Genomic DNA, 57,671 nt, shown 5'->3' on the forward strand with positions numbered 1-57,671 from the left:
AACTATGGGGTAACAGAACATGCATCTATGGCAAGTTTTGAAGATATGTATGACCGCACTGTGACCGTAAACGGGGTTGCCAAGGCTTTCGCGATGACCGGATGGAGAATTGGGTATATTGGTGCCCCAACATATATTGCCCGGGCTTGCAACAAATTGCAAGGTCAAGTAACCAGTGGAGCCAACTGTATTGCACAGCGCGCGGTTATTACTGCCCTATTAGAACCACCAAGCAGGGTTCAATACATGGTAGACGAGTTTGAGAACAGACGAAAACTCATTTTGGAACTCCTAAATAACATTCCAGGTTTTAAGTGCAACGAGCCTCAAGGTGCTTTTTATGTTTATCCGGATGTTTCAGCCTATTTTGGAAAGTCATTGAACGGCAAGAAAATTGACAATGCTTCTGATTTTGCGATGTATTTGTTGGAAGAAGCCAATGTGGCTACCGTTACGGGTGATGCCTTTGGAAATGGCAATTCCATCCGTATTTCCTATGCGGCCAGTGTGGACGAAATAAAAGAAGCCATTGCCCGAATTAAGGCAGTTGTATAACCCACCTCTGTAAAAAGAACATAAGAGGGTTTATCTTAAGATAAACCCTTTTTTCATGGGGTCTTTTGGGTCAAGTACAAAGGTGTGCATTCCAGTAATATGGGCAGTCCCTTCAACTTGCGGTATAACAGCGGTAAACGGACCATAGTCCACTTCCTTCACCACACTTCCGATAAATGTAGATCCGGTGATACTTTCTATCACCATCGTCTGTCCAAGTTTTATCTCATTTCTGGCCCAATGAATGGCCATCCTACCAGACACTCCTGAACCCGTTGGACAACGGTCCACTTCACCCTCAGCGAAAATGCAGACATTTCTACTGTCTACCCCACTGGTCTCGGAGCCATCAATAAAAATAGTGCCGTAAAGAAAACTCAAATCTCCCTCAAAAGGATGCAAGATCTCATGGTCTTGCTCCATCACGGCCTGTTTGATATCCATTCCCTTACTTATCAAATCCTGATATGAGTTTGAATCCAGCTCCAATTCCAGCTTGTTTTTCCTAAGATCCACATAGGCATAAAAAGCGCCGCCATACGCCAAATCGTAGGTCACCTCTCCCAATCCTTTCACCGCTACTTTTCTATCCAATCCCACAACAAAGCTGGGCACACAATGAAATCGAACTCCTTTTACTTCTTTACCCTCCATTTCTACATAGGCGTAAATCCGCCCACAGGGAGCGTCAATTTTCAACTCCGTTATTCCCTGTTTTTCATCAACCCACCCCATTTGGACAGCCAAGGTGGAAATGGCAATGATGGCATGCCCACACATGGTACTATACCCTTCGTTGTGAAGGAAAATAATCCCAAAATCGCCCTCTTCGTCATTTGGAGGTAGCAGTATACAGCCATACATATCTGCATGCCCTCTGGGCTCAAACATCAAAGCTGTTCGCAGTTCGTCATAATGCTCCTTGCAATACCTTCGGTATTCCAGCACATTGTTCCCCTTCAATTCTGGGAAACCACCCACGATTATCCGCAGGGGTTCGCCACCCGTATGCATATCTATCGTCTTGATCTGCAACCAGTTCTCAGGCGGATCAAAAGTGCTGTTTTCTAAAATTCTATCATACGTTTGTCCCATTCTTACAATTTGGAATAATAATAGCTTGCAGCAATCAAATCCTCCAAGGCGTGTCCCACGGATTTGAAAAGGGTTATTTCATTTTCTGAAGTCCTTCCAGGAACCGCCTCCGAACACAAGTCAAACAAATCTGCTATGATATCTGACTCCTTCAAAAGTCCATGTTTTAACGGAATAGCGATATCGCCACTTTCTTTGAGTCCACTTTCCCTTGTATCCAAAAAAACCGACGTCCTGCGGATGGTCTCGTCATCAGATTCTCGCATGTTGGGCTTGTAGGCTCCCACCAAATCAATATGCTGTCCGTGAACAAGGTCCTCTCCAAGTACCAAAGGTGTTTCGGAAAGGGTTGCGCAGGACACCAAGTCCACATCTCCAATGCAAGCTGCTACACTGGACACGCTGCAAATTTCAAATGAATCTTGGGAGAGTTCTTGACATAATACCTCTGCTTTTGCTTGGTTCCTACCCCATATAAACACCTTTTTTATGGGTCGAACCGCCGCATGCGCCCTAATTAGATTGACAGACAAGGCTCCGGTACCAATCATAAGCATAGTCTCTGTATTTTCCCTGGACAAAAAAGAAGAAGCCAAAGCAGATGCCGCGGCAGTACGCTTGGCAGTTAAATTCTTTGCATCCATGATGGCCTTTAACACCCCTGTTTTGGCATCCAAGTACAAATAACTTCCCTGAATGGATGGTAGGTCAAATTTGTCATTCCCTGGGTTAACTGTCACTACCTTAACACCAGCTTCATTACCCGGATTCCAGGCGGGCATCAATAGTAAAGTGGTATCTTTTTGAGTTATTGGATTTGGAAAATCGTGATGATGACGTTTGGGAACCAGCATCTTTTTGTTTGCAAATCCTTCTTGCAGAGCACGGGTCAATTCCAAAAAATCAGTATGCTTTTCAATAAATTCTGAGCTGATCTGTAGTGGTTGTTGCATGTCTGAAAAATAGAACTATAATAAATTTCAACAGGACATATCTGCCACAATTTTCCACTCCCCATCAATCTTTCGAAGAATAATCAAAAATACCCCATCGGCATCACCAGCTTTTCTCTTTAAATGATATTGCCCCATAACGTGATAGGAGTTGGACTCGATCTTCGTCACGTCATCAATAGTGAAATTCAAGGTTCCGGTTTCATCCTTGGTTGGATATCTTTTTTGGTAACCTTCCAGCGTTTTTTGCCAACCCAAGGTCAAACCATTAGCTCCATAAAACTTCAAGGAATCACTCTTCCAATAGGTTTGCATAAATCCCTCTAAATCGTGATTGGACCAGGCTTTTTCCTGATTTCTTAATAAGCTAATAATTTCAGCTTTATCCGCTTCTTGTGATGTATTGCAAGCCATGCATAGGAGCAACGCTCCAATAAGGAAAGTAAATAGTTTATTCATGATGTCCAGTTAATTTACTTCGGAAGGGAAAGCTACGTTTTTTTCCAGAAATATGGGGTCAGTAGGATAAGAACTGTAAAAAGCTCCAACCTGCCCAAAAGCATAAGAAAGCCACACCACCATTTGCCTGCTGCCGGAAGACTGGCATAGTTACTTACTGGATTTAGGTCTCCCAAAGCAGGCCCCACATTACCCAAAGAAGAGGCGGCACCACCTATAGCGGAAACAAAATCCAACCCCATAAAACCCAGCACCAGAGATCCTATGATAAATAACAGCATGTAAAGCACGAAAAAGGCGATAATATTGTAAACAATATGCTCTGTGACTGTCTTTTCGTTATACCGAACAGGAATTACGGCATTGGTGTGTAAGGTGCGCTTAAACTCCAAAATCCCATTTTTGATGATCAATATGTGCCGCATTACCTTGATTCCACCAGCAGTGGATCCCGCTGACCCTCCCAAGAACATCAAACCAAAAAAGAAAACGGTCAAAAAAGAGGTCCAACTTGTAAAATCAGCTGTCACAAAACCCGTAGTGGTCACAATAGCCACCACTTGAAACAAGGCATGCCTAAACGCACTTTCCGCCGCTCCCCAAACCATGGGGTGGAAATCGGAAACCGGGACCTCAACTTTATAATTCACCACCAAAAAGGCAGCTACAGAAAATAGCACTATAAAAATTGTATAGTACTTAAACTCTTCGTCCTTGAGTATTCGTTGGATTTTTCCTGTGAACGCAAAATAGCTCAACACAAAATTGCTCCCTGCCAAGAACATGAATACAATGGTGATGTATTGAATAATAGGCTGATGGTTCCAGTAGGCCAAACTGGCATTTTTGGTAGAAAACCCACCTGTGGAAAGCGTTGCCAAAGCGTGGTTCATGGCATCAAAAAGAGACATCCCAGCCAACTTTAACAGTACAGTCTCAGCTACGGTGTAACCAAAGTAAATGAGCCACAATCGCTTTGCGGTATCGGTTATACGAGGGTGTAATTTATCTCCCGCTGGGCCTGGTGCTTCTGCCGCAAAAAGCTGCATTCCCCCTATTCCCAAAAGCGGTAAAATGGCAATGGCCAATACGATTATACCCATCCCTCCTATCCAATGGGTCAGGCTGCGCCAGAATAAAATACCTTTGGGCAATGCCTCAATATCATTTAAAATAGACGCCCCGGTCGTGGTATATCCTGAAATTGTTTCAAAAAAAGCATCTGTGATACTCGGGATAGCTCCAGAAAAAAGGTAGGGCAAGGTTCCCGAAAGGGACATAATGATCCAACCAAAGGTCACTACAATATAGCCCTCTTTCCGTTTGACTTCCTTTCTATGTCCCCGGGTATAGAACATAGCCATGACCCCAAATAACATGGTTACGATGGCCGCTAAACTAATATCCAGAGTTACGCCATCCTTGTACAGTCCACTAACAAAGGCCGCAACCAGCATAAAGGAGCCGTTGCAAAGGAGCAACAGACCCATGATGTGAACTATAATGCGAGTATTAAGGCCCATTATAAGAAGAGCTTTTCAATCCTTGGGATGGCTTTGGGTAGGCAACAGACCACAACGCGGTCCCCTTCCAAAATTTTGAAATCCCCAAGGGCAATAATACCTTTTCCGTCCCGGATTACGCCCCCAATACTGGCTTCCCTGGGGAAGTTCAATTCCTTGATTATTTCTCCATTGACCAAGGAAGTTGGCTTGACTTCAAACTCCAAGATCTCGGCGTTAAGGTTATTTAAACGGGTAAGGGCCAAGACCTCTCCTCTACGGATATATCTAAAGATATTATTGGCTGCCAGTAGTTTTTTATTGATAAGTGTATCCACACCAATGGATTGGGAAAGTTGGAAGTAGTCCATATTTTCCACCATGGCAATGGTCTTCTTTATTTTTTTTGATTTAGCAACCAAGCAGGACATGATGTTGGTTTCCGAATTTCCTGTCACCGCTATGAACGCATCCATGGAATCCAAACTCTCCTCGTCCAATAGCTCCACATTCCTTCCATCACCATTGATGACCAAGGCATGAGGAAGATCATCCGCAATATCAAAGGCCTTTTCCTTGTCCTTTTCAATCAACTTTACATTGAATTTTTTGGTGCAAAGATCTCTAGCTGTCTTGAAACCTACCTTGCTGCCACCCAAGATCATCACATTTTTGATCTCCTTTTTCTGCATTCCCGTAAGTTTGTAGAGCTCCTCTACCCCTTCACTGGTGGTTATAAAGTATACTTGGTCCCCTTCCTTAAAAATGGTATCACCCCTTGGAATTAAGGTAAATTGGGTACCCATCCGTTGCAGTGCAATGGGCATAAAGTGCAGTTCTGGAAAGATTTTGGCAGCTTCTTTTACCATCTTGCCCACAAATGGGGCTGCTTTAGGAAGAAAAACGCCTATCATGGTCAATAAGCCGCCCTCAAATTCATAGGTATCATTAAAAGCAGACTGATTCAATAATAGCTGAATCTCCGTGGCCGCCAATTCTTCGGGGGATATCAATTCATCAATTCCTAACTCATCAAACTTGATAAGCTCCCTATTGTCCATGAACTCGGTATTGGAAATCCGGGCAATGGTACGTTTACATCCCAGTTGTTTCGCCAACATACAAAGGGTCAAATTGGTAGTTTCCGAAGCCGTAACCCCAATAACCAATTCGGAGCTTTGCACCTTCGCATCACGTAAAACTTCTATAGAAGTGGCATCGCCTCGCAGTACTCGGATATCCAAATGATTGTCCGCATAGGTAAGGCTTTCCTTGTCCGTATCGATCAAGGTGATAGCCTGCGCTTCATAAGACAAGAGTTTTGCCAAATGAAAACCTACTTCACCAGCTCCGGCTATAATAATCTTCATCGATTAAAATAAGATGTTCTTAAATAAATTCAATTCGCGCTACAAATGGTAAAAAAGAATAGAGATTTTGGTCCAAAAAGACACATACGTAACATGATACGGAAAAGCTTTCCTTTGTTGTACGGCAAAATTACACAATTATTTTTGTACGCCTTCCATATACCTAAGTTGTATATTTGCCAGCAAATTCTGTGAATGTCAAAAAAAGTCATCCCATACAAGGATTCCGAGCTAGGAAAAAAGGAACAGGTAACCCAAATGTTCGACACCATTTCCAAGGATTACGATGGACTTAATCGGGTTATTTCCTTTGGCATTGATGTAAAATGGCGCAAACGGGTTGTGGAAATTCTTAAAGGGAAAAAACCAGGGTCGATATTGGATATTGCCACCGGAACCGGGGATTTGGCCATTGCGATGACTGCAACAGGTGCCGAACATATAGTGGGTTTGGACATTTCTCCTGGAATGTTGGAGGTTGGAAGAACCAAAATCACTAACAAAAAGCTTGAAAATACCATTGAAATGGTGGTAGGCGATAGCGAAAACCTCTCTTTTGAAGACCAATCCTTTGATGCCGTTACGGTAGCTTTTGGGGTTCGAAATTTCGAGAATCTTGAAAAAGGGCTTCAGGAAATACATCGAGTTTTAAAACCTGGTGGCAGTTTGGTCATTTTGGAGACTTCTGTACCTACAAAATTCCCGTTTAAGCAAGGTTACCGGTTATACTGCGGCTATATCTTGCCAGTTATAGGTAAAATTTTCTCTAAAGACCGGTCCGCCTATGCTTATTTGAGCGAATCTGCTTCCCAGTTTCCACACGGTAAAGCTTTCAACAATATTTTGGCCAAAATTGGGTTTATAGGTATAGAGAACAAACCCCAGACATTTGGGGTGGCATCTATATATGTCGCGACAAAATAATTTGATGAAAAACCTCTTATCGTTCCTTGGCCTGCTACTGGTATGCCAAAGTGCTTTGTCCCAATTCAAAAAAGACCCCATTCTAAATCTTCAGACCGAGGATCAGAAGTTGTTGAACTGGGGTTACTATTTAGGGTTTAATCAATACGATTTCCAATTTGATTACAAAAACAATGTAGGTCAAGACATTTTGGTAGATAAGAGCATGGGCTTTAATGTCGGGTTGATTGGTGAGCTACGGATCAACGAATTTTTGGATGCCCGTTTTGAACCTGGACTTTTGTACACCCAAAGAGTCCTTGGATTCCCAGGGTTTACCTCCGAAAATGATGCCTTCAGGGAAGTTCGTTCCACCTATATCCGTTTTCCCTTATTGGTCAAGGCCAGTGCCAAACGTTTTGGCAACTGGAAACCTTTTGTCACCGGAGGTGTTTATACGGCCATGAATCTTGGCAGCAAGGAGGACAGCTTAGACGACAACAGCACGGGCGAATTCCGAATGAAAAAGAATGTCTACGGATACGAATTGGGCTTTGGTATAGATATCTACACAGAGTATTTTAAATTCTCCCCTTCCATAAGAGGTGTCTTTGCCCTAACAGATGAATTGGTACCTGACAATGACCCCAACAGTCCTTGGACAGGTAACATCAATGCCATGCGTACCCGTGGATTTTTCATCAATTTCACTTTTGAGTAGTTGGATAGTGAAACCCTAAATTCCAATTCGCAAATTCCAAAACTCAAAATTCAGAATTAAGAATTCCTCCTAATCTCGTTGAGAAGAATCGCCGTTGCGGTTGCCACATTCAAACTTTCCGCTGATTGTACGCCAAACTGTGGAATAGACACTCGATTTGCAACAGTTTTTTCCACTTCTTGAGAAATTCCGTTGGCCTCATTGCCCATGATCAGAATCCCCTTTTCGGGAATGTCCTCCTGATAAATCGTTTCCCCATCCATAAAAGCTCCATAAATTGGAAGCTTCGTTGCCTTTAGGAAATCCGGTAATTCCACATAGTCTATTTGTACCCGAGCTATAGATCCCATGGTAGCTTGCAATACTTTTTGATTATAGCAATCCACGGTATCTGGAGAACATACCAAATGCTTGATTCCAAACCAATCACACAATCGGATGATCGTGCCCAAATTCCCGGGATCCCGTACCGCATCCAAAGCCATTACCCAATCTGCTTCCTGTACTTCCTTGGGTTCGGGCATATGAAAAACACCCAATACCCCACTGGGAGTAGTAAACCCGCTCATTTGTTTTAAATCCCGGTTATTCACAGTTACTGCTTCTTCAATATCCATCCCTTTAAAGGCCGGGTCAATAAATATTTTGAAGGGAACCAATCCCTCTGCCAACAACTCACTTACCGACTTTTTACCCTCCACAACAAAGAGTCCATGTTGAGTTCGGTACTTTTTTTGCTGTAAGCTTGTAACTAGCTTAATTTGGTTTTTGGTAACCATCTAAATCGTGTATTTTTGGCGTCTATGAGGGGTTCTTATGGTCTAATGCATTACTGGGCAAAAATAGGGCTATTGTTGCTTATGCTGACCATGCTGGGTTGCAATACCCTAAAAAAGGTGGAGGACAACGAATTACTGCTCACCAAGAATTCCATCTACGCCGATGATGAGAAAATCACGGATGAAGACATTCGAAGCCTAATCGTCCAAAAACCCAATAGCAGTGTTTTGGGGTACCCCCTTCGGCTAAATCTCTATAATTTGGCCAAGGACAATCCTGATTCTTCATTTACCGATTGGCTTCATCGAAAAGAAAAAAGAGAAAAACGCCTTAACAATCTGCTTTCCCAAAAACAGGTAAACCGTCTTAGAGAGTCTTTTGTGGTTAAGGGTGCCAGTGAATTTCTAAATAGAATTGGCGAACCTCCTTCGATAATCGATACCAGCCTAACCCAAAAGACCGTAGATCGTTTGCAGGCCTACTACAACAGTAAAGGCTATTTTAACAACACCGGAAGTTTTGACATTGTAAGGAGCAAAAGAAAAAAACGGGCGGGAATTGAGTACAAAATCAATCTGGAAAAGCCATTTATGGTAGACACAGTAATCACCAACATTACTTCGCCAGAATTGGATTCCATTTACAACAAAACCGTAGAACAATCCTTTGTGAAGGAAGAGGATCAATTTGATTTACTAAATTTTAATAATGAGCGGGAACGTTTGACCATCCTTTTCCGAAATTCTGGAGTATATAATTTTCAGGAAAGCTCGATCAACTATGATATATTAAGGGATACCACCCTAGCTGCTGATGATCAATTGATGGATGTACAACTAAACATTCAAAAACCGCGAAGCACCAATGATAGTACGGCCCAAAGTCCTTATCGCATCCATCGTTTCAAAAAAATCAATGTATTTGCCGATTATCAAATAGTCGGGAACCAAGATTCCCTTAACACTTTGGAATACGGTAACTATACCATTTATTATAACAACAAGCTCAGATACAGACCAAAAGCACTTACGGATGCCATTTTCTTTCAAAAAGATAGTATCTATCGAGATTTGGACCGGATTAGGACCTATAGGCAAATTACCAACCTAAACACCTTTAAGTATCCTAATATCGAGTTTATACCGGATTCTACACAGGCCCAGCTTATTACCAATATTTATCTGGCTCCAAGACCCAAGTTTTCCTTGAATCTGGATTTTGATGTAACCCATTCCAACATTCAGCAAGTGGGTACAGTGTTTGGCGCCACCGTGATAACCAGAAATGTTTTTGGGGGAGCGGAAACCTTGAATATATCAGCTAGAGGTTCCATCGGTTTGTTGAAAAACCCTTCACTTTCTGATGAGACTTTTACGTCTGAGCTGGGGGGAGATATCAATATCACTTTTCCGCGTATTTGGTTTCCGTTGAACACCGAGGGTATCATTCCTTATTATATGCTACCCCAAAGTCGGTTTTTGGTGGGTACCAATTTTCAACGTAACCTAGGGTTGGACAGGCAAACCTTCAACACGGTTCTGTCCTATAACTGGACTCCGTCCTTAAGCTTGAAAAACAATATTGAACTGATGAATGTGGAGTTTGTCAGAAATGTAAATCCAGATAACTTCTATAATGAGTATCGAAATACCTTCAATAACCTAGATGTAATTGCAGATCCCTTTGACACCGATCCACAATATGCATCATTTTTTGAGGATTCCGGTGATACCGATGACCCTTTCCGTTTAAGTATTCCGGATGGAGCAAACGGATTTGTGCAAGCGGTATTGAACAATGAAATTCCGGTATCCACCGATAACTTTAATGAAGTCAACAGCATAGAGGAACGCCGACAACGGCTTACGGAAAACAACCTGATTTTTGCCAGTAACTACACCTTTACCAAAAATAGTAGGACGGACATCAATGACAATGACTTTTACCAGCTTCGGGTCAAACTAGAAAGTGCAGGAAACCTATTGTCTGCCTTGGAAGATGTGGTTCCCTATAATAAAAATGACGATGGACAGCTCTTGGTTTTTGGTGTTCCCTTCTCCCAATATATCAAAACGGAGTTTGATTACATTCGACATTGGGAACTTTCGGAGACCGATGTGTTGGCCTTCCGGAGCTTCTTTGGGCTAGCAGTGCCTTATGGCAACTCTGAAAGTGTGCCATTTGTCCGAAGTTATTTTGCTGGAGGCTCCAATGACAACCGCGCTTGGAACCCTTATGAATTGGGCCCTGGAAGCACGGACAACATCAATGATTTTAATGAGGCCAACCTAAAAATTGCCATGAACCTGGAATATCGGTTTCCTATTGCCGGTGATGTAAAGGGTGCTTTGTTTGCCGATGCCGGGAACATTTGGAATGTCTTTGACAACGAGGATAATCCAGATGCTGTATTCAATGATTTCAACTCCCTGGCAGACATCGCCTTGGGAACAGGATTAGGACTACGATACGATTTTACTTACTTCGTTTTTCGACTGGATGTGGGCTTTAAAACATACAATCCTGCCGAGGAATGGTCCAAACGCTGGTTCAGGAATTACAACCTCAGTGATGCCGTATTCAATATCGGAATCAATTATCCTTTCTAGACTAATTATTTTATTACTTTTGTTCCTTGATTTAACCCATAACTAACTAAAATTATGTCCCATAATATTAAGCCGGGAGTAGCCACAGGAGATGAAGTTCAAGCTATTTTCAACCATGCAAAGGAACACGGATATGCACTGCCTGCCGTAAATGTAATTGGTTCAAATACCATTAACGCAGTTTTGGAAACTGCCGCTGCACTAAACTCACCCGTAATTGTCCAATTCTCTAACGGAGGGGCCCAGTTCAATGCTGGAAAAGGACTATCAAATGATAATCAGAGAGCTGCTGTTCTTGGAGCTGTGGCCGGTGCCAAGCACGTGCACCAATTGGCTGAAGCTTACGGTGCAACTGTTATTCTTCATACCGACCACTGTGCGAAAAAATTATTGCCTTGGATTGATGGGATGTTGGAAGCCAGCGAGGAGCATTATGCAACCACAGGCAAATCGTTGTTTAGTTCACATATGATTGATTTATCCGAGGAACCCATTGAAGAGAACATCGAAATCTGCAAAAAATACTTGGAGCGCATGAGCAAAATGGACATGACATTGGAAATTGAGCTTGGTGTTACCGGAGGCGAGGAAGATGGTGTGGACAATACCGATGTGGACAGCTCCAAATTATATACCCAACCTGAGGAAGTGGCCTATGCCTACGAGGAATTGTCCAAAGTGAGCCCAAAATTCACCATTGCGGCGGCTTTTGGTAATGTTCACGGAGTGTACAAGCCTGGTAACGTTACATTGACACCGAAAATCTTGAAAAATTCGCAGGAATTTGTTTCCGAGAAATATGAGGTAGAGCACAATCACATCGATTTTGTATTCCACGGAGGTTCCGGTTCTTCGGTTGAAGAAATAAGGGAATCCATTGGTTATGGTGTAATTAAAATGAACATCGATACGGATTTACAGTATGCATTCCTATCCGGGGTGCGTGATTATGTTCAGGATAAATCGGGCTATCTTCAAGCTCAAATTGGAAATCCGGATGGGGATGACCAACCCAACAAGAAATTTTATGACCCTAGGGTTTGGCTACGTGAAGGAGAAAAAGCATTTGTTGAGCGCTTGAAAAAAGCCTTTGAAGACCTAAATAACGTGAATACGTTGTAATTGACCATAAATAGCCGTTTAATTTAATACTGATTGCATGTCGTCTTGGTTTAAGAGAAAGGAAAAAGGAATTCAAACCGCTACAGAGGAGAAAAAAGACACCCCAAAAGGCCTATGGTACAAGTCGCCCACAGGTAAAATAGTGGAGTCGGAAGATTTGGCCAAAAACTTTTACGTTAGTCCTGAGGATGATTACCATGTCAGAATTGGTAGTAAGGAATATTTTGAAATCCTCTTTGACGATAATCAGTACAAGGAATTGGATGAAAAGTTGTCTGCCAAAGACCCTCTAAAATTCGTGGATACCAAAAAGTATTCGGATAGACTAAAGGCTGCCCAACAAAAAACAGGATTGAAGGATGCTGTTCGGACAGCAGTTGGGAAGTCCAATGGCAACGAATTGGTCATAGCTTGTATGGATTTTAGCTTTATCGGTGGATCCATGGGAAGTGTGGTAGGCGAAAAAATTTCCAGGGCCATTGATGTAGCTAAAAAGAAGAAAATCCCATTTGTAATGATTTCGAAATCGGGAGGTGCACGAATGATGGAAGCTGCCCTTTCTTTGATGCAATTGGCCAAAACGTCAGCTAAACTGGCTCAATTGGCAGAAGCAAAAATTCCATATATCTCCTTGTGTACTGACCCAACAACGGGTGGAACAACAGCTTCTTATGCCATGTTGGGCGATATTAATATAGCTGAACCAGGAGCTTTAATTGGCTTTGCTGGCCCAAGAGTGGTTAAAGATACTGTAGGAAAGGATTTGCCTGAAGGTTTCCAGACTTCTGAATTTGTGAAGGAACACGGTTTCTTGGACTTTATTGCACATCGAAAAGAACTGAAAAGGAAGATTAATTTATACATCGACCTGATTATGAATCAGCCGATACGAGCATAAAAAAAAGCCCCGATGTATCGGGGCTTTTTTATTTAACTTATCCTTATTACTTCTTCCAAAAACGTCTAAGGAATATTTCTACCTCCGTACCATCTGGTTGGGTCAAAATTCCTTGGGCATCACAGGTACCGTCTCCAAAATCCAAGCTAGCAGTACTGTCATTTCTAGAAATTTCCAGAACGCCACTCACAATAAATCTACAAGCCATTTCCCTACGCAGAGGTGTAATCACTTCCTTTACAAACTCATTGCCTTCGCGCCCAATGTAGGTACGCTTGCCCGTAATCAAGAAAACATTGTCACCCCAAAAGCCGGAGCCATAACCCTCAATCCATTCCCGGGTACGGGTACCTTCAAAAGATGCGGTATCCCCTTCGGGCCAAGTCGCATTGAAAGAGGCATTGGCCGTACCCTGTGGGTTTCCATTTTCGTTGGAACGTACCCGTAGGATATCTGCAGAACCTTCAACAGCTACGCCATTAAAGGTGAAATTTTCCAAAGACAGGGCTATGGCTTTGGAAGCAGCTTCCATATCCTTTTCATAGCTCAATTGGATAATCCCGGATAGTACATTTCCATTGGGCAGTTCACAGCCATCACCAAAATCAATGGTCTTTTCCCTGGTTGTGTCCGTTACTACAGTAGTAATGGTAACACAATCTGGTAAATGATCTGAAACATAGTCAAATTTGGAGGTCAAGGAGATTTCATCCGTGGCATAAACATCTTCCGCAATAGTCGTAACCTCCTCTGAAATCATTTCAGTTTCATCACTATATTGTAATTCGGTAGCAGAGATTACCTCTGTGTCCGTGTCCGTTCCATCTTCAACAGACTCTGTTTCCTCAGAACATGAGGCGGTCAGTAATAACACTGTTCCAAAAAATAGTGGGGCAATTCTTTTAAAGTTCATTTGTTTGAGACTCTTTTTCATAATGATTGTATTTAATGGTTTGCCTCTTTGACCTCGTATAAAGCAAAAGGTTTAATCTTCTGTTAAAATTTTTCGTTCCAAAAAAAGAGTTATCTTTGCACGCTGATTGCTCGTCCTGAGGATATTGAAGGAACCGACAATCGCATACATAAAAATCATTTAACTAAATATTGGAATGTATTTAACGAAAGAAGTAAAAGCCGACATTTTTAAGAAGCACGGCGGCTCTGAGGGCAACACCGGTTCTACGGAAGGGCAAATTGCATTGTTTACCCACCGTATCAACCACTTGACACAACACCTAAAAAAGAACCACAAGGATTATAACACCGAGCGTTCTTTGGTAAAATTGGTAGGTAAAAGACGTAGTCTTTTGGATTACCTAAAGAAAAAGGATATTGAAAAATATCGTTCCTTGATCAAGGAATTGAATATTAGAAAATAAAAACTGAAGGGGAGGCTGCGGCTTCCCCTTTTGTTTTACAATTAAAGTCCCATTTGTAATTTTGGGCAACACAAAAAGCTACCTATAGTTTTTCATTGGTCAGTGCCCCAGGCACACACAACAACAACACAACCCGACCGTCCGGCAGACGGTAGACCAAATGTTTAACGACCCGTATTATTTTCGGGTAAGATATTATTTATGATTCCAAAAACTTTTAAAGAGGTCATAGACCTTGGTGACGGTAGAGAGATTTCTATTGAAACCGGAAAACTGGCAAAACAGGCCCATGGCTCTGTTGTTGTCCAATCAGGCAAATGTATGTTGTTATGTACCGTTGTCTCCAACTACAAACAAAGCGATGTAGATTTCCTTCCTCTTACGGTGGATTATCGCGAAAAATTTGCCGCTGCTGGACGTTATCCAGGCGGTTTCTTCAAGCGTGAAGCCAGACCCAGTGATGGTGAGGTATTGACCATGCGTTTGGTAGACAGGGTTTTACGACCTTTGTTCCCTAAAGATTATCATTCTGAAACCCAGGTGATGATCCAACTGATGTCCCATGACGAAGATGTGATGCCAGATGCCATGGCGGGACTTGCTGCCTCTGCGGCCATCCAACTTTCAGATTTTCCATTTGAGTGTGCTATCTCCGAAGCGAGAGTTGGTCGTGTTAATGGTGAATTCATCATTAACCCTACAAGGGAACAGCTAAAAGAATCCGACATTGATATGATGATTGGTGCCTCTGCCGATTCTGTGATGATGGTTGAAGGTGAAATGAAAGAGATTTCTGAAGAAGAAATGACGGAAGCTATCAAATTTGCACATGAAGCCATTAAAGTTCAATGTGCCGCTCAAATAAAATTAGCTGAAGCCTTCGGAAAGAAAGAAGTACGGGAATATGAGCCCGAGCAAGAAGATGAAGATTTAGCCAAAAAAGTATATGACCTTACCTATGATAAGGTCTATGCCATTGCCAAAGCAGGTTCTGCCAAGCATGAGCGCAGTGCTGCTTTTGACGCTATTAAAGAAGAGGTAAAAGCAACATTTTCTGAAGAAGAATTGGAAGAAATTGGAGACTTGGTCACCAAATACTTTTACAAAGCGGAAAAAGAAGCTGTTCGTAATCTTACCCTGGAAGAAGGACTGCGTTTGGATGGCCGTAAGACCGATGAAATTAGACCAATTTGGTGTGAAATCGATTATTTGCCGTCTGTTCATGGTTCTTCCATCTTTACCAGAGGGGAAACACAGGCCTTGGCAACGGTAACGCTTGGAACTTCACGAGAGGCCAATCAAATTGATATGCCGTCTTTTGAAGGTGAAGAAACATTTTACCTGCACTACAACTTCCCTCCTTTTTCAACAGGAGAGGCAAGACCTATTCGTGGTACATCCCGTAGGGAGGTAGGTCACGGAAACTTGGCCCAGCGTGCCCTAAAAGGAATGATTCCAGAAGATTGTCCGTATACTGTAAGAGTTGTTTCTGAAGTTTTGGAATCCAATGGTTCTTCCTCAATGGCAACGGTGTGTTCCGGTACTATGGCCTTGATGGATGCAGGTGTTCAGTTGAAGAAGCCGGTTTCCGGTATTGCCATGGGATTAATTTCCGATGCTGAGTCAGGTAAATATGCTGTTCTATCCGATATCTTAGGTGATGAGGACCACTTGGGAGATATGGACTTTAAAGTAACAGGTACCGCAGATGGAATTACCGCTTGTCAGATGGACATCAAGGTAAAAGGACTGTCCTACGAGATTTTGGTAAAGGCATTGATGCAAGCCAAAGATGGTAGATTGCATATCCTTGAAAAACTGACGGATACTATCGCTGCTCCTAACGCCGACGTTAAATCGTACGCTCCAAAAATTGTTACCAAGATTATTCCAGGTGAATATATCGGTGCGGTAATTGGTTCTGGAGGAAAAGTGATTCAAGAATTGCAGAAAGAGACCAATACTACCATTGTTATCAATGAAGATCCCGATACTGAAGAAGGTATCGTAGAAATTTTAGGTACAGGTCAAGATGGCATTGATGCCGTAATTGCTAAAATCGATGCTTTAATGTTTAAGCCAGAAGTCGGTAGCGTTTACGAAGTAAAAGTGATCAAAATGCTCGACTTTGGTGCTGTGGTTGAATATATGGAAGCCCCAGGAAATGAAGTCTTGCTTCACGTTTCTGAATTGGCTTGGGAACGTACCGAAAATGTTTCCGATGTGGTGAACATGGGAGATGTATTTGACGTGAAGTACTTCGGTCTTGATCCAAGAACCAGAAAAGAAAAGGTTTCCAGAAAGGCCCTTTTGCCAAAACCAGAAGGTTACAAAGAACGTCCACCAAGAAATGATCGCGGTGGAGATCGAAGAGGTGGAGATCGTAGAAGAGACAATCGAGATAGAAAACCCAGAAGAGACTAATTTTTAGTCAAATAGCAGAATTTAAAGGCTCCGAGCATCGCTTGGGGCCTTTTTTACAACAAAAATCCAAATAAACTTTACCAAATTGTAACTTTTTGCAATTTCCTACGTATAACTTAATGAGCTTCGGTTCTAAAATTATAAAAGAAGGGAAAATTAGATGAGACAGTTAAAGATCACAAAACAGGTTACCAATAGGGAAACCGCATCGTTGGACAAGTATTTGCAGGAAATCGGTAAGGTGGATTTGATCACCGCCGATGAGGAAGTGGAACTGGCACAACGAATCAAAGCGGGAGACCAGATAGCCTTGGAAAAATTAACTAAAGCCAACCTCAGGTTCGTGGTTTCGGTCGCAAAACAGTACCAAAACCAAGGATTGACCCTTCCTGATTTGATCAATGAAGGAAACCTGGGACTCATCAAAGCCGCTCAGCGATTTGATGAAACCCGTGGATTTAAGTTTATTTCGTACGCCGTTTGGTGGATTCGTCAGTCTATTCTACAGGCATTGGCAGAGCAGTCCCGTATTGTTCGCCTGCCTTTGAACAAGATTGGTTCCATCAACAAGATTAATAAAACCTTTGCCTTTTTGGAGCAAGCTCATGAGCGTGTTCCTTCTGCTGAGGAAATTGCCAAGGAATTGGACATGACCGTGGAAGATGTGAAGCAGTCCTTGAAAAACTCAGGACGACACGTATCTATGGACGCCCCATTGATTGACGGGGAAGATTCCAACCTATACGATGTACTAAGAAGTGGGGAATCCCCAAATCCGGATAAAGAATTGTTGCATGAGTCCTTGCGCACAGAGATTGAGCGTGCGTTGGAGACCTTGACGCCAAGAGAGGCTGATGTTATTCGTCTTTATTTTGGTTTGGCAGGGCAACATTCCATGACCTTGGAAGAAATTGGTGAAACTTTTGATCTAACCAGGGAAAGGGTTCGCCAGATTAAGGAAAAAGCGATTAGAAGGTTAAAACATACCTCTAGAAGCAAGATTTTAAAGACTTATTTGGGATAACTATAAGATTATCCGCACAAATTACAGTTAAATAAACGCCAAATTGTTTTTTTGGCAAGAAAGTTGTAATTTGTAAACCTACAACAGTTTATCATGACTGTTCGTTTTTTGATTGATGAATAAACTCCGGCTGATTACCGGAGTTTTTTCATTTTATCCCTTTCCATTCCCGTCAAGAAATGAACATTTAGCGCTACAAACGGGTTATCTACGGTCCAAATTCCCAATAAATGGGTGCTAATTCGTAATTTTCGCACCGTTTATGATATTCAAAAAGTATTGTCCAAACTCATGATAGACAAGGTACTATATACAAAAAACAGGATTTACTACCACCTGCTGTTTTGGTTGGGGTACATTTTGTTTTTTACTGTTTTTTGGGGCAGTTATGAAGACAATTACTTTGATCAGTTTCTACAAGTATTGTTTCTCCTCCCTTGGAAAATAATCCCTACCTACATTACATTGTATTACCTGATGCCCAAATACTTGTATCACAAGAAAATGGGCATGTACATCCTGCTTTCCGTAATCTTGGCCATCAGTATGGCGCTGATTGACCGGTATATGACATGGCGATACATCTATCAATGGTTCTATTACGATGAAGGGCATTGGAAAGATCCTGTCTGGTATTTTCCCAAGATCCTGAACTCCCTAATTAGGGTTTATACGCCTGTTTTTGTGGCCATGTCCATTAAATTGCAACGTTTCTTTTATCAAAAGGATCAAATCAACAAGGCTTTGGAGAAGGAAAAAGTGGAAACGGAACTTAAATTTCTTAAGGCCCAGATCCATCCCCATTTTCTATTTAATACTCTCAACAGTATTTACTCTTTGTCCTTGGCGAAATCTACCAAGACCCCAGATGCCGTACTCGGATTGTCCAAGTTCTTGGATTATATGCTATACGATTGCAACGATAAGTTCATTACCGTAGACAAAGAGTGGGAGCAACTGATGAATTTGGTGGAATTGGAGCGACTGCGTTATGGTGACCAACTTTCCATTTCTGCTACCATTAAGGATGACAACAAAGAAAGTCTCATTCCACCTTTACTTCTCCTCCCTTTTGTAGAAAATGCATTTAAACATGGCGCGGATAGTCTGCTCTCGGATTCTTGGATTAAAATAGACCTTAAACTGGAAAACCAACAAATGCAGTTCATGGTTGAAAACAGTAAAGCAACAACAGATTTGGAAGAGAGTTTGGACAGCGATAAAAATATTGGTCTAAAAAATGTAAAGCGACGCTTAGATCTTTTCTTCCCTGAAAAGCATGAACTAAAAATTTTAGAGGAACCGGACAGCTTTTTGGTGAAATTGGAAATTGACCTTAGCGACATAAGTTCCTAACTTCGTATCAGAATATGATCGCAAAAATCAAATGTATTATTGTTGATGACGAGCCTTTGGCCAGGGACGTATTGGAAGGGTATGCCAAACAAATTGACCAGTTGGAGGTTGTGGCGGTATGCGCCAATGCAGTTGAAGCCTTTGGCCACCTTCAAAATGAGCAAATTGATTTGGTTTTTTTGGACATAAAAATGCCCAAAATCAATGGTTTGGAGCTATTGGAATCCCTAAATCCCGCACCCTTGGTAGTGTTTACCACGGCGTATCGGGAATTTGCCATCAAGGCTTTTGAACTGGATGCCATAGATTACCTGCTAAAACCCATATCGCTCAGCAGGTTTATGAAAACCGTTGCCAAGGCCAATAAGTACTTGAATGGCGCAAATGGTCAAGGATCCAGCGAATCCGTCCAAGAAACATCAAACCCCAACCCTGCTTCAGAGGAACCCGAATTGTTATACATCAAAGCACAACGGAAAATTGTAAAGCTGGACTTAACGGACATAAGCTACTTGGAGAGTTTGAACGACAAAGTCATTATTCACACATCAAAATCCCAGATTCAGACTACCCAACGTATTGGGTATCTAGCAGAAAAATTGCCGAAAAATCATTTCATAAGAACCCACAGGTCCTTTATTGTCAGATTGGATAAGGTCACGGCTTTCAATAGTATCATGGTGGAGGTAGACGGGAAGGAACTTCCCATCGGTAGGAATTACCGATCCCACGCGCTTGATGTTTTACAGAAAAAATCCAGCTAACATACCTTTAACTTTTAGGGCTTTTTACTGTTAAGCATTCCTTAATTCGGCCCCAAACGGGCTTTCATTTACGTTTTCAGCCTGTTTTCTGTTGTTTTCGGCGCCAAACTGCCCTTAAGTGTCATTTACGCGTACCCACCCTTCATTCCCAAGAAGCACTTGTTATTGCCTAAATCGAGGTGGTTCTTTGATATCATCAAAAAACGAATGGTCCATGAAAACCATCTGGCCAAACCTTCTTTTATTAATTCCAATACTTGGTTTTTCCCAAAACGGCAGTGTCGATACAAGGGCGCAATACCAATACCACATCAAAAAAACCACGCATCCTATTGCCTTGGATGCTGCCGTAGGGGAAAATGAATGGGACAATCATATGCCGGTGAGCCAATTTTTCAATCATTGGCCCTCGGATGTAGGCCAGGCCCAAAATCAAACAGAAGTAAAACTCACCTATGATGATCAGAACCTTTACCTTTTGGCCAAGTGTTTTGACAATGGGGAACGTATTGTGCAATCCCTGGTAAGGGATAGCGATGAAGATTACTGGGGCAGTGATAATTTCTCCCTGGTGCTGGATCCAGTGAACACCAAGCAAAGCGGATTCTTTTTTGGGGTTACTGCAGGTGGCGCCGAAACAGAAGGTAGCCTAACCATTGAGGGATCCCTGACCTGGCTTTCTGAAAATTGGGACAATAAATGGGCCTCTAAAACCGCCCAGTATCCTGGATACTGGCTTGTTGAGATGGCCATTCCCTTTAAAACCTTGCGCTACAACCCAAACCAAAGTACTTGGGGCATCAATTTTGTTCGTGGGGACAAACAAAACAACGCTTACACCACATGGACACAGTTTCCTGTAAATTTTAACGGTATAAGCATGAATTATATGGGTTCCCTGCATTGGGACCGAAGTCCAGAAAAAGCGAAAGGCACTTTTATTTTTAATCCTTATGTGACCTCCTCATCCATTCGCGATTATGAAGATGGTGAAGAATTGGAAGCGCAGTTGAACAGCGATTTGGGTGGGGAAGTCAAAATTGCACTGACCAGTAACCTTAATTTAGATTTAACCCTATTTCCCGATTTTTCCAATGCCGATGTAGATCAACAAGTGACCAATATAACCCGTTTCAATATATTCCTCCCGGAACAGCGAAACTTTTTTCTGGAAAACAATGACGTGTTCTCCAATTTTGGAACCTATGACGTAAAACCCTTCTTCTCCAGAAGAATTGGTATTATGGACGGGGAAGCCATTCCCATTGATTTTGGAGGGCGATTAACGGGTAACATCTCCCCTAATCTTCGGATTGGGGTAATGAACGTACAAACCCGGCAAACCGGAGAGTTTGCCGCCCAAAACTATAGTGTTGGTGCATTTCAACAGAAAGTTTTGAAACGGTCCGTGATCAAAGGGATCTTTATCAACAGGCAGGCAACCAGCAATACCCAAGAATTGGAGTACTCCAGAAATGCCGGATTGGAGTTCAGTTATGTGTCCGAAAGTGGGAAACTGAACACTACTTTCTTGTACCATACCTCCACTACCCCTGAAAATTACAAAGACACCCACTTCTACGGTTTTGATGGTTACTATAGCTCAAAACGCCTGCGAACGGGTTGGACACTGAACATTGTTGGGGACAATTATATCACAGAATTGGGGATCAATCCGCGATTGGAGAACTACAATGCAGAAACCGAAGAAACCGTGCGCTTGGGTTACACTTTGATTAACCCATGGCTGCGCTACCTAACATTTGTGGAAGATGAAAACAAAAAATTAAACTATCACGGGCTTAGGACATGGCATAACCTCTATCTCAATTCGGACGGAACTTTTAACGAGAGCCAAAACAATGTAGGATGGGACTTTGAATATCGGAATACAGCACGGATGATCGTGCTTGCCCGTTTTAGAAAAGTGGACCTGATGTTTCCCACATCACTACTGGGAGATGATTTTACGCCCATTCCAATCGGGGAATACAATTTTCCATGGGGAGAGCTGCGCTATAGTTCGGATGTACGTAAAAAGTTTGTCTGGAAAGCCAATCTTGCCTACGGCCAATTCTTCAATGGAACACGTAACGGGGCCATGGTTGAAGGCTCGTTCCGGTTAAGACCTTGGGGTAGTTTTGGGCTTACATACGATTACAACGACATCCGTCTGGCCGAAGGCTATGGTGAGGATAAGATTCATCTCATGCGATTCAACGGCGACATTAGTTTTTCCAACAAACTATTTCTTCGCAATGTAGTACAGTACAATACCCAAGGAGACAACGTGAGCGTTTTCTCCCGTCTTCAATGGCGTTATAGTCCCATGTCGGACATTTTCCTGATCTATAATGAAAACCATGATACTGCTGGATTGGGCATCAAAAACAGATCTGTGGTACTGAAAGTCACCTACTGGCTATAGTAAACTTTACCCCTGTGGTTTAAAGCCAGATCATTTCGCTATTTTTGTGTAAGTTTTATTCCGATGCATAAAAAATTAGTTGCACCTTCCCTTTTGGCAGCCGACTTTGCCAACTTACAACGAGATATTGAAATGGTAAACCAAAGTGAAGCCGATTGGTTTCATTTGGATGTAATGGACGGAGTTTTTGTTCCGAATATTTCGTTCGGGATGCCTGTGATCAAGGCCATGGCCCAACACACCCAAAAAACCTTGGATGTGCATTTGATGATTGTTGATCCCGACCGGTATATCAAAACCTTTGCGGATTTAGGTTCCGATAATTTGACAGTTCATTACGAAGCCTGTAATCATTTGCACCGAACCCTTCAGTCCATTAAGGCCGAAGGCATGAAAGCTGGGGTGGCGTTGAATCCACACACTTCCATTAAATTATTGGAAGACACTATCCAAGATATTGATTTGGTTTGTTTAATGAGTGTTAATCCAGGGTTTGGAGGACAATCCTTTATTGAAAATACCTATCAAAAGGTTGCGGACCTGAAAAATCTGATCGAGCAAAAAAATTCCGACACCCTTATTGAAATTGATGGTGGGGTAAATGCGACCAATGCCAAGAAGCTAGTGGAAGTTGGGGCCGATGTCCTAGTGGCTGGAAGCTTTGTTTTTAAGAGTGATGACCCAACCTCGACCATAAAAGCTTTAAAAGAACAGATTGCATAATGCAGGAGAACTTTGACATCATTATTGTTGGTGGCGGCCCCATTGGCATTGCTTGCGGGTTGGAAGCAAAAAAACAAGGCCTAACGTATTTGATCATCGAGAAAGGACCCATTGTCAATTCGCTGTTCAACTACCCCATCAACATGCAATTTTTTTCTTCTTCGGAAAAATTGGAGATTGACGAAATCCCCTTTATCAGTAAGGAAGCCAAGCCCAAACGCAATGAAGCTCTGGAATACTACCGGAGAATTGTCACTTCCAACCAATTGAACATCCATCTTTTCGAAAAAGTGCATGAAGTAAAAAAAGAAGCAGATGAATTTTTGGTTCAAACAGATAAATCAGCATATAAAGGGAAACACATCATAGTAGCCACAGGGTTTTACGACCTCCCGAACAAGATCAATGTTCCAGGAGAAGATCTACCCAAAGTATCCCATTACTACAAGGACCCCCATTTTTATGCAAGTCAAAAACTGGCGATTGTGGGAGCTAGCAATTCTGCCATAGACGCCGCACTTGAATGCTGGCGGAAAGGAGCCGAAGTAACCCTGATCATCCGTGGTCCCGAGGTGGGACAAAGGGTTAAGTATTGGGTGCGGCCCGATATCATCAATCGGATTAAGGAGGGGAGTATAAAGGCCTATTACAATTCCAACATCCAGGAAATAAAAGAGACTGAAATCATTGTAAGTACCCCGGAAGGAGAACTTGAACTCCAAAACGACTTTGTACTGGCCCTGACGGGATACATGCCCAATTTCGAGTTCTTGGAGCAAATGGGTATTGAGTTATCCGATGACGGTAAAAAGCTTCCCAACTACAATCCAGATACCATGGAAACCAATATTGAAGGCTTGTTTCTGGCCGGGGTAATCTGTGGGGGAATGGAAACCCACAAATGGTTTATAGAGAATTCAAGAATTCATGCTCCCATCATCATCAATAGCATTGTGGAAAAAATGCAATTGGCGCAGAAATCCTGAGTCGGGCCAAAGTCTGTCAACCGTTTCAAACGCATTCCAAAATTCCGTATTTTTAAGGGAGTACCTATAAAATATAGCCATGGAAATGCTTCAACAATTGCATCTTGCTACCCAATACCTGGCCACTGCCGGTATCAGTTTTTTGGAGAAAAAAGCAGATGATAGCCATACCAATCTTGGTTTTTCAATGGAAAAGGCCCGCTTGGAAACCTGGCCACTGGATTCAACCGGAACCCAATTATGCTTAAACTACCGCAAGTTTGCTTTGGAGTGGACTTCCGAAGAAGAACTTTCTTTGGCTTTGAATGGTAAAACCCATGAGGAAGTTGTAGCATGGTTGAAGAAAACGGCAGAACAATTGGGATTACCGTCCTATCGCTTTGATTTGCACTATTCGCTGCCCTATAGTATGGACGAAAATTTCAAATTTGAGTTTTCCAATGCGGATCAAGTAGCGCATTTAATTCAATCCCGGACTTTGGTGCAACAGGCCTTGGCTTCTTTTCTGGAAAAGGAAGACTTGGGTTCGGAAATCCGAATCTGGCCACACCATTTTGATACTGGAGCCTTTACGGCCTTAAATGACGGTTCTGGAAAGTCGATTGGCTTGGGAATGGCCATTCCCGACACCCTTGTTGATGATCTTTACTTGTACATTAGCGGGTATCGCGGCCACGACGCGCTCCGCACCTGGGCCTTCAAATCCTTGACTCGTGGCAAATGGGTAAATGATGCATTCAAAGGTGCAGTACTACCTTTATCCGGTTTAACCAAGGATATAGCGGTGCAATTTTTCCAAGAGGCCTTGGCGCGTTATAAAAATCTAGAGTAAAATCAAATACTGAAGGGATATACTTGCAATAAAGCCTTGTTCCACTTCTTCACCACTGGTAATGGCATTGATTTCCCTACCGAACCCCAATGTAATTCCAATCTCCGAATTGGACTTTTTGAAAGGCAAAAAGTACCCTCCTTCCAACCAAGGTTGAACTACCAGAACGTAGGTACTTCCCGAAATGATTCCATCTGCAGGCCCCATATCCGTCCAATCGATATGCATGCTCCAAACATCCAAGTTTAGGCCCGCAATAAACTTTCCGTTACCAGAGGGAAAGTGTTTCCTAAGCCCCACAGTACCCCCAAAACCATCACCTTCTTCGGATATGTTGACATCACTGAAATCCTTCCTATAGGCGAAATTTGCACCTGCCCTAAACAACAGGGAAGTGTTTTCATTTACCGCATGTTCAAAATTCAAGGTTGGTATAAAACCGGCAGGATATACTTGAAAAGAAACACCAACTGCTGTCTCCTGCGCATGTGAATACCACATACCCACTAACAGAAATAAACCTAAAAGTGCTCTTTTGTCCATTTAAATCACCCTTAATTGGGCCTCCAGGGCGCCATTGGCACGCAGCATTTCCCTTCCATCCCTAAAACTCAAATAAGAGTGACCCATTTCGTGGTTCAGGATGCTGATTTTGTTCATATAATTCCAATGCTTGGTAATTTCCCTCCAAGCAAAAAACAGGGAATGTTTTGGGTCATATATGTGCGTGGCTTCTCCCCCTGCCCCATTAATTTCAATAATGCTGAAATTCTTGCCTTCCGCAAGGTCTTCCAAAGAATGGTAAAGGACATCCAAACGACCATAGTAAAAGCCGTTCATTCTGGAGCATATGCCATCAATGGTTTTGGATAGCCCCTCATTCAATTTATGGGTAATATCCACAAATTTGGCTCCGCGGGTGTGACTCCCGAAAGGCACCAAGATAAATTCTTCGTCCAGGGCTAACACTTGCTTTAACCCAGCTCCAAACTTTTTCTGCAGTGCTTTTAGCTGCAAATGACTTCTTGGATTTTTCTTGATGAGCTGCTCAATGGAACTTTTGCCATCACCAATCACGGACAAAAACTCTTTGGATACTATTCCAGTGATTTTACCATTTTCATCCCCAGGAATACGGACATAAAAAATACCCACCTCCTTGGTGTGTGGAATAAGTTCTTGCACTAAAAAATTCTCGGGTGTCTTTGCAAAATACCCCTGAAATTCATCCTTGTTGTGAATTTTTTCGACCCCGAAAGCCTTCATTCCAATATCCGGCTTTGCAATAAATGGGAAAGATATACCGCTATCCAGAATGTTCTCCAGCATCATTGCTGGATTGGCCTCCTTGGAAACAAACAGGGTTTGAGGGATATGTTCTTGGGGAATCAGATTGTAAATATCCATTTTAGACTCCATGGCCATACCCCCATTTTTCATAGACGGATTAGCTGCATTGAAAAAGAAAAAGGAGCGAGCTTTCAAGGAAAAATAAAGCCACACCGGGAACAGCGGATAATAAATAGCCCATAAAGGCCAGTACTCCCAATGCGTTAGCTTATGCCATTTTAACTTCCACGAGCTCATTTTGAAGTCTCCAATGTTTTGGGTGAAAATGGAATATAATATTTCCGATCATTCAACAAATCAAAATGTTGCATGGCCATTTGGTCTTGATCCAAAACCATTTGGGTTACGCTAAAGGTTTTGAGACCGGTATTTCTGTCAATAACAAAGCCATTTTCAAAATCCTGGTGGTTATTGGAATGAAAATCAACAATTTTAGACTCCGTGATTTCTTTGGTAGTAGATATGAATTCATCAAACAAGGATTCGCGGCGAGCAATCGCTTCATCATCATATAAAGTCACAGAGGACCAGATATGGTCTTTTCCAGCATCCAACTGCTTTAGATGTTTCTTTTCTCCGTCCCATCGAAGTTCCAACAAATCGGCACCATCATACAAAACCAAGGTAAAGGGCTCAACCTGTTTTAATTCCATGGTCTGTAAAACTACCTGCGGTTCCGAGTTGGCTATTACATCCAACAAAATCAGACCCCTACTCCTAACATAGGGTAATTTGCGTTCGTGGTTCACAAAAGCACCATTCAACAATACGGCTACCACTCCAAATTCATTGATGGCAAACCAGGTACCTCCAGCTTGTGGATCTTTTGGAAACAACAGTTTAACCGAATTGACAATTTGCTCCCCGGGTTCCAAAGCTATCGGACGGGAGATATGCTCATCCCTGTTGGATGTGATAAAGCAACGTCCCTGTCGTGATATATAGCTTACTGTACACATGCCTGTCTGTATTGAAGCGTGGATGGAGCCACTCCAAACGATTCCGGAAGCTCCATTTGGGTGAAATGCTGTATACCCACTTTGATTAAGGCGTGGTGGTGAATGGTATGTTCCAGATTGTACATTACCTCACGAAAGTAATTGGATTCCAGACAAGTTTTCTCCCCACAAAGTTCATAGGTGACCTTAACGGCTTTGTTCGGTTTCTCCAAATGTTCCTGTATCAATTCAAGTTGCTCAATGGCAAATGGGAGTTCCTGTTCTATTCGTTTATTCCTTTCCCTATTATCATAGGACACATCCGCATTCTGATATCCTTTGAGAAGACATAGATACAGTTCCATGATATGTCGGGTATGTTGACCAATACTGCTGTTGGAAAGCACAGCGCAAGAATGTGTATAGCATCCGTCTGGCAGTTGCAGCAGAATTTCCTTGAATTGTTCCAATGTGTTAATGGAAGACCTGAACATATGGTTTATTGAATTTTTAGTTTAAGACGTTTTTTAAGTAACAAATACACGAGATAAACAGCGAAGCCTAAATAGAGCAATCCCATAAATAAGTTGGTTATCATGGTATAGTTACCGTAGTTGGCAAAAATGAATTTTCCTGCCGCAATAAAAACCCCAAGACCCAACAAGGATCCAAATCCTATCCCAGCAAGATAAAAATTGTAGTGCCCCTTGGTACTTTTAAGCACTCCCTTGTTGGAGAGCACCTTGTTCCATGTCATCCAAAAGGGAACTTGTAAGGGATTAAGTGCACTTAACAACAATCCTAGCACAAAGGCCGAACTTATCTTAGGCAAAGCCGTGATTTGTTGCTCCACATTTGCTAAACGCATCGAAGCTTGAAAACTGGAAATTGACAGATACAATAACAATGCAATTCCCAATAGTATAAGGTATGATGAAAACTTCTCCCCAAATTGCAAGTGCTCGTTTCCAATTAAGGTAAGTCTAACCACGGTCAGCTCTACCAGTACTACGGCCAGTGCGAACCAAATAGCAGCAGTTAAACCTTGGGAAGCGGCAATATCAAAGGCGGTGAGGTTAAGCGTTCCCAAGGGCAATGCTCCCAAAAAGCTAACCAATACACCATAAAAACCAACCTTTGCGTGCTTATTCATTTGACAACAAGTGTTCGCTAAAACATTGTTTATTATAGTCTCTAAAATAGGGATACCTAACAGCCTAAACCAAATTTGAAGCGAAGAATTCCAAATTTAACCTAAGCTTAAGATTAATCGGCAATGAGATTGTTCCAGTTTTGATCCGCCTTGGTTCTTAGTTTTTCCGGGGATTCCTTCAACCAGAGTTCCAAAGTGTTTGTGTTTCCAGAATTATAGAATAAATAGAGTTTATCATCCCGAATTTCAAAGGTTTCGGGATTAACGTTTACCCTTTTTCCCGAAACCGCAACAGCATAGGCACAATATCCGCCATACTGGGGAACAAATTTTTCCGGATTGGCCTTGAAAGCATTCAAGTTTTCCTCGGATGAAAACTTATAGTCAATCCCTGCATGGTTTGTCTTGTATTTTTTACTTCCTTCCTCTGCCTGACCATTAAAATACGCAACTACGTCATACCCATTGGCCGCAAACCCCTTTTTGGTGTTTACATGCTTGGATTGCCCATATATTAGGGCTCCCGTAAATAAAAATGCTAAAATCAGTATTCTTTTCATATTAATAGATTGAAGATTTTTTATCTAGTGTTTTAATACCTATCTGGTACCAGTCCCTCATTTTTTCCATCTCCCAAACCCGTTCAAGGAGTTGGACTATATATGATATTATGTCTTTATGCCAAGGGATTCCTTTCATCCCCACCGACAAAGCGAATGGATAGATGTCCCTTAAATCAAATTCACGTCGGTGATCACTTCCAAAACAGCTGGGCCGTTTTCTGCAAAAAGTTCTTCCATTGCAGCCTTTAAATGTTCTTGATTTTCCACACGCTTACCCCAGGCACCGCAGGACCGGGCAAATTCGGCAAAATTAGGATTGGAGAGCGAGGTTTGCCATACATCAAATTCCCCAGCGCGTTGTTCTTTGGATATTTTACCCAGTTCATGATTGTTCAACACAATCAATTTTATGGGCATTTTATATTTGACCAAGGTGGTTATTTCCGCCAAGTACTGGCAGAGACCGCCATCCCCGGCAACAGCTACAACAGGTCTCTCATCCCCAACAGCCGTCCATGCCCCCATTGCCGCAGGCAAGGCAAAACCAATGGAACCCAAATAGCCTGACATTAGAAAATCCTGCTCCTTGGATTCAAAATAGCGTCCAAAAGAATAGGCATTATTCCCCACATCAACACACATTACAGCGTTCTCAGGGGTTAGTTGATTCATGGCATCAAAGATCGCAATGGAACTCACCCCATTATCTGAAGTTTCCAAAAGGCGCTTAGCCTTCTCCTCTTTCCATATTTTCCAGCGTTCTGCCACTTCCTTGGTTTGATCCAGAGCATTTATGCCTGATTTTAGTTCTTCCTCAAAAATTTCCAAGGTTCTGGAGATTTCACCCCATACGGCCACTTCAACTTTATGGAATTTACTTAGCGCCAAGGGATCAAAGTCCACTTGGATAATCGGTTTTTTAGGGGTAATCCCCGTGTGATTTGAAAAGGAGGCACCAAAAACAATCAACAAATCCGATTCGTTCATAAACCATGAGGCAATCGGAGTACCGCTCCTACCCAAAACCCCACCTCCCAAGGGATGATAATCAGAAATTAAGCCTTTACCTTTAAAGGTAGTAACCACTGGAGCATTCAAACTTTCTGCAAACGCTGCCAACTGTTTTTTATATGCCCTTGCCCCATGACCGAGTATGATCACAGGTCTTTTTGATTTCCTGATCAAAGCTACCGCATCGTCCACAGCTTCTTTTGGTGGAGCAATTTCCAAGGTAGTCATCCGCTTTTCCGGGGTTTTAGCCTTAGCATGGGGTTTTGCTTTTCTTTCCTGAACCTCATCGGGAAAGGTCAAGTGGGAAACATCCCGTTTAAGAATGGCGTGCTTGATAGCCAAAGACATCAACTCGGCATGTCTACTGTCACTTTGCACTCTATGGTTAAATTCAGCAACACTTCCAAAAGCCTGAACCAGGTCAACCTCCTGAAAATTGCCAGTTCCCACCACCTGCGTAGCCACTTGTCCTGATAAGGCCAATATTGGTGCTCTATCCACCTTGGCGTCCCACATTCCTGTAAACATATTGGTTGCGCCAGGACCTGCTATGGAAAAACAGGCGGCCGGTTTCCCAGTCAATTTTCCATAGGCCGAAGCCGCGAACGCCGCTGCCCCTTCGTGCCGAATACCATAAAAATTCAATTTGCCCTTTTGCTCTATACGCTTCATGGCATCTGCAAAACCCAAATTGGAATGTCCCACCATTCCAAAAACCTTGGTCACTCCCCAGTTGACCATGGTCTCTACCATGATATCCGAAACCGTGGTTTCATGGGGTACTTCCTCCTCCACTCCCACATAAATGGCATTGTTTTCCTCTTTGACTTCAAAGGTTTCAATCCCATCATCATATCCCCCCGGCGGAACCCCGGTTTGGGGATGAAAGTCCCAACCATGCCATGGACAACGGAGCATTCCATTTTCAATGGAACCTTCACCCAATGGACCTCCCTGATGGGGACATTTGTTATCCAAGGCAGAATATTTGCCCTCGAAATGCGTAAGACAAATGCCCTTGTGCGCAGCAGTAACGGTTTTCACCCTTCCTTCAGGCAACTCATTTTTGTTATCCAGTACTTTGTACCATACCTTTTTCTTTGAAGTAGCCATAAATTGATTCGTTTATTTTATTCCCGCATAGTTGATTCCAGTAAGCTCATGCATTTCCTTATTAAAGGTGGATAAGTCGTCGTGGTTGAACTTGGCAATGTCGTCATAACCGCATGAACGCGCCACTACCTTAATCAAATCGTTGGTGGCGGAGAAAAAGTTATACAATTGTTTGGCCGAAGCATCTATGATCAATCGGTTTCTCAGATGCTCCTTCTGGGTAGCAATCCCCACAGGACAGTTGTTGCTTCCGCAGGCGCGCATTCCCAAACATCCAACGGCTTGGATTGCAGCATTGGACACTGCAATGGCATCTGCACCCAACATCATGGCCTTTGAAAAATCCTCAGCAATACGAAGTCCGCCCGTAATCACCAAGGAAACATCTGCGGCTCCGACCTTATCCAGATATTTTCTAGCCCTGGCCAAGGCAGGAATCGTAGGGACATTTATATTATCCCTTAAAATGGTCGGTGCAGAGCCTGTTCCACCACCCCTACCATCCAAAATGATATAATCCACGCCCACATCAAGGGCAAATTGGATGTCTTTTTCAATATGACTGGCCGCAATCTTAAATCCGATGGGAATTCCCCCCGTACGCTCCCTCACCTTATGGGCGAAGGCCTTAAAGTCTTCCACTCCATGAAAATCGGGAAAAGTGGCTGGGCTAATAGCAGTTTCCCCTTCCTTTAGACCTCGAACTTCAGCTATTTCTTTACTCACTTTATTTCCAGGTAAATGCCCCCCTGTCCCGGTCTTGGCTCCTTGGCCTCCTTTAAAATGAAAGGCTTGGACTATATCCAATTTGTCCCAACTGAAGCCAAACTGGGCAGAAGCCAATTCATAAAAATATCTGGAATTGTTCTTTTGTTCGTCCGGCAACATACCCCCTTCCCCAGAGCAAATGCCGGTTCCAGCCATTTCAGCACCTTTGGACAAAGCAATTTTCGCTTCCCTGCTCAACGCACCAAAACTCATATCACTTACAAAAAGAGGAATGTCCAAAACCAAAGGTCTTTTTGCTTTTGGGCCAATGGTTACCTTGGTGGAAACTTCTTCATGATCCAGTAAAGGTCGTGTGGCCAACTGGGCAGGTAGAAATTGAATATCGTTCCATTTGGGCAGGGTATTCCTATCCACACCCATGGAGGCGGAAAAACCATGATGTCCAAGGTTTTTCAGACCGTTTCTGGCAAGTTCCCTGATATAACCGGTATAGGGCTCCGTATCTTCAGGATGGGTATCTGCATAAGTTCCCATATAGGCTTCCCTATCAAAGGGTTGCGGATGCTGCTGTTCAAACTGCGCCACTTCGTTCTCGTCTATTTTCAACGAATCTCCTTCAATATATTCCTGAAACTTGTGCAGTTGCTCATTATTGTTGTATTCACTTATGCCCGTATCGTATCGGTAGTCCCAACCATGCACACCACAAATTAAGTTTTTACCATCTACACGGCCATCTGCCAACAATGCACCACGGTGGTGACATCTTCCGTATAACACCGATATACCAGTCTCGTGCTTAACAATGACCAAATCCGTGTTTTTAACAAGCGCATAGGAAGGTTCTTTAGCTTTCAGTTGTGACACCTTGGCTATTTCTATCAATTTCTGAGACATATTTGCTGGGTATTTAGGTTAGATCTAAAACTTAGGTCGAGCCTTTACAAAGCTCATTACATCAGAGAGCTTAACGCACGATCTCAATTCCTACTTAAGATAGGGCAAAATAGCCAGATATCCATTTTAGAGGTATGCCCAAACAAAAACGCCCAAAGATTTCATAATCCCTGGACGTTTGCTAACCAAAAATCTACAACCACACTGGTAATTAAACTCAACTAGTTCAATACAGTAAAGGTTTAGATGCAAACGTGACCATAAACTTGTGCTTGTATATCCAAAAACTTTGAAAAGCAACTTTCTAATGCTCTCGGGGAGGTGGAGGTCCCATGTGTCCTTCGGGCGGGCCTTTCCTTCCTGGGCCTCTTCTAAGTGTCTCACGCAATATGCGCTCCAACATTTTTTGTTGTTCAGGGGTGCATATATCTCCAATACGCTTAAAATGATTGAACACCTCCAGATCTTTTTCTTGATGGAGCCAACCCATGAGTTCAACAATGGAATCCCGTTTTCTTTCCAAAAAGTCTTCATTTTGGGTATTGGAAAAAAGCATATGCCTCATTTCCCGGAGTTGACCATCCATAGTTTTCATTCGTATGCGATGTTCCCCTTCCAACATTCTAAATTCTTGGGCTTGTTCCGCTGTCAGATTTAACTCCTGTATGATAAAATTGTGGGGTGGTTTTTTCTGATTTCCGGGTTCAGATAGAACAAGGTAAAGCAATACCCCGTTCATGATCATCAAGAAAAATAATATGGCTGCAATTAATTTATTTTTCATCGGTGTCTAATTTAGGAAGGAGCCATCGTCCGAGATGGACAAATTATAGGATTCTGCAAAAGTTTGTAACTCATCCTGTTTATTAGAGCTGCTATAAAGGTACAATACCGCAAAGTTTATTGCGGCAAAAACCAACAAGGCTGCAATTTGGTATTTGGGAACAAACCAAGCCAAAATATCAGGCTGTGGAGTAACCTCTTCTGCTTCCAAGAGCTTATGGAGTACCTTGTCCTTGAAAAAGGGTGGTGAATTGACAGCCTCAATACTCTCAGCCGATTCCAGTATTTTAGCTATTTCTTGTTGCGTAGTTTTTTTAGCATCCATTGTTTTTGTGTTATTTCTTTAGATGTTATTTCTCCTTGAAACTTGCGGCTTATTTTTCATTCTTGTAAAAATTCCCCAATGTTTTCTGTAAATTCTTTTTAGCTCGAAACAAAAGCGACTCAATGGATGAAATACTTTTGTTCGTAATTGCGGCAACCTCCTTATAGCTCATTCCATCAATCTTGTGTAAGGTGAACACTACACGTTGGGCTTCCGGCAATCTGTTTATGGCCTGAAATAAGGTCTCATTTCGTTCCTTGTTTTCAAGCTGCACCCCAGGATGGTCAAATTCCGTGAAATAGGTGGATTTATCCATTGGAATCATATTTCCGGTAATGGACTGCATAAACCCAAATCGTTTTTTTGCATTCTTTTTTCGAATGAACTCCAGGCTTTTGTTCACCGAAATCCTATAGATCCATGTAGACAATCTAGCTTCTCCCTTGAATTTGGAAATGGCATGGTAGACTTCCACAAATACTTCCTGAGCTATATCTTCCGCATCCTCCCTATTAGGAACAAAAGAAAGACAAGTATTATATACTTTCCCCTGAAATTCATCCAACAACTTGCTATACGCGGATTGTTTTCTGTCCTTCAAGTCTCTTAAAAACTGCTTGTCTTCCAATGAATTAGCGTTTGTTCTTATCGCAATTTATAAGCTTTTTTGAAACCATACTGAAAAAAAGATCATCTCAACCCACAAGTTTTTATAATGGTTCACATCTAAACTAGAAATGTAAAACAATTGAATAATGAATAAAACGAAGACAACAATTGGCATTCTAGTGTTTGCCATAGCCGCACTTTACTCTAGCCAGTTAGCTGCCCAAGAAGGAGACCGAAAAGGACCTCCCTCTTTTGAAAAGCTTTTGGAAAAAATGGATGCCAATGAAGATGGAAAACTATCAGAAAATGAGGTAAAAGGGCCTTTAAAAAAGGATTTTGCCAAAGTGGACCTCAATGAAGATGGTTTTATCAGTGAAGAAGAATTTGATAAAGCGCCGAAACCCCAAAGACGCAAAAAATCCCAATAAATCATCATAAGCCATCAATTAAATCTTAATCCAATGAAAAAGAAAACAATTTCACGACATCTGTTAAGTGGTTCCACATTAATGTCCATAATCCTTGCCGGCTTCATTGCGTGTAGTTCCGATGCCGAAGATGGGGACGATGGAGAAATTATAACAACTGGTGAACTACATGCCGCATTCTCTGAATTTGATGAGGCCAACACGGACATATATCTTGAGGGTACCAATGTGGTCATTGAGACCAATGGACTTCCAAATCACTCCACGGTATATTGGGGAGTGGGTCAGGACCTCTATCTGGACGAACCTGATGTGGAAACCACCCCAAGTATTATTCCCAACTTTAACGCGGAGGCAACATTGAGGGTATCCCAAAATCCGGAATTGGCTTCCAGCAGTTCCTCTACCAATATGGGGGCTATTGGAATAGCTATTAGTGGAGCGGCGATATTCAATGATCAAGAAGGAAGTGGCCCCCTTAATGAAGCAGCCGCTTCTTTGGATTATACAGGAGGGCATATAGGCCCGGCAGAATACCACTACCATTTAGAACCAACCGCGTGGTCCGAAGATGATGAAAATTTAATCGGAATAATGGCCGACGGCTTTTTTATTTACGGAAGAAAATGCGATTCCACGGGAACGTATCCTACTGATTTGGATGCTTCAGGTGGACACACCTCTACCACACAACATACGGATGAGGCCGAATACCATTATCACATGGAGAACGAACTTTACCTGAATCAATATTATATCATTTTTCCAGGTGATTATCAAGGCAGTCCCAATGCAATTAACTAAGAGCATCTTTGTTGGTCTGCTATCCATTTTATCCATGGATAACGATCCACATATTAGTTTGGATAGGAATACCGTCATGGAAGGTAATGAGGTTTTCAAGGAAGAATTAGTGCTCAATCCTTTGGAAGGAATGTGGTATTACAAAGGCCAACCTTTCACTGGTTATGCGTTAAGCCAACATGACAATGGTATGCTTGCAGAACAAATTGGGTATTTCAAAGGAAAGAAAGAGGGAATGGCCAGAAAGTGGTTCAGTACCGGTGAGCTTCGAAGTCAGGCAAATTACATTAGGAACAGGCTAAACGGTGAATTCAAGTCCTGGTGGCCCAATGGTGTTATAAGCACTACCTCTCAATATAGGATGGGAGTTAAACATGGAGACCAGTGTAAATGGTATCCAACAGGACAACTTGCACGAGTCACCCGATTGAATCTGGGAAAAGAAGAAGGTCTTCAGCAGGCTTGGCTTGCGTCTGGAAAGATCTATGCCAACTACGAGGCCAAAAATGGACGCTTCTTTGGCTTGAAACGCTCTAACTTATGTTATGAACTTAAGGATGAAATCGTTCAGAAATAGACGAACTTTGATCGTATTGTTCCTGATGGCCATCCTGGGTTATCAATGCAGGGAAAACCATACGGTTAAAAAGGAAAGTAGGGTAGCTATGTTGCCCTATTATGATGACCCTTCATTTACCCCTAAATGGATCAATTCACAAAGTGATTCCATAAACGGACTACATCGGATTCCCAAATTCAAATTGATCAATCAATTGGGAGATACAATTACCGAAAAGACTTTTGATAACAAAATCTACGTCACCGATTTTTTCTTTACCTCCTGTCCGGGAATATGCCCGAAAATGACCAAGAACATGAACCTTATTCAACAAGAATTTAAGGACAATGAAGAGATTCTTTTATTATCCCATTCTGTGACTCCCCAACTTGACTCTGTCCCCATCCTTAGACATTATGCAGAGACCAAAGGTGTTTTAGAAAACAAATGGCATCTGGTCACCGGCGAGCGCAGAGACATCTACAACCTAGGCCGATTTGCCTATTTTGTTGAGGAAGACCTTGGGTTTCAAAAGTCCATAGACGAATTTCTCCACACAGAAAATTTTGTCCTTATTGATAAAAAGAGACATATCCGGGGAATTTATAATGGGCTCAATAAAACAGCAATAAATCAACTAATTGCCGACATCAGGACGCTGCAAAAAGAGAATTAATCCTATCTCCTTTAGGATTTTGGTAATTGATATTGACCATCTTCCAATCGTAAAATGTTAAGTGGGTTCCCATCCTTTAATTCATCAGGTAGTAGGGAATCCGGGAAACCTTGATAACAAATTGGTCTTGTAAACCGTGTTATGGCTGCCGTTCCTACTGAAGTCATCCTAGCATCCGAAGTTGCAGGGAACGGACCTCCGTGAACCATAGAATGGCAGACCTCAACTCCGGTAGGAAAGGAATTGATGAGCAATCGGCCCACCTTTTTTTCCAACAATTTGAGTAGATCGGAATATTCTTTTAGATCTTCATCGGTGCCGTGCACGGTCGCGGTAAGATGTCCACTGAGATTTTTGGCAATTTCAAGCATCTCCGCCTTATTCTCAGATTTAACCAAAAGCGTGGAAGGTCCAAAAATCTCTTCTTCCATTTCCTTGTCGGCACTAAAATCAGCGGCGGAAGCTGTAAGCACTTCGGCAGTACCTTGTGCACCACCATCCTTTTGGCTACCCCTGCCTAGTGATGTCACCTCGTTTTTCGATTTTAAGGTCTCCAAACCAGCAACATAATTTTTTTGAATGGCCTCGGTCAACATGGTGGCCGACTCTGAGGTAGAAATTTGTTGCTCCAATTCTTTTTCAAAGTTTGTTGCATCTTCGGATTTGGGTACAATGGTAATTCCAGGGTTGGTACAGAATTGACCTACGCCCAACTGCACCGAACCGGCTAAACCGCCAGCCAAGCTTCCAAAATTCTCTCTCAATGCACCGGGTAACATAAAAACGGGATTGGAACTTCCCATTTCAGCATATACAGGAATAGGTTCCTGGCGTCTAGCAGCTTCGTCAAAAAGTGCCTTTCCACCTCTAAAAGATCCTGTAAAGCCAATGGCCTTGATCAAAGGATGTCTTACAATAGCTTGTCCCACTTCAATGGAAGCGCCATGCACCAAGGAAAAGACCCCATTGGGCATATTGCATATTTGGATTGCATTAATTATGGCTTGTCCCACTAATTCCGAAGTCCCAGGATGCGCAGGATGGGCTTTAACGACTATTGGGCAACCGGCAGCCAGTGCTGAAGCTGTGTCTCCTCCAGCCACGGAAAAAGCCAAGGGAAAGTTACTGGCACCAAAGACCCCAACAGGTCCTAGGGCTATTTGCATCTGACGAGTATCCGGTTTGGGTGCGGGAGTTCTATCGGGATTGGCTCGATCTATCCTAGCGTCGACCCATGAGCCATCGCGCAATAAGCTCGCAAACAGTCTCAATTGCCCTGTAGTTCTTCCCAGTTCGCCTTTTAATCTGCCTTCAGGGAGTCCAGTTTCCAACGTACCTCTTTCAACAATGGATGTCTCAATTTTGGCAAGTTCAGAAGCGATAGTTTCCAAAAATTCCGCACGTTCCATACCAGACTTTTGTCTGTAAGCATCAAAGGCGGATTCAGCCAATTCTACAGCTTTATTCACCTCGGCTTGGGTAGCTTCGGTAAATGCTACTTCCAGTGCATCACCAGTTGCAGGATTGTTGGCATAAAAGGAGGTCGCACCTTCAGCCGATTGATCATTTCCAAGGATATTTTTCCCACTCAAATGCATAATTGTCCAGATTATAATTAGTGGCTAAAGGTAGTAGGATTCGATTAAAGGAAAAAGGAAAAAATGGACGCGGTCAAGTGCAACTCTTGAGTATTATTCCTCGCTTTGAAAACCAAAAAGCTCCACCTCCAAATTCAAGCAAGTACTTCCTTTGCACCAATAGATTTCGACGTGACGGATTGGATATCCTCACAAAGCTCCGCTTTGAAAGTAGTTCAAACAAAAAAACGCTCAAGCATAGCCTTCCTTTGCACCAATAGATCTCGACGTGACGGATTGGATATCCTCACAAAGCTCCGCTTTGAAAGTAGTTCAAACAAAAAAACGCTCAAGCATGGCCTTCCTTTGCACCAATAGATTTCGACGTGACGGATTGGATATCCTCACAAAGCTCCGCTTTGAAAGTAGTTCAAACAAAAAAACGCTCAAGCAAGCTTGGCGTTTTTTCTTATCGAACTACTTATTCGTGACCACGGTAGGATTCAAACCTACGACCGCTGGAGCCGAAATCCAGTGCTCTATTCAGCTGAGCTACGTGGCCAATTTATTTTATGAACTCAATTTTGCCTTAACAATACTGGAAATGGTCTTTCCGTCTGCCTGACCAGCCAATTCCTTGGAAACCATCCCCATTACTTTCCCCATATCTTTCATTCCTTCTGCACCTACCGCATCAATAGTCTGTACAACCACCTTTTCAATTTCCTCTTCAGTCAATTGTTCGGGCAAAAACTTTTCAATTATTGCAACTTGGGCAAGCTCAGGAGCGGCTAAATCGGCTCTTCCCTGTTCGGTAAAGATGGTAGCACTGTCTTTTCGCTGTTTTACCAACTTCTGCACCAATTTAATCTCATCTTCCTCAGAAAGCTCTCCTCCACCACCTTTGTCGGTTTTAGCCAACAAGATTGCAGATTTTATGGCGCGTAACGACTCAAGGGCAACAGTATCTTTAGCCTTCATTGCTACTTTCATTTCTGTCATCACTTGTTCCTGCAAACTCATAATCCAATTTATTTTGGGCTGCGAAGATAAAAAATAAACCCGAAAGTTTCTTAACCATCGGGCTTATCATTTCCATTTAAAATGGATACAATTTAAACACTACTAATCAACATTATCGTGCAAAAAGGAGTTGTTGGAACGCAACTGCATTTCGTCATTGCTATCCTCACTCAATGTGGTGCGGGAAACCTTTTGCTCTTTAGGGGTATCTGATAAATCTACCCCCTGCCTTTTGTAGGCAGGCTGCTTCTCTATTTCATCTATGCTGTTTCGATTATTTTGAAACTTATAATTGAAGTTTTTAAGTTTTTTTCTGCGTTCATCCGCCCTATCCTTCAGCATATCACTGATAGAGCTATTGAACGGGTCTTGATCTCCCGAGGCATTATCTCCTGTAGAAGCTTGAGGCTTTATGGTCTTCTTTTCAAAAACCAACTCGTTTTCCACCAATTTAGGCTCATGAGTTTCGGCAACGGACTTTGCACCTGTCAGTTGCGTCTCCAGTTCCATATACTCCTCCAAATCGTATCGGGTTTCACCTTCCTTCTTGTATTCCAACACGGGTTTTACCTCCACATACTCCTCTACATCAATTTCTTTGATGGTGTCGTCATCCAAATCGAAGGTAATAGTATGCTGGGGTTCATCTTCCTCTGGCTCAATGGCATTCAATGGCATATCAAAGGTCAAAGCAAATTGATCTTCTTCGGCTTTTGGAGCCACGACTTCTGGATCAACCACTTCGATATCATTTAGGATACTTTTGGCTTCAATAATCACAAAATCATCCTCTACGTTTTCTGAAACTACTTCCTCGTAGAAAACATTAAAGTTTCTGATGTAATTGGAAGTTGGAATCAAATCCGACTCCACTTCTTGGGGAACCGGTTCAGGCTCACCAATTTCTTCCTCCATATCCAAGGTATGCCGCACTACTTCAGGTTCTTCTTTAACTAGTGGTTTTTCCAATTTAATCTCTTGTACTGATGTGGCCTCAGGGGTCAAGTCTTGTTCGGCGGTTTGCTCATCTTCCAAGGTATAGAACACTTTTTTGCTTTCAGTGTTCACAATATGGTCCTGCTGATCCACATTAAAACCGGTAGCAATTACGGTTACCGCAATGGCATCACCCAAGTTCTCATCTTCCCCAACACCCATAATAATATTGGCACTATGACCTGCTTCAATCTGGATGAAGTCGTTGATTTCCCCAATTTCGTCAATGGTAATTTCTTGTGTTCCCGAAACAATGAGCAATAGCACATTTTTGGCTCCATTAATCTTGTTATCATTCAACAATGGAGAATCCAAGGCTTTCATAATTGCCTCACTAGCCCTTGCAGACCCGGATGCCGTGGAAGAGCCCATTATGGCCGTACCACTGTTGGAAAGCACCGTTTTTGCATCCCTAAGGTCAATATTTTGTGTGTAATGATGTGTAATAACTTCGGCAATACCCCTCGCTGCCGTCGCCAACACCTCATCTGCTTTAGAAAAACCTGCCTTGAACCCTAAATTTCCGTAAACTTCACGGAGCTTGTTGTTGTTGATCACAATCAACGAATCCACATTGGCCCGTAATTTTTCTATTCCAGCTTGTGCCTGTTTGTTACGCATGGCTCCTTCAAACTGAAATGGTATGGTCACGATCCCTACGGTAAGCACGTCCATCTCCCTGGCTACCTTGGCAATGATTGGGGCAGCACCTGTCCCCGTTCCACCGCCCATTCCCGCGGTTATAAATGCCATTTTGGTATTGCTTTCCAGCATACCCTTAACCTCTTCCATACTTTCCAATGCAGCTTGCTCACCAATTTCTGGATTGGCTCCAGCTCCCAATCCTTCCGTTAGGGAAACCCCCAACTGGATTTTATTGGGAATTGGACTGTTTTGCAGGGCTTGTGCATCTGTATTGCAGATGACAAAGTCCACGCCGTTGATTCCGGCCTGGAACATGTGATTGATGGCGTTTCCACCACCTCCACCTACGCCGATTACCTTAATTACGTTGCTCTTGTTTTTGGGGAGATCAAAAGCGATGTTGTCAAATTCGGTGCTCTTACTCATGACAGTTGTGTTTCGTTTTAATGGGGTTATTATTCTGCGTTATCCAAAAAGTCCTTTAATTTCTCAGACCATTTGTCAAATATCGATTTGCGTTCTTTATGGGAAGTGCTTCCCGAATGTTCCTGACCTACCAACACTTTCTCCTCTTCAAGAACTGCTTCTTCTTCAACTATTTGCTGTCGGTTGTTGGTTTCCAGCGCATTCATCAACAATCCAACAGCTGTGGCATACAATGGGCTGGCAATTTCCTCATCGGAATCGCCGGCCAAATGTTCATTGGGATACCCAATACGGGTGTCCATTCCCGTAATATATTCCACCAATTGCTTTAAATGTTTCAACTGGCTTCCACCACCGGTTAAAACTATTCCGGCAATGAGTTTCTTCTTTTGCTCTTCGTGGCCATAATTTTTTATTTCCACGTAAACCTGCTCCACAATCTCCACTACCCGGGCGTGAATAATCTTGGAAAGGTTTTTTAGGGTAATTTCCTTAGGCTCTCTACCTCTTAATCCGGGAATAGAAACAATTTCATTGTCCTTGTTTTCACCTGGCCATGCAGATCCAAATTTCATTTTTAACAGTTCTGCCTGCTTTTCAATGATGGAACAACCTTCCTTGATATCTTCGGTAATTACGTTTCCTCCAAAAGGAATCACAGAGGTGTGTCGAATGATACCATCCTTGAAAATGGCCAAATCCGTAGTTCCACCTCCTATATCGATTAAAGCAACCCCTGCTTCTTTTTCTTCCTGACTCAAAACGGCTTCCGCAGAGGCCAAGGGCTCTAAGGTGATGTTTCCCAAATCGAGTCCTGCACTTTTAATACAGCGTCCAATATTCTTGATGGAGGATACCTGCCCTACCACCACATGGAAATTGGCTTCCAATCGGCCGCCATACATTCCTTTTGGTTCCTTAATTTCGGATTGACCATCCACTTTGTATTCCTGTGGCAATACATGGATAATTTCTTCTCCGGGAAGCATGACCAATTTGTACACTTGGTTGCACAGTTTTTCCAAATCATCATCATCTATGACTTCTTCAGAATTGGGACGGGTGATATAGTCGCTATGCTGAAGGCTTCTTATATGTTGCCCTGCAATACCCACGACAACCGATCCAATTTTAAGACCCGAATTCAACTCTGCCTGTTCAACTGCTTGTTGGATAGAAGAAATGGTTTGGGTTATGTTGTTGACCACCCCACGGTGCACACCCAAACTTTTGGATCTGCCGGTTCCTAAAATTTCAATTTTTCCGTAATCATTTTCCCTTCCAATGATCGCTACGATCTTGGTAGTTCCAATGTCCAATCCAACTGAATAATTCCCCTGTTCCATATTTTAAATTTTGGTACAAACCACTTGATTGCTGAATTCTAAACTTACTACTGCATATTTCTCCAAGGATTTATCCTTGGCAGCTTTTGCATAAAAGGCCATAAAATTTTTGAACTTCTCATCGAGGTTCTCAACCCCGCCCAAATTCACTACAAAATTCTCTAGGCGGAATTTGAGTTGATATTTCCCTTCTTCCTCAATGTGTATTCCGATGACATTTTTCCTAAGAAAATCGTCTTCGTTGATATAATTCAAAATGACATAGGCATCCTCCAAGGTTTTCCCCGTAATCTTTCCTGTAATTATGGGCACCCTTGCGGAATGGTGCTTGGACAACGGCATGCGTTCTCCCAGATCATCCAAATAAAATTTGGAGACTCCCTCTACCCTTCCAATTGGTTTTCGCTGAACAATCTTGGATATAAGTTCCCCGTTTACAGTAAGATAGACTTGGGCATTTTTCACCATGTCATTGGACCGTAATACTTCCTCTATGGTATTCAAAACTAATTGTTCTTTAGCCCTATTTTTTATGGTGCCATAATTTTGTATTAACAATTTATTAACTGAGGCCTCCGTCAGATATAAGTTGTTGTCTCCCAAAAATTTAATGGATATATCGTCTATTGTTTTTTGGTCACTCCTATAATCAGCAAATCCGTACAAGCCGATAATCACCATACCCAAAAATCCCAGTTTTATGTTGTTCCAGTTAACTCGCATAGGCCAATTCTTTTTTGATTTTGGAAACCTCCAATCCAATATCACCAGCTCCCATGGTCACCAAAACCCCCGTTTTACTTTGTTTTATCTCATCTATTAATTCTGATTTAGAAATCAATTTTTTTCTTGGATTTTCAATTTTATCCAACAACCATTTTGACGTAATTCCCTGAATGGGCTCTTCCCTTGCTGGGTAGATTTCCAACAAGAATATGATATCAAACTTGGAGAGGCTTTTAGCAAAATCATCTCCAAAATCTTGGGTTCTTGAAAATAAATGGGGCTGAAATATAGCCGTCACTTCTTCCCCTGGATGCATTTCCCGAATAGCATCATAAACCGCAATAATTTCCGTGGGATGATGTGCATAATCATCAATAAAGACAAAATCGCTTTTCTTGATTTGGTACGAAAAGCGTCGCTGCACGCCTTTAAAGGTTCCCAAAGCTTCAGCAAGACGATGCGGAGGGGAACCGGCCTGCATCGCCATTGCAAAAGCAGCTAATCCATTGAGCAGGTTATGCCTGCCCGGTTTATTGAAACGGACTTGCCTTACCACTTCAGCTGGGGTAATCAAGTCAAAAATGTAGGTGCCTCGTTCAATTGAAATATTTTCTATTCTATAGTCTGAATTGTCATCAATACCATAGGTGTATCCGTTCAAGGGCAAGCCATTTCTAACGAATAATTGTCCGCCTGGCTTTACTTTGGCTACAAACTCCTGAAAAGATTTATGTAATTCCTCCTTGGTTCCGTAGATATCCAAATGATCTGCATCCATAGAGGTTACGCAGGCCACATTGGGCGACAGCTGTAAAAATGATCGGTCAAACTCATCGGCCTCCACCACGGCATGGGACGTACCTTCCAACACAAAATTGCTATTGAAATCCTCCGAAATGCCCCCTAAAAATGCCACCAAAGGCGTACCTGTTTCCTTCAGCAAATGAGCCAAAATGCATGAGGTGGTGGTTTTTCCATGCGTTCCGGCCACTGCAAAGCAAAAGGTATCTTTGGTGATAATTCCCAGTACTTCCGATCGCTTTTTCACCTCAAAACCGTTTCTTTTGAAATACTGCAATTGCGAATGCGAATCTGGAACTGCTGGAGTATATACCACAAGTGTGTTTTCCGGATTCTTGAAGAGGTCAGGAATTAAATACACTTCGTCCTTAAAATGAACAAAAATTTCGCTTTCAATCAATTCATCGGTGATGGGCGATTGTGCTTTGTCGTATCCCATTACGTTCTTGTCAACATACTTGAAATAGCGGGCCAAGGCAGACATTCCAATGCCTCCTATGCCAATAAAAAAGACGTTATCTATGTCCTTCAAATTCATTTGAGCAACTTTTCAATTTCGTCAACAATATGTTCGGTGGCCTTTGGCAAAGCCAGTTTTTTAATATTCGAGCTTAGCTCAGCTTGTTTCCCCTCTGATTCCGTCAAATCCCGAAAAACGGCTTCAAACTGGGATTCCAATTCTGCTTCCTTCAATAGAACGGCCGCATTTTTGGACGTCAACGCCTGTGCGTTTTTGGTTTGGTGATCTTCTGCCACGTTGGGCGAGGGAATAAAAATCACCGGTTTGCCCACCAGACACAATTCTGACACAGAACTGGCTCCCGATCGGGAAATAATAAAATCTGCTGCGCTATAGGCATGGTCCATTTTATTGATGAATGCCATGACCCTAACGGTATCAGAATCGTAATTTTTGTAGTCATCATGGTACAGTTTCCCGCATTGCCACAATAGCTGCACATTTTGTTGTTTAAAAAAATCGAGTTGCTGTTCTATCAACTGATTGATGCGTCTAGCACCTAAACTTCCGCCAAGAATCAATACCGTTTTTCTTCCTTCTTTCAAACCGAAGGTTTCCAACGCCTGTTTTTGTCCTACTTCCAAATTCACCAAATCCTGCCGTACCGGATTGCCCGTTTTTACAATCTTTTCCTTCGGAAAGAACTTTTCCATTCCATCATAGGCCACACATATGCTTTGGGCCTTTCCAGCCAATAATTTGTTCGTAATTCCTGCGTAGGAGTTTTGTTCTTGAAGCACACATGGCACCCGGGAACCTGCCGCCATTCGTAATAACGGTCCGCTGGCAAACCCCCCGGTGCCGATAGCTACATCAGGTTGAAACCTTTTTACTATGTTGCGCGCTCTCAACAAACTACTTATCAGTTTAAAGGGAAACATGAGATTTTTCAATGTCAGCTTCCGTTGTATTCCACTTATCCACAGTCCTTCTATTTTGTAGCCGGCTTGTGGCACTTTTTCCATTTCCATTTTATCCCTGGCCCCCACAAAAAGGAACTCCGCATTTGGATACCTCTTTTTTAGTTCTCCAGCTATGGCAATGGCCGGATAAATATGTCCTCCCGTACCCCCTCCAGAAAGTATAAATCTATAGTTGCCCACTTAATACTTCTAAAGGATTGGTTTCATCTATATCATAGGATTCCTCCTCTAAATTTTCACTTTTATTGCTGGCACTCAACACAATTCCGATGGCCATACAGGTCATCCAAATAGAGGTACCCCCCATGCTTATAAGCGGTAAGGGCTGTCCCGTTACGGGAAACAACTGAACTACCACCGCCATATTGATAAAGGCCTGAAAAACGATGGGCAAGCCCACACCTATGACCAAAAGCTTGGAAAAAATAGTCTTGGCCGAATTGGCGACCACCACAATCCGAAACAGCAATAACAAATAGAAAAACAAGAGAGCTCCCCCTCCCAACAATCCATACTCCTCAATGATGATTGCAAAAATGAAGTCCGAAGTGCTTTGGGACAACATGTTTTTAATGACACTTTTCCCAGCTCCTTTTCCAACCACACCGCCTTCTGCAATCGCAATTTTGGCCAAAGTCAACTGGTGCAAATCATCCTTATCCGCTTTTTCTGGGCTCCAAAAGGTTTCAATCCTGGATTTCCAGGTTGTGGCCCGCTGCCCGGGAATCACCTCAGGAGTTTTAAAGACCACAAACATAAACATGGCCCCCAAGACCAATCCTGCTCCCAATATTGAAAAGAGGTATTTTAAAGGATACCCCCCTAAAAAGCACAAAATCAAAACCAATAAGGATATAATCGCTGCTGTCGAAAAGTTTTCGGGTAAAATCAGTAAAACAACCAATGCCGTTGGCAACCAAAGCGGTAAAATACTTTCCTTAAATGTAATGACCGTATCCTTGATTTTGGTAAGATATCTGGCCACCCAGATCATCAACACTACGGATGCCAACGTAGAGGTCTGAAAGTTTACCCCAACAAAGGGAATCTTGATCCATCTATTGGCTGTAACACCACCAATTTTGGTTTCCACTGTTAAGGTATATGCCAACAAAATCAGTACAATGGGCAGCGCTATAATGGAAAGCCCTTTAAAGTAATGGGTAGGTATGCGATGCACCGCATAGATAATCCCGAATCCCAAAAACAGCAACACCCCGTGTTTTACTAGATGTCCAATAGTGGTACCATCATCATTTACATAGACCAAATTGGTACTGGCACTGTAAACCGGTAAAAATGAGAAAAGGGCCAGCAGGGCCACGAGTCCCCAGATGGCTTTATCCCCTTTCAGATTTTTAAATACCGATAGCATTTCTATAAATTTTTAATCGCTTTTTTAAATTGATCGCCCCGGTCCTCATAGTTTTCAAAGAGGTCAAAACTGGCACAGGCTGGTGATAGCAGTACAGAATCCCCGCGCTCTGAAATTTTATAGGCCACCTTGACCGCTTCTTCCATGGAATAGGTCTCGACCATCAAATCAATGACATTCCCAAAGGCTTCCTTGAGCTTGGAATTATCCATCCCCAAACACACAATGGCTTTTACTTTTTCCCGCACCAATGGCATCAATTCCGAATAATCGTTGCCTTTATCCACGCCACCCACAATCCAAACAATAGGTTTTTTGATACCGTCAAGGGCATAATAGGTAGCATTTACATTGGTTGCCTTGGAATCATTTACGTATTCCACATGATTGATTTTCAACACTTTTTCCAATCTATGTGGTACACCTTGGAAAGACTGGATACTCTTACGGATAGTCTCCTTTCTCACATTCACCAATAGGGCGGCCAAGCCAGCTGCCATGGTGTTTTTTACGTTGTGCTGACCATCCAAGGCCAAAATATCTGTGCTCATTTCCAAGGTTTTATGTTCTACATTCATCTTTATAATATTCTTATCGAGCCAAGCTCCATTTTCCTGTTTTGCCTTTAATGAAAAGGGCAATAATTTGGATTGAACAGGGTTTTTTGCCAGCCAGTCGCCAATCACAGGGTCATCCGCATCGTAAATCAGATAATCATTGCGATCTTGGTTCATGGCAATTCTAAATTTGGAAGCGATATAGTTTTCAAACTTGTAATCGTACCTATCCAAATGATCGGGTGTGATATTGGTGATGATGGCGATGTTGGGTTTAAATTCCACAATACCGTCCAATTGGAAACTACTTATCTCCAACACATAAACATCCAACTCCTCTTGCGCCACCATTTTAGCATAGCTATCGCCAATGTTTCCTGCCATTCCTATGTATAAACCTTCTTCCTTTAGCAGATGATAGGTCAACATTGTAGTAGTGGTTTTTCCATTACTCCCCGTAATCCCAATGAGTTTGGCATCGGTATAGTTTGATGCAAACTCAATTTCAGATATGACAGGAATGCCTTTATTCACCAATTGCTGAACCAGGGGAACCTTATCTGGAATTCCCGGGCTTTTCATCACCAGATCAGCATTCAGAATCTTAGCTTCCGTATGCTGTCCCGACTCCCATTCAATCTCAAAATGTTCAAGAACTTTCTTATACTTTTCTTGGATTTCACCTTTATCCGAAACAAAGACTTCAAATCCCTCTTTTTGCCCCAAAATGGCAGTTCCTACACCGCTTTCTCCCCCACCAAGTACCACCAAGCGTGCCATCTACCGAATCTTCAGGGTGACAATGCTCACAATGGCCAGAAATATTCCAATAATCCAAAAACGTGTTACAATCTTGCTTTCATGGTACATTTTCTTCTGAAAATGGTGGTGTAGTGGCGCCATCAAAAACAATCGCTTTCCCTCCCCATATTTCTTTCTGGTCCTTTTAAAATAGCTCACTTGCAACATAACCGATAAGGTCTCCGCAAAGAAGATTCCGCACAAAATGGGAATCAACAATTCCTTTCTTACAATAATTGCAATAACAGCGATTATACCTCCTATGGTCAAACTTCCTGTATCACCCATAAAGACCTGTGCCGGATAAGCGTTGTACCATAAAAATCCAATCAAGGCTCCTACAAAAGCAGCGATAAAAATCAAAAGCTCACTTACCCTGGGGATATAGAAAATGTCTAGATAATCTGAAAATTGGATGTTCCCTGATACCCAAGCAAATATTCCAAGAGCCAGTGCAATAATGGCCGAAGAACCTGCTGCAAGTCCATCAATTCCGTCCGTAAGGTTGGCCCCGTTGGAAACTGCGGTAACAATCAAAATCACCACAGGTATAAATATGAGCCAGGCATAATTCTCCATACCTTCCCCAGTCCAAGAAATCCACTCTGCATAGTCAAGTTCATTATTCTTAAAAAAGGGCACGTTGGTCATAACCGATTTGGTTTCCTGACCAAAAACAGTTTCTACGTTAAAATTTTCAGTTATTCGGGTCGAGTCTTTTTCTTTGATGGTCACTTCTGGGTGGAAATACATTATGGAACCCACTATAAGACCCAAGACAACCTGCCCCATAATCTTAAAGCGACCTTTTAATCCTTGTTTGTCTTTTTTGAAGATCTTGATATAGTCATCCACAAATCCAATGATGCCCATCCAGAGGGTTGTGACCAACAACAGAATGATATAGATGTTCTTGATATCGGCAAACAACAAGACCGGTATAAGGGTAGACAAAATGATGATAAGTCCTCCCATGGTGGGCGTACCCGCTTTTTGTTGCTGTCCTTCCAGGCCCAAATCGCGAATGCTTTCACCTATTTGCTTTTTTTGAAGGAAAAGAATGATCCGCTTTCCATATACCATTGCAATCAAAAGAGATAACAACACTGCCATGGCCGCCCTGAAAGTAAAGAAACCAAAAAGGCTTGCTCCTGGCAATTGGTATTGTTTCTCTAAAAAATCGAACAGGTAGTATAACATGGGTTACATCATTTGTCTAACTCGGCCAAAGCCGCTTTTACTTCTTTAAAATCATCAAAATCCACACGAACCCCATCCGTTTCCTGATAGGTTTCATGGCCTTTACCAGCCACAAGTATGATATCGTTTGCCAAAGCCAGTTTACAAGCAGTTTTAATGGCCTGTTTCCTGTTTTCAATGGACAGCACCTTTCTTGTGTTTTGAGGTTCTACCCCAGCTTCCATTTCCTCAATAATTGTTGTTGGGGATTCAGTTCTAGGATTGTCTGATGTAAATATGGCCTGATTGCTCATTTCTGAGGCGATATGACCCATAACCGGACGCTTAGACTTGTCACGATCACCACCACACCCCACTACGGTGATGACGTTTTCATTTCCAGTCCTCAATGCGTTGATGGTAACCAACACATTTTTTAATGCATCCGGCGTATGGGCATAATCAACAATAGCCGTAATTTTCTCTTTCGATATAAAATATTGGAACCTACCGTCAACGTTTTCCAGTTCACTGATAAGTTTCAAGGTTTCCATTTTTTCCAAGCCCAGAAGGTCTGCAGTGGCATAAATTGCCAATAAGTTATAAGCGTTGAAATCACCTATGAGTTTTGACCACAGCTCATTATCATCAATCTTCAACAACTGCCCATTGAACTGCTTTTCCAAAATTTGGGCCCTATAATCCGCATAGGTTTTTAGCGCATAGGATTGCTTTCTGGCCTTGGTGTTCTGCAACATCACTTTCCCATTCTTGTCATCAAGATTAGTTAAGGCAAAAGCAGATTTCGGTAGGGCATCAAACAACTTTTTCTTGATATCCCTGTATTCCGCAAAATTCTTGTGATAGTCCAGATGATCATGGGAAAGATTGGTAAAGATGGCCCCTGCAAAGTGTAATCCTTCTGACCGTTTTTGATGGATCCCATGAGAACTCACCTCCATAAAACAAAACTCCACCCCGTCCTCATTCATTTGGGAAAGTCGCTGGTTTATGGTGAGCACATCGGGAGTAGTATGGTTTGTTTTGTATTCCTTTTTGTCCACCATAATCTTGATGGTAGAAATCAATCCAACCTTATAACCCGCCTTTTTGAACAAATTGTACAATAGGGTGCTTACTGTTGTTTTTCCATTGGTGCCCGTAATCCCAACCAGTTTTAGGTTTTTGGAGGGATTATCGTAAAAATTAGAGGCCAAAACAGCAAGCGCACTGTTACTATCAACTACTTTTAAGTAGGTGACGCCATTGACCAAAATATCTGGAAGTTCTTCACAAACCACAGCTTTTGCTCCCAGCTCCACCGCTTTCTGAATGTACTTATGGCCATCCGTTAGGGTCCCCCTTACAGCCACAAAGACATCATCCATTTCTACCTGCCTGGAATCAAAATGGACGTTATTGATCATAACGTTTGTATCCCCGCTTACGGCAGATAGACTTACTCCATATAATATGTCCTTCAACAATTTCATGAAAGTTCCAACACAATTTTAGTAACCTGGTTGATGTCCGTTCCTTGATTGACCGATTGTTTTTTCACCTTGCCATTACCCCTTACTTCCACTTCCAATCCCATATTTTCCAGCAGGGATACTGCATCCATTCCGCACATACCCTTTACATTGGGAACTCTTGGGTGTTCTTTTTGCGCATGGGCATAGTATTGTTTGTATTTTTCATCCAATAGCTCCCCATTGAAGGCTTTGCCCTTCACCTCATCTGTAATGGGGGATGTGGCATATATTTTTTGGGCCATGGACTTGAATACTGGGCCGGACACATCCGCACCATAATACCCCACACTCTTATCCGGTTCATGAATGACCACAATGCAGGAATATTTGGGGTTATCCGCCGGAAAATAGCCTGCAAAGGATGATATATAAGCCAATTTATCTGGATCCTTGGCCACATAGTTCTTTTGCGTGGTTCCGGTTTTACCGGCCATGGAAAAGTTTTTGGAATACAGTTTATGACCTGTTCCATAATCCCTTTCCACCACTTCCTTCATTAAGTGTTTAACCTTTTTCACCGTTTCCTTCGAACAAATGGATGCGTTGGCCACTTCCTTATCAAACTTTTTCAACACTTTGTTCCCTTCTTTTACCGCCTTGATCAATCTTGGTTTTACCATCTCACCATCATTGGCAATGGCATTGTAAAAGGCCAAGGTTTGCATTGGGGTAAGCGAAACTTCATAGCCATGCGACATCCATCCCAAAGAAATACCAGACCAACCTTCATCACCAGGGTAGCGAATCACAGGTTTTCCTTCACCAATTATGGGTAAATCCAACATTTTGTGAAGCCCCATGTTCATTAAGCGGTTTACAAATTTTCCAGGATTTTCCTTATAGTTTTCATGAATCATTTTGGCAAATGCCGTATTGGAGGAAACCGCAAACGCCTCAGATACAGAAATCTTTCCGTAACCGCCCCATTTTGAGTCCTTGACCACCCTATCATAGATTCTGTACCTTCCTTTTTCCGTATCGATTACGGAACTGGTGTCCACTACTTTATCTTCCAGAGCGGCCACAAGCGACATCAACTTAAAGGTGGAACCAGGCTCATGGGATTCCCCAACGGCATAGTTGAGTTTTTCGTAGTATTTCCCTTCTGATGTTCTCCCCAAATTGGAGATGGCCTTCACCTCCCCAGTCTTTGTTTCCATAACCACCACACAGCCATGGTCTGCCTGATACTTTTCCAATTGCGCCAGCAATTCATGGTGCGCAATGTCCTGAATGCTGATATCAATGGTGGACACCACGTCCAAACCATCCTGAGGCTCCACAATATTGTCCAAGCCTACGGGCTTCCATTGCCCCTTGGCTATTTTTTGCTTGAGGCGCTTGCCCTCCTTACCTCTCAAATATTGCTCCCCAAAGGCTCCATCCAAGCCAACTCGGGTATAGTATCCATTTTCATCCACACGCTCATAACCAATGCTTCGAGCTGCCATTTTACCTAACGGATATTCCCTAACCACTCGATGGGTTTCGATGAAACCACCCTTATAGGGTCCTTTTTCAAAAAGTGGGAATTGTTTGATGCGGACATAATCCAAATAATCCACATTACGGGCCACCAATTTGTAACGATTTCCGTTGGCCCTAGCTTTTCTAAACAACGTTCTATAATATGAGGATGGCCTATTGAACATATTGCCCAAGGAATCGGAAAGGGCAGCCACGTTTTCTGTGAAATTTTCTTCGGATACCGTTTTGGCGTCAAACCGAATCTCATATTTGGGCACTGAAGCTGCCAACAAGCTTCCATCATCAGAATAAAGATTACCCCGGTTTGGTTCTATCGTGAACATTTTTTCAGTCTTACTAAGGGCAAGCTCTTTATATTCTTCCCCTTTGACCATTTGGATATCCACCAAACGCACCACCACGGCAATAGCGAATACCAGCAGACATCCTGCGACAAGGTATAGGCGATTCATGATATTTTTTTCGGTGATGGCCATTAATCTTCAGACTTTACTTTTATTTTTTGCGGTGGATTTTTTGATGGCACCAAACCTTCAACCCCAACAGTCTCCCTTAAGGTGGACTCCAGTTTGAGTTGTTGCACAGTGGAACGGTGCTTGAAGAATTCGCTTTTAAGTTTTCTCACTTCTTCGTTTAGGGCAGCGATTTCATGTACCTTTTTATCAGCGTTATGGCTACTGGAGATCATCATGGCCGCCAAGAATGAGGCAAACAACAAAAACATCCAGTTTTTGGGAGCATCCCCGCTCACCAAAAACTTTCCTTTTAGTATGTCCAGTAATCCTTTTTTCATTTCTATGTTCCTTTTGTCATTCCCGTGAAAATGGGAATCTACTCGTACCTTGTCTTTCGACTGCGCTCAAGATGACATTTCAATCACGCAACTATATTCTCTCCGCTATGCGGAGTTTTGCACTTCTTGCCCGGTTGTTCCTGGCTATTTCTTCTGTTGTCGGAACTATGAGCCCACCCACTTTTTTTAAGGGAACGTTGATGTTTCCATAAAAATCCTTTTCCGGCTCCCCTTCAAACTTGCCGGCACGGATAAAGCGCTTTACCAAACGATCCTCCAAAGAGTGGTAACTGATCAGGCCTAATCTCCCTCCTGTGTCCAATAAATCTGGTGCTTGTTGCAAAAGCGCCTTCAAGACCTCAATTTCCTGGTTGACCTCAATCCTGATAGCCTGATAGATTTGCGCCAAAATCTTGTTCTCCTTCATCTTGGGCAGAAACCTTTGCAAAACCGCTTTCAACTGGTCCGTGGTCTTGATGGGTTGTTCAGTCCTATGGTCCACTATAGTTTTTGCCAATGCTTTGGCATTTCGCAATTCGCCATACTGGAATAAAACTGCTGCTAAATCTTCTTGGGAATAGCTATTGACCACTTCATAAGCGGACAATTCACTGTTTCTGTTCATCCGCATATCCAAGTCGGCATCATACCGAATGGAGAAACCACGTTTGGCCTCATCAAATTGGTGCGAAGACACCCCAAAATCTGCCAAGATTCCGTCAACTTTCCGAATGCCATAGAACTTTAAATACTGCTTTAGAAATTGAAAGTTTTGGTTGATCAATTGAAATCTATCGTCATCAATGGCGTTGGCCAGTGCATCCTCATCTTGATCAAAAGCATACAATCTGCCTTCCTTACCCAGCCGTTTCAAAATCTCCTTGGAATGCCCTCCGCCACCAAAGGTGACATCTACATACACTCCATTTTCTTTTATGTTCAACCCGTCCACTGATTCTTGCAGCAAAACGGGATCATGGTATTGACTACTCATCGTCAGCAAAAATCTCTTCTGCCAAATCCGCGTAGTCCTTTTCACTTTCCGCTAGGACTTTTTCATATTTGTCCTTGCTCCAGATTTCTATCTTGTCGAACACTGCATTAAGGACCACTTCTTTTTCAATGCCCGCATATTCCACCAGGTTTCTAGGAATCTGAATCCTCCCTGTATCCCCGTCAATGGACAACTCTTTCATACCGGCCACAAAATTTCGAACAAAGGCATCGTACTTCCGATTGATCTTGCTTTTCTTCATCACTTTCTGCATCAATACATCAAATTCTTGCTTTGGATAAAGCTCCAAACATTGCTGAAAAACAGACCTTTTGATGACAAACCCATCATTCAAAACAGGTAACAACTGACTTTTAAGGGATATGGGCAAAATCACCCTACCTTTGGTGTCAGCTTTGCAATCATGTTGTCCTATGATATGGGTCACTCGAAATCAATTAGTTATAAACTATAACTCAAATATATAGATTTTATTTCCACATTTCTCCACTTAAAAACACTTTTGTTAATAAATTCCCCACTTTTTAGATGAAAAGCGGAATTACGGGTATGAAATCATACCAAGAATCCATTTTGTTCATCCAGCGACCAAAACCCATCTATAAATTGCCCATTTTGAAGACGCGTTTAAAGTCAATTTTTGTGTAGTCTGAATTGTCTATATTTGCCTACCAAGGACCAACTGATCGTAGATGGAAGACCAAATCATTAAGGAAGGTAAATTCAGGTATATTGAAATAGGTGAAGGAACCCCAATGATCATCCTACATGGCTTGATGGGAGGATTGAGCAACTTCCAGGGGGTATCAGAGTATTTTCCCTCCAAGGGGTACCAGGTACTCATCCCCGAACTTCCCATCTATGACATGCCCATGCTTAAGACCACAGTAAAGAATTTTGCCAAATTCTTGGAGGAGTTCATAGAATTTAAAGGATTAAAGGATGTGATTCTTTTGGGTAACTCGCTTGGCGGGCATATTGGTCTTTTACACACTAAAATGTTTCCTGAAATGGTCAAGGCCTTGGTGATAACCGGAAGTTCTGGGCTTTACGAAAGCGCCATGGGAGACGGATATCCCAAACGTGGCGATTATGAGTTTATCAAAAAGAAGGCACAGGACGTGTTTTATGACCCTGAGGTTGCCACTAAAGAAATTGTGGACGAGGTGTTTGCCACCGTTAATGACCGCATGAAGTTGGTCAAGACCCTTGCAATAGCAAAAAGTGCCATTCGCCACAACATGTCCAAGGACCTACCACACATGAATACCCCGACCTGTATTATTTGGGGAGAGAACGATTCCGTTACCCCACCCAACGTGGCCGAGGAATTCCATGAGCTGCTTCCGGATTCCGATTTATTCTGGATTGAAAAATGTGGTCATGCACCTATGATGGAGCACCCGGATGAGTTTAACAAAGTCTTGGAAGCTTGGCTTGAAAAGCGCGAGTTTTAGTTGGATGTTTGATGTCCTTAACCACCAAAACCTTCTTATCTTTTTAATTATTGGGAAAGGACTAGTCCAAGTTCAAGTTCAAACTCAATTTCAATTGGTTTTCCTAAATTCATTTCTGACTTGATGGATTATTCGATTTTTGGATTGTTGGACAAGTTGACGGCATAAAATCCAGTTTTCCATTTTCCATTTTCCATTCCTACTAGTCTTGTATCTTTGCCCCTGATTCTTAATAGCTGTAATGAAAATCACCTCCGCTGAATTTGTAATGAGTAATTCCAATGTGGCCAAATGCCCCAATGAGCCCTTACCGGAATATGCTTTTATTGGTCGCTCCAATGTGGGAAAGTCCTCATTGATCAATATGCTAATGGACCAAAAACATTTGGCAAAAACCTCCGGAAGACCCGGAAAGACCCAACTCATCAACCACTTTAAAATCAATAAGAACTGGTTTTTGGTGGATTTACCTGGATACGGCTATGCCCGGGTTTCCAAAAAGGACAAAAAAGTGTTTCAAAAGTACATCCGGGAGTATTTCCAAAAAAGGAAGCAGCTGGTCTGTGGATTTGTTTTGGTGGATATTCGCCATGAACCACAATCGGTAGATATGGAATTTATGGAGTGGCTGGGCACCAATGCCATCCCGTTTGCCATTGTTTTTACCAAGGCCGACAAGTTAAAACCGGGAGCAATTGACACCTATGTTTCCAATTACCTGAAAAAGCTTTTGGAAGGTGTTTGGGAAGAAGCTCCTCCCTATTTCATCACCTCCTCCTCCAAACACATGGGCAAGGATGGGGTGTTGGGCTATATTGATAGCATCAACAAGGAGTTCTTTTCCAATCAATAAAGGGCATAGCTAAATACTAAGTACGTTTTTGAATTAGGTCAATCAATTCTTTCGCCGATCCAAGTTGATTGAGTTCCTCCGTTTCAACCAAAACTTGTAATGCTTCATTTTCCTTGACCAAAACTATCGGTAGGGAATACTTCTTAGCAAAGTGATTGTCCATATGCTGTACAAATTCATCCTTGTGCAAAAAATCCATCTGTAGAACGCTTTCCTCCCGAAATTTTTTCCATTCCTTGTTTTCAGAGACTAAACCGAATGTGATATCGCACAAGTTGCATTGATAGGTTGAGGGGCTAAATACTTTGTGCATACTGTCCAAAATAGCATTTCGGCTTCCTGAGTTGGCGTTGTATACAAATATGAGTTGGGTGCTTTTCTTTTTCATAGATAGCTAAAAATAAAACTATTCGTCGCAATACCTGCCCAGTCATATCAGTCGGTACCAATTTCAACTAATAAAAAGTTGGGGTAGCTAATACCAATGTTGTTTGTTATCTTAACCCCATGACTTTTGCACTAATTTTGGTAGCTCATTGGGTCGGGGACTACTTGTTTCAAACAAGCGACATGGCGGTTAAGAAAAGCTCCAGCCTCAAATGGCTAATGGCGCATGTATTGACCTATTCTTTGGTTCTTGGGGTTTTCACCATCTTTCTTTTCCCATTGGAAGCGGCCTTGATTTATTTGGCATTAAACGCACTGTTGCATTTTGTGACCGATTTTTTTACCAGTAAACTGGCTTCAAAATATCAAGACAACCCTAGGGTATTTTACCCTGTTCTAGGTTTTGACCAAATGGTACATGGCCTTT

Annotated in this window: 56 protein-coding genes and 1 tRNA gene (2 of these 57 cut by a window edge); 22 read left to right on the forward strand and 35 right to left on the reverse strand. The window is 42.4% G+C overall.

Translation table 11 applies throughout. The features are described from left to right. Positions 1 to 555, forward strand: the 3' end of a protein-coding gene (locus FGG15_RS16695; protein WP_138838446.1) for a pyridoxal phosphate-dependent aminotransferase. The gene continues 633 nt to the left of window position 1, outside the view; 555 of the gene's 1,188 nt are visible here — the last part of the coding sequence; its start codon lies off the left edge, out of view; its stop codon occupies positions 553 to 555. A 30-nt stretch (positions 556 to 585) separates the two neighbouring features. Here FGG15_RS16695 and FGG15_RS16700 read toward each other — a convergent pair whose 3' ends face one another. Genes FGG15_RS16700 through trkA form a run of 5 tightly spaced genes read right to left on the reverse strand, consistent with a single transcriptional unit; the run spans position 586 to position 5,934 of the window. After that, positions 586 to 1,650, reverse strand: coding sequence for a proline racemase family protein (locus tag FGG15_RS16700; protein ID WP_138838448.1), 1,065 nt, complete (start codon positions 1,648 to 1,650; stop codon positions 586 to 588). A gap of 2 nt (positions 1,651 to 1,652) precedes the next feature. Then, positions 1,653 to 2,603, reverse strand: a complete 951-nt coding sequence (gene lhpI / locus FGG15_RS16705; RefSeq protein ID WP_138838450.1) for a bifunctional Delta(1)-pyrroline-2-carboxylate/Delta(1)-piperideine-2-carboxylate reductase — start codon at positions 2,601 to 2,603, stop codon at positions 1,653 to 1,655. Between the two features lie 27 nt (positions 2,604 to 2,630). Next, positions 2,631 to 3,062, reverse strand: a complete 432-nt coding sequence (locus FGG15_RS16710; RefSeq protein ID WP_138838452.1) for a YybH family protein — start codon at positions 3,060 to 3,062, stop codon at positions 2,631 to 2,633. A gap of 32 nt (positions 3,063 to 3,094) precedes the next feature. Next, positions 3,095 to 4,585, reverse strand: coding sequence for a TrkH family potassium uptake protein (locus FGG15_RS16715; RefSeq protein WP_138838454.1), 1,491 nt, complete (start codon positions 4,583 to 4,585; stop codon positions 3,095 to 3,097). Next, positions 4,585 to 5,934: a Trk system potassium transporter TrkA gene (trkA, locus tag FGG15_RS16720; RefSeq protein ID WP_138838456.1), complete on the reverse strand. Its 1,350-nt coding sequence runs from the start codon at positions 5,932 to 5,934 to the stop codon at positions 4,585 to 4,587. Before trkA ends, FGG15_RS16715 begins: the two co-directional genes overlap by 1 nt. A gap of 195 nt (positions 5,935 to 6,129) precedes the next feature. Here trkA and ubiE point away from each other — a divergent pair, with 195 nt between their 5' ends. Continuing rightward, positions 6,130 to 6,858 carry a bifunctional demethylmenaquinone methyltransferase/2-methoxy-6-polyprenyl-1,4-benzoquinol methylase UbiE gene (gene ubiE, locus FGG15_RS16725; RefSeq protein ID WP_138838458.1) on the forward strand — a complete coding sequence of 243 codons (729 nt, stop codon included), beginning with the start codon at positions 6,130 to 6,132 and terminating at the stop codon, positions 6,856 to 6,858. A 4-nt stretch (positions 6,859 to 6,862) separates the two neighbouring features. Further along, the gene (gene porT, locus FGG15_RS16730; RefSeq protein ID WP_138838460.1) at positions 6,863 to 7,558 is read left to right on the forward strand and encodes a type IX secretion/gliding motility protein PorT/SprT; all 696 of its coding nucleotides are present in this window, start codon (positions 6,863 to 6,865) and stop codon (positions 7,556 to 7,558) included. A 56-nt stretch (positions 7,559 to 7,614) separates the two neighbouring features. On the opposite strand, the gene FGG15_RS16735 is transcribed toward porT, so the two are convergent. After that, a complete protein-coding gene (locus tag FGG15_RS16735; protein WP_138838462.1) occupies positions 7,615 to 8,337 on the reverse strand; it encodes a TrmH family RNA methyltransferase in 723 nt (240 codons plus the stop codon). Positions 8,338 to 8,361: 24 nt separating this feature from the next. Here FGG15_RS16735 and tamL point away from each other — a divergent pair, with 24 nt between their 5' ends. The 3 genes from tamL to accD are packed head-to-tail and all read left to right on the forward strand — an operon-like array spanning position 8,362 to position 12,967. Then, positions 8,362 to 10,947, forward strand: coding sequence for a translocation and assembly module lipoprotein TamL (gene tamL / locus FGG15_RS16740; protein ID WP_138838859.1), 2,586 nt, complete (start codon positions 8,362 to 8,364; stop codon positions 10,945 to 10,947). Positions 10,948 to 11,001: 54 nt separating this feature from the next. Then, the gene (gene fbaA, locus FGG15_RS16745) at positions 11,002 to 12,069 is read left to right on the forward strand and encodes a class II fructose-bisphosphate aldolase (protein WP_138838464.1); all 1,068 of its coding nucleotides are present in this window, start codon (positions 11,002 to 11,004) and stop codon (positions 12,067 to 12,069) included. 37 nt (positions 12,070 to 12,106) lie between these two features. Further along, positions 12,107 to 12,967, forward strand: a complete 861-nt coding sequence (accD, locus tag FGG15_RS16750) for an acetyl-CoA carboxylase, carboxyltransferase subunit beta (protein ID WP_138838466.1) — start codon at positions 12,107 to 12,109, stop codon at positions 12,965 to 12,967. Between the two features lie 46 nt (positions 12,968 to 13,013). Here accD and FGG15_RS16755 read toward each other — a convergent pair whose 3' ends face one another. Further along, complete coding sequence (locus tag FGG15_RS16755; RefSeq protein WP_202619584.1) at positions 13,014 to 13,901, reverse strand: hypothetical protein; 888 nt, start codon at positions 13,899 to 13,901, stop codon at positions 13,014 to 13,016. 175 nt (positions 13,902 to 14,076) lie between these two features. Between FGG15_RS16755 and rpsO the strand changes: the two genes are divergently transcribed. The 9 genes from rpsO to FGG15_RS16800 all read left to right on the forward strand — a co-directional run bounded on the left by rpsO (position 14,077) and on the right by FGG15_RS16800 (position 24,883). Continuing rightward, a complete protein-coding gene (rpsO, locus tag FGG15_RS16760) occupies positions 14,077 to 14,346 on the forward strand; it encodes a 30S ribosomal protein S15 (RefSeq protein ID WP_138838468.1) in 270 nt (89 codons plus the stop codon). 201 nt (positions 14,347 to 14,547) lie between these two features. Beyond that, positions 14,548 to 16,770 (forward strand): polyribonucleotide nucleotidyltransferase, encoded by a 2,223-nt coding sequence (locus FGG15_RS16765; protein WP_138838470.1) that lies wholly within the window; start codon positions 14,548 to 14,550, stop codon positions 16,768 to 16,770. Between the two features lie 160 nt (positions 16,771 to 16,930). Continuing rightward, a complete protein-coding gene (locus FGG15_RS16770) occupies positions 16,931 to 17,794 on the forward strand; it encodes a sigma-70 family RNA polymerase sigma factor (RefSeq protein WP_073180565.1) in 864 nt (287 codons plus the stop codon). A gap of 291 nt (positions 17,795 to 18,085) precedes the next feature. After that, entirely contained in the window at positions 18,086 to 19,150 is a 1,065-nt protein-coding gene (locus tag FGG15_RS16775) for a sensor histidine kinase (protein WP_138838472.1), read from the forward strand. Between the two features lie 14 nt (positions 19,151 to 19,164). After that, entirely contained in the window at positions 19,165 to 19,914 is a 750-nt protein-coding gene (locus tag FGG15_RS16780) for a LytR/AlgR family response regulator transcription factor (protein WP_138838474.1), read from the forward strand. Between the two features lie 214 nt (positions 19,915 to 20,128). Next, positions 20,129 to 22,342: a DUF5916 domain-containing protein gene (locus FGG15_RS16785; RefSeq protein WP_138838476.1), complete on the forward strand. Its 2,214-nt coding sequence runs from the start codon at positions 20,129 to 20,131 to the stop codon at positions 22,340 to 22,342. 63 nt (positions 22,343 to 22,405) lie between these two features. Beyond that, on the forward strand, positions 22,406 to 23,065 hold the full coding sequence (gene rpe / locus FGG15_RS16790; protein ID WP_138838478.1) for a ribulose-phosphate 3-epimerase: 660 nt from the start codon (positions 22,406 to 22,408) through the stop codon (positions 23,063 to 23,065). Next, positions 23,065 to 24,051, forward strand: coding sequence for a YpdA family putative bacillithiol disulfide reductase (locus FGG15_RS16795; protein ID WP_138838480.1), 987 nt, complete (start codon positions 23,065 to 23,067; stop codon positions 24,049 to 24,051). The genes rpe and FGG15_RS16795 overlap by 1 nt, the downstream gene beginning before the upstream one ends. Positions 24,052 to 24,136: 85 nt before the next feature. Further along, positions 24,137 to 24,883 (forward strand): hypothetical protein, encoded by a 747-nt coding sequence (locus FGG15_RS16800; RefSeq protein ID WP_138838482.1) that lies wholly within the window; start codon positions 24,137 to 24,139, stop codon positions 24,881 to 24,883. Here the strand turns inward: FGG15_RS16800 and FGG15_RS16805 are convergent. The 11 genes from FGG15_RS16805 to FGG15_RS16855 form a co-directional block, all read right to left on the reverse strand. Further along, positions 24,875 to 25,426 carry a hypothetical protein gene (locus FGG15_RS16805; RefSeq protein ID WP_138838484.1) on the reverse strand — a complete coding sequence of 184 codons (552 nt, stop codon included), beginning with the start codon at positions 25,424 to 25,426 and terminating at the stop codon, positions 24,875 to 24,877. The genes FGG15_RS16800 and FGG15_RS16805 overlap by 9 nt on opposite strands. Beyond that, entirely contained in the window at positions 25,427 to 26,470 is a 1,044-nt protein-coding gene (locus FGG15_RS16810) for an ATP-grasp domain-containing protein (protein ID WP_138838486.1), read from the reverse strand. It abuts the gene before it with no gap. Then, on the reverse strand, positions 26,467 to 27,192 hold the full coding sequence (locus FGG15_RS16815; protein WP_138838489.1) for an NRDE family protein: 726 nt from the start codon (positions 27,190 to 27,192) through the stop codon (positions 26,467 to 26,469). The genes FGG15_RS16810 and FGG15_RS16815 overlap by 4 nt, the downstream gene beginning before the upstream one ends. Continuing rightward, on the reverse strand, positions 27,180 to 27,665 hold the full coding sequence (locus FGG15_RS16820; RefSeq protein ID WP_138838491.1) for a DinB family protein: 486 nt from the start codon (positions 27,663 to 27,665) through the stop codon (positions 27,180 to 27,182). Before FGG15_RS16820 ends, FGG15_RS16815 begins: the two co-directional genes overlap by 13 nt. Before the next feature lie 5 nt (positions 27,666 to 27,670). Then, complete coding sequence (locus FGG15_RS16825) at positions 27,671 to 28,324, reverse strand: LysE family transporter (protein WP_138838493.1); 654 nt, start codon at positions 28,322 to 28,324, stop codon at positions 27,671 to 27,673. A 113-nt stretch (positions 28,325 to 28,437) separates the two neighbouring features. Further along, positions 28,438 to 28,884, reverse strand: a complete 447-nt coding sequence (locus FGG15_RS16830) for a YHS domain-containing (seleno)protein (protein ID WP_138838495.1) — start codon at positions 28,882 to 28,884, stop codon at positions 28,438 to 28,440. A gap of 171 nt (positions 28,885 to 29,055) precedes the next feature. Next, positions 29,056 to 31,011, reverse strand: coding sequence for a thiamine pyrophosphate-dependent enzyme (locus FGG15_RS16835; RefSeq protein ID WP_138838497.1), 1,956 nt, complete (start codon positions 31,009 to 31,011; stop codon positions 29,056 to 29,058). 12 nt (positions 31,012 to 31,023) lie between these two features. After that, positions 31,024 to 32,637: a glutamate synthase-related protein gene (locus FGG15_RS16840; protein WP_138838499.1), complete on the reverse strand. Its 1,614-nt coding sequence runs from the start codon at positions 32,635 to 32,637 to the stop codon at positions 31,024 to 31,026. Positions 32,638 to 32,941: 304 nt separating this feature from the next. Beyond that, positions 32,942 to 33,421: a Spy/CpxP family protein refolding chaperone gene (locus FGG15_RS16845; protein WP_138838501.1), complete on the reverse strand. Its 480-nt coding sequence runs from the start codon at positions 33,419 to 33,421 to the stop codon at positions 32,942 to 32,944. 6 nt (positions 33,422 to 33,427) lie between these two features. Then, a complete protein-coding gene (locus tag FGG15_RS16850; protein WP_138838503.1) occupies positions 33,428 to 33,745 on the reverse strand; it encodes a hypothetical protein in 318 nt (105 codons plus the stop codon). 49 nt (positions 33,746 to 33,794) lie between these two features. Then, on the reverse strand, positions 33,795 to 34,373 hold the full coding sequence (locus FGG15_RS16855) for an RNA polymerase sigma factor (protein WP_138838505.1): 579 nt from the start codon (positions 34,371 to 34,373) through the stop codon (positions 33,795 to 33,797). A gap of 127 nt (positions 34,374 to 34,500) precedes the next feature. Here FGG15_RS16855 and FGG15_RS16860 point away from each other — a divergent pair, with 127 nt between their 5' ends. The 4 genes from FGG15_RS16860 to FGG15_RS16875 are packed head-to-tail and all read left to right on the forward strand — an operon-like array spanning position 34,501 to position 36,821. Then, positions 34,501 to 34,782 carry an EF-hand domain-containing protein gene (locus FGG15_RS16860; protein ID WP_138838507.1) on the forward strand — a complete coding sequence of 94 codons (282 nt, stop codon included), beginning with the start codon at positions 34,501 to 34,503 and terminating at the stop codon, positions 34,780 to 34,782. A 33-nt stretch (positions 34,783 to 34,815) separates the two neighbouring features. Next, the gene (locus tag FGG15_RS16865) at positions 34,816 to 35,586 is read left to right on the forward strand and encodes a YHYH protein (protein WP_138838509.1); all 771 of its coding nucleotides are present in this window, start codon (positions 34,816 to 34,818) and stop codon (positions 35,584 to 35,586) included. Further along, complete coding sequence (locus tag FGG15_RS16870; RefSeq protein WP_237561857.1) at positions 35,573 to 36,163, forward strand: toxin-antitoxin system YwqK family antitoxin; 591 nt, start codon at positions 35,573 to 35,575, stop codon at positions 36,161 to 36,163. The genes FGG15_RS16865 and FGG15_RS16870 overlap by 14 nt, the downstream gene beginning before the upstream one ends. Next, positions 36,144 to 36,821, forward strand: a complete 678-nt coding sequence (locus FGG15_RS16875; RefSeq protein ID WP_138838861.1) for an SCO family protein — start codon at positions 36,144 to 36,146, stop codon at positions 36,819 to 36,821. Before FGG15_RS16870 ends, FGG15_RS16875 begins: the two co-directional genes overlap by 20 nt. A gap of 11 nt (positions 36,822 to 36,832) precedes the next feature. On the opposite strand, the gene FGG15_RS16880 is transcribed toward FGG15_RS16875, so the two are convergent. The 16 genes from FGG15_RS16880 to mraZ all read right to left on the reverse strand — a co-directional run bounded on the left by FGG15_RS16880 (position 36,833) and on the right by mraZ (position 54,974). Then, complete coding sequence (locus FGG15_RS16880; protein ID WP_138838511.1) at positions 36,833 to 38,419, reverse strand: aldehyde dehydrogenase (NADP(+)); 1,587 nt, start codon at positions 38,417 to 38,419, stop codon at positions 36,833 to 36,835. Positions 38,420 to 38,886: 467 nt separating this feature from the next. Next, positions 38,887 to 38,960, reverse strand: a tRNA-Arg gene (locus FGG15_RS16885). Between the two features lie 8 nt (positions 38,961 to 38,968). Further along, complete coding sequence (locus FGG15_RS16890; RefSeq protein WP_138838513.1) at positions 38,969 to 39,421, reverse strand: GatB/YqeY domain-containing protein; 453 nt, start codon at positions 39,419 to 39,421, stop codon at positions 38,969 to 38,971. A 102-nt stretch (positions 39,422 to 39,523) separates the two neighbouring features. Continuing rightward, complete coding sequence (gene ftsZ, locus FGG15_RS16895; RefSeq protein WP_138838515.1) at positions 39,524 to 41,488, reverse strand: cell division protein FtsZ; 1,965 nt, start codon at positions 41,486 to 41,488, stop codon at positions 39,524 to 39,526. Between the two features lie 29 nt (positions 41,489 to 41,517). Then, positions 41,518 to 42,834 (reverse strand): cell division protein FtsA, encoded by a 1,317-nt coding sequence (gene ftsA, locus FGG15_RS16900; protein WP_138838517.1) that lies wholly within the window; start codon positions 42,832 to 42,834, stop codon positions 41,518 to 41,520. A 3-nt stretch (positions 42,835 to 42,837) separates the two neighbouring features. Beyond that, positions 42,838 to 43,557 (reverse strand): cell division protein FtsQ/DivIB, encoded by a 720-nt coding sequence (locus FGG15_RS16905; protein WP_138838519.1) that lies wholly within the window; start codon positions 43,555 to 43,557, stop codon positions 42,838 to 42,840. Further along, the gene (gene murC / locus FGG15_RS16910) at positions 43,547 to 44,899 is read right to left on the reverse strand and encodes a UDP-N-acetylmuramate--L-alanine ligase (protein ID WP_138838521.1); all 1,353 of its coding nucleotides are present in this window, start codon (positions 44,897 to 44,899) and stop codon (positions 43,547 to 43,549) included. The genes FGG15_RS16905 and murC overlap by 11 nt, the downstream gene beginning before the upstream one ends. Next, positions 44,896 to 45,984, reverse strand: coding sequence for an undecaprenyldiphospho-muramoylpentapeptide beta-N-acetylglucosaminyltransferase (gene murG, locus FGG15_RS16915; RefSeq protein WP_138838523.1), 1,089 nt, complete (start codon positions 45,982 to 45,984; stop codon positions 44,896 to 44,898). The genes murC and murG overlap by 4 nt, the downstream gene beginning before the upstream one ends. After that, positions 45,971 to 47,179: an FtsW/RodA/SpoVE family cell cycle protein gene (locus tag FGG15_RS16920; RefSeq protein ID WP_138838525.1), complete on the reverse strand. Its 1,209-nt coding sequence runs from the start codon at positions 47,177 to 47,179 to the stop codon at positions 45,971 to 45,973. The genes murG and FGG15_RS16920 overlap by 14 nt, the downstream gene beginning before the upstream one ends. Before the next feature lie 2 nt (positions 47,180 to 47,181). Then, complete coding sequence (gene murD, locus FGG15_RS16925; RefSeq protein ID WP_138838527.1) at positions 47,182 to 48,516, reverse strand: UDP-N-acetylmuramoyl-L-alanine--D-glutamate ligase; 1,335 nt, start codon at positions 48,514 to 48,516, stop codon at positions 47,182 to 47,184. Next, positions 48,517 to 49,737: a phospho-N-acetylmuramoyl-pentapeptide-transferase gene (gene mraY, locus FGG15_RS16930; protein ID WP_138838529.1), complete on the reverse strand. Its 1,221-nt coding sequence runs from the start codon at positions 49,735 to 49,737 to the stop codon at positions 48,517 to 48,519. An 8-nt stretch (positions 49,738 to 49,745) separates the two neighbouring features. After that, positions 49,746 to 51,209 carry a UDP-N-acetylmuramoyl-L-alanyl-D-glutamate--2,6-diaminopimelate ligase gene (locus FGG15_RS16935; protein ID WP_138838531.1) on the reverse strand — a complete coding sequence of 488 codons (1,464 nt, stop codon included), beginning with the start codon at positions 51,207 to 51,209 and terminating at the stop codon, positions 49,746 to 49,748. After that, entirely contained in the window at positions 51,206 to 53,215 is a 2,010-nt protein-coding gene (locus FGG15_RS16940; protein ID WP_138838533.1) for a penicillin-binding protein, read from the reverse strand. The genes FGG15_RS16935 and FGG15_RS16940 overlap by 4 nt, the downstream gene beginning before the upstream one ends. Continuing rightward, positions 53,215 to 53,532, reverse strand: coding sequence for an FtsL-like putative cell division protein (locus FGG15_RS16945; RefSeq protein WP_138838535.1), 318 nt, complete (start codon positions 53,530 to 53,532; stop codon positions 53,215 to 53,217). The genes FGG15_RS16940 and FGG15_RS16945 overlap by 1 nt, the downstream gene beginning before the upstream one ends. Positions 53,533 to 53,623: 91 nt before the next feature. Continuing rightward, positions 53,624 to 54,526 (reverse strand): 16S rRNA (cytosine(1402)-N(4))-methyltransferase RsmH, encoded by a 903-nt coding sequence (gene rsmH, locus FGG15_RS16950; RefSeq protein ID WP_138838538.1) that lies wholly within the window; start codon positions 54,524 to 54,526, stop codon positions 53,624 to 53,626. Then, positions 54,519 to 54,974 carry a division/cell wall cluster transcriptional repressor MraZ gene (gene mraZ / locus FGG15_RS16955; RefSeq protein ID WP_138838540.1) on the reverse strand — a complete coding sequence of 152 codons (456 nt, stop codon included), beginning with the start codon at positions 54,972 to 54,974 and terminating at the stop codon, positions 54,519 to 54,521. The genes rsmH and mraZ overlap by 8 nt, the downstream gene beginning before the upstream one ends. A 265-nt stretch (positions 54,975 to 55,239) precedes the next feature. Between mraZ and FGG15_RS16960 the strand changes: the two genes are divergently transcribed. Continuing rightward, positions 55,240 to 56,004, forward strand: coding sequence for an alpha/beta fold hydrolase (locus FGG15_RS16960; protein ID WP_138838542.1), 765 nt, complete (start codon positions 55,240 to 55,242; stop codon positions 56,002 to 56,004). Positions 56,005 to 56,245: 241 nt separating this feature from the next. Beyond that, the gene (yihA, locus tag FGG15_RS16965; RefSeq protein ID WP_138838544.1) at positions 56,246 to 56,857 is read left to right on the forward strand and encodes a ribosome biogenesis GTP-binding protein YihA/YsxC; all 612 of its coding nucleotides are present in this window, start codon (positions 56,246 to 56,248) and stop codon (positions 56,855 to 56,857) included. A gap of 16 nt (positions 56,858 to 56,873) precedes the next feature. Here the strand turns inward: yihA and FGG15_RS16970 are convergent, their stop codons facing one another. Continuing rightward, entirely contained in the window at positions 56,874 to 57,245 is a 372-nt protein-coding gene (locus FGG15_RS16970) for a GTPase (RefSeq protein WP_138838546.1), read from the reverse strand. Positions 57,246 to 57,364: 119 nt separating this feature from the next. Between FGG15_RS16970 and FGG15_RS16975 the strand changes: the two genes are divergently transcribed. Next, positions 57,365 to 57,671: the 5' portion of a DUF3307 domain-containing protein gene (locus FGG15_RS16975; RefSeq protein WP_138838548.1), read on the forward strand. It continues 41 nt past the right edge of the window; the window shows 307 of its 348 coding nt (coding positions 1-307); its start codon is at positions 57,365 to 57,367; the stop codon falls past the right edge of the window.

The organism is Flagellimonas algicola (assembly GCF_005937185.1).
GTDB classification, from domain to species: Bacteria; Bacteroidota; Bacteroidia; order Flavobacteriales; family Flavobacteriaceae; genus Flagellimonas; species Flagellimonas algicola.

Excerpts from the sequence above, each read along its gene's own strand:
- FGG15_RS16700 (WP_138838448.1), bottom strand. The coding sequence starts at position 1,650 with ATGGGACAAACGTATGATAGAATTTTAGAAAACAGCACTTTTGATCCG.
- lhpI (WP_138838450.1), bottom strand. The coding sequence starts at position 2,603 with ATGCAACAACCACTACAGATCAGCTCAGAATTTATTGAAAAGCATACT.
- FGG15_RS16710 (WP_138838452.1), bottom strand. The coding sequence starts at position 3,062 with ATGAATAAACTATTTACTTTCCTTATTGGAGCGTTGCTCCTATGCATG.
- FGG15_RS16715 (WP_138838454.1), bottom strand. The coding sequence starts at position 4,585 with ATGGGCCTTAATACTCGCATTATAGTTCACATCATGGGTCTGTTGCTC.
- trkA (WP_138838456.1), bottom strand. The coding sequence starts at position 5,934 with ATGAAGATTATTATAGCCGGAGCTGGTGAAGTAGGTTTTCATTTGGCA.
- ubiE (WP_138838458.1), top strand. The coding sequence starts at position 6,130 with ATGTCAAAAAAAGTCATCCCATACAAGGATTCCGAGCTAGGAAAAAAG.
- porT (WP_138838460.1), top strand. The coding sequence starts at position 6,863 with ATGAAAAACCTCTTATCGTTCCTTGGCCTGCTACTGGTATGCCAAAGT.
- FGG15_RS16735 (WP_138838462.1), bottom strand. The coding sequence starts at position 8,337 with ATGGTTACCAAAAACCAAATTAAGCTAGTTACAAGCTTACAGCAAAAA.
- tamL (WP_138838859.1), top strand. The coding sequence starts at position 8,362 with ATGAGGGGTTCTTATGGTCTAATGCATTACTGGGCAAAAATAGGGCTA.
- fbaA (WP_138838464.1), top strand. The coding sequence starts at position 11,002 with ATGTCCCATAATATTAAGCCGGGAGTAGCCACAGGAGATGAAGTTCAA.
- accD (WP_138838466.1), top strand. The coding sequence starts at position 12,107 with ATGTCGTCTTGGTTTAAGAGAAAGGAAAAAGGAATTCAAACCGCTACA.
- FGG15_RS16755 (WP_202619584.1), bottom strand. The coding sequence starts at position 13,901 with ATGAAAAAGAGTCTCAAACAAATGAACTTTAAAAGAATTGCCCCACTA.
- rpsO (WP_138838468.1), top strand. The coding sequence starts at position 14,077 with ATGTATTTAACGAAAGAAGTAAAAGCCGACATTTTTAAGAAGCACGGC.
- FGG15_RS16765 (WP_138838470.1), top strand. The coding sequence starts at position 14,548 with ATGATTCCAAAAACTTTTAAAGAGGTCATAGACCTTGGTGACGGTAGA.
- FGG15_RS16770 (WP_073180565.1), top strand. The coding sequence starts at position 16,931 with ATGAGACAGTTAAAGATCACAAAACAGGTTACCAATAGGGAAACCGCA.
- FGG15_RS16775 (WP_138838472.1), top strand. The coding sequence starts at position 18,086 with ATGATAGACAAGGTACTATATACAAAAAACAGGATTTACTACCACCTG.
- FGG15_RS16780 (WP_138838474.1), top strand. The coding sequence starts at position 19,165 with ATGATCGCAAAAATCAAATGTATTATTGTTGATGACGAGCCTTTGGCC.
- FGG15_RS16785 (WP_138838476.1), top strand. The coding sequence starts at position 20,129 with ATGAAAACCATCTGGCCAAACCTTCTTTTATTAATTCCAATACTTGGT.
- rpe (WP_138838478.1), top strand. The coding sequence starts at position 22,406 with ATGCATAAAAAATTAGTTGCACCTTCCCTTTTGGCAGCCGACTTTGCC.
- FGG15_RS16795 (WP_138838480.1), top strand. The coding sequence starts at position 23,065 with ATGCAGGAGAACTTTGACATCATTATTGTTGGTGGCGGCCCCATTGGC.
- FGG15_RS16800 (WP_138838482.1), top strand. The coding sequence starts at position 24,137 with ATGCTTCAACAATTGCATCTTGCTACCCAATACCTGGCCACTGCCGGT.
- FGG15_RS16805 (WP_138838484.1), bottom strand. The coding sequence starts at position 25,426 with ATGGACAAAAGAGCACTTTTAGGTTTATTTCTGTTAGTGGGTATGTGG.
- FGG15_RS16810 (WP_138838486.1), bottom strand. The coding sequence starts at position 26,470 with ATGAGCTCGTGGAAGTTAAAATGGCATAAGCTAACGCATTGGGAGTAC.
- FGG15_RS16815 (WP_138838489.1), bottom strand. The coding sequence starts at position 27,192 with ATGTGTACAGTAAGCTATATATCACGACAGGGACGTTGCTTTATCACA.
- FGG15_RS16820 (WP_138838491.1), bottom strand. The coding sequence starts at position 27,665 with ATGTTCAGGTCTTCCATTAACACATTGGAACAATTCAAGGAAATTCTG.
- FGG15_RS16825 (WP_138838493.1), bottom strand. The coding sequence starts at position 28,324 with ATGAATAAGCACGCAAAGGTTGGTTTTTATGGTGTATTGGTTAGCTTT.
- FGG15_RS16830 (WP_138838495.1), bottom strand. The coding sequence starts at position 28,884 with ATGAAAAGAATACTGATTTTAGCATTTTTATTTACGGGAGCCCTAATA.
- FGG15_RS16835 (WP_138838497.1), bottom strand. The coding sequence starts at position 31,011 with ATGGCTACTTCAAAGAAAAAGGTATGGTACAAAGTACTGGATAACAAA.
- FGG15_RS16840 (WP_138838499.1), bottom strand. The coding sequence starts at position 32,637 with ATGTCTCAGAAATTGATAGAAATAGCCAAGGTGTCACAACTGAAAGCT.
- FGG15_RS16845 (WP_138838501.1), bottom strand. The coding sequence starts at position 33,421 with ATGAAAAATAAATTAATTGCAGCCATATTATTTTTCTTGATGATCATG.
- FGG15_RS16850 (WP_138838503.1), bottom strand. The coding sequence starts at position 33,745 with ATGGATGCTAAAAAAACTACGCAACAAGAAATAGCTAAAATACTGGAA.
- FGG15_RS16860 (WP_138838507.1), top strand. The coding sequence starts at position 34,501 with ATGAATAAAACGAAGACAACAATTGGCATTCTAGTGTTTGCCATAGCC.
- FGG15_RS16865 (WP_138838509.1), top strand. The coding sequence starts at position 34,816 with ATGAAAAAGAAAACAATTTCACGACATCTGTTAAGTGGTTCCACATTA.
- FGG15_RS16870 (WP_237561857.1), top strand. The coding sequence starts at position 35,573 with ATGCAATTAACTAAGAGCATCTTTGTTGGTCTGCTATCCATTTTATCC.
- FGG15_RS16875 (WP_138838861.1), top strand. The coding sequence starts at position 36,144 with ATGAAATCGTTCAGAAATAGACGAACTTTGATCGTATTGTTCCTGATG.
- FGG15_RS16880 (WP_138838511.1), bottom strand. The coding sequence starts at position 38,419 with ATGCATTTGAGTGGGAAAAATATCCTTGGAAATGATCAATCGGCTGAA.
- FGG15_RS16890 (WP_138838513.1), bottom strand. The coding sequence starts at position 39,421 with ATGAGTTTGCAGGAACAAGTGATGACAGAAATGAAAGTAGCAATGAAG.
- ftsZ (WP_138838515.1), bottom strand. The coding sequence starts at position 41,488 with ATGAGTAAGAGCACCGAATTTGACAACATCGCTTTTGATCTCCCCAAA.
- ftsA (WP_138838517.1), bottom strand. The coding sequence starts at position 42,834 with ATGGAACAGGGGAATTATTCAGTTGGATTGGACATTGGAACTACCAAG.
- FGG15_RS16905 (WP_138838519.1), bottom strand. The coding sequence starts at position 43,557 with ATGCGAGTTAACTGGAACAACATAAAACTGGGATTTTTGGGTATGGTG.
- murC (WP_138838521.1), bottom strand. The coding sequence starts at position 44,899 with ATGAATTTGAAGGACATAGATAACGTCTTTTTTATTGGCATAGGAGGC.
- FGG15_RS16920 (WP_138838525.1), bottom strand. The coding sequence starts at position 47,179 with ATGCTATCGGTATTTAAAAATCTGAAAGGGGATAAAGCCATCTGGGGA.
- murD (WP_138838527.1), bottom strand. The coding sequence starts at position 48,516 with ATGGCACGCTTGGTGGTACTTGGTGGGGGAGAAAGCGGTGTAGGAACT.
- mraY (WP_138838529.1), bottom strand. The coding sequence starts at position 49,737 with ATGTTATACTACCTGTTCGATTTTTTAGAGAAACAATACCAATTGCCA.
- FGG15_RS16935 (WP_138838531.1), bottom strand. The coding sequence starts at position 51,209 with ATGAAATTGTTGAAGGACATATTATATGGAGTAAGTCTATCTGCCGTA.
- FGG15_RS16940 (WP_138838533.1), bottom strand. The coding sequence starts at position 53,215 with ATGGCCATCACCGAAAAAAATATCATGAATCGCCTATACCTTGTCGCA.
- FGG15_RS16945 (WP_138838535.1), bottom strand. The coding sequence starts at position 53,532 with ATGAAAAAAGGATTACTGGACATACTAAAAGGAAAGTTTTTGGTGAGC.
- rsmH (WP_138838538.1), bottom strand. The coding sequence starts at position 54,526 with ATGAGTAGTCAATACCATGATCCCGTTTTGCTGCAAGAATCAGTGGAC.
- FGG15_RS16960 (WP_138838542.1), top strand. The coding sequence starts at position 55,240 with ATGGAAGACCAAATCATTAAGGAAGGTAAATTCAGGTATATTGAAATA.
- yihA (WP_138838544.1), top strand. The coding sequence starts at position 56,246 with ATGAAAATCACCTCCGCTGAATTTGTAATGAGTAATTCCAATGTGGCC.
- FGG15_RS16970 (WP_138838546.1), bottom strand. The coding sequence starts at position 57,245 with ATGAAAAAGAAAAGCACCCAACTCATATTTGTATACAACGCCAACTCA.